Below are 54,447 nucleotides of genomic sequence, written 5' to 3'. Positions count from 1 at the left end.
GTACCTTGGCTGGTGGACCAACTTCGTCGGCGGCAACGCCACCGACTTCAACCAGACGCTCCACATGTGGAACGTGCTGATCACCGCCCACGGCCTGATCATGGTGTTCTTCATGGTCATGCCCGCGATCATCGGTGGCTTCGGCAACTGGTTCGTCCCGATCATGATCGGCGCGCCGGACATGGCGTTCCCGCGCATGAACAACGTGTCGTTCTGGCTGACCTTCGTCGGTTTCTGCTCGCTGATGATGTCGGCGTTCATGCCGGGCGGCACGGGTATCGGCGCCGGCACGGGCTGGACGGTCTACGCACCGCTCTCCACCTCGGGCTCGGTCGGACCTGCTGTCGACTTCGCGATCTTCTCGCTTCACCTTTCGGGCGCTGGCTCGATCCTGGGCGCGATCAACTTCATCACCACCATCTTCAACATGCGCGCGCCGGGCATGACCCTGCACAAGATGCCGCTGTTCGTGTGGTCGGTGCTGGTTACCGCGTTCCTGCTGCTGCTGGCGCTGCCGGTCCTGGCCGCTGCCATCACCATGCTGCTGACCGACCGCAACTTCGGCACGACCTTCTTCGATCCTGCCGGCGGTGGGGACCCGGTTCTCTACCAGCACCTGTTCTGGTTCTTCGGTCACCCCGAAGTGTACATCATGATCCTGCCGGGCTTCGGCATCATCAGCCAGATCATCTCAACCTTCTCGAAGAAGCCGGTGTTCGGCTACCTCGGCATGGCCTACGCCATGGTCGCAATCGGCGTCGTCGGCTTCATCGTGTGGGCACACCACATGTACACCACCGGCCTCGACGTGAACACGAAGATGTACTTCACCGCCGCAACCATGGTCATCGCGGTGCCGACCGGCATCAAGATCTTCTCGTGGATCGCGACGATGTGGGGCGGTTCGATCGAGTTCAAGTCGCCGATGGTCTGGGCGATCGGCTTCATCTTCCTGTTCACCGTGGGCGGCGTCACCGGCGTCGTGCTGGCGAACGGCGGCGTGGACGACAACCTGCACGACACCTACTACGTGGTCGCGCACTTCCACTACGTGCTGTCGCTGGGTGCGGTGACCTCGCTCTTCGCCGGGTTCTACTACTGGTTCCCGAAGATGAGCGGCCGGATGCACTCCGAGTTCCTGAGCCACCTGCAGTTCTGGATCTTCTTCGTCGGCGTGAACCTGATTTTCTTCCCGATGCACTTCCTCGGGGTCCAGGGCATGCCGCGCCGTTATCCGGACTACGCCATGGCGTACTCGTACTGGAACAAGATCGCCTCGATCGGCTACGTCATCATGGCCGTCTCGATCGTGATCTTCTTCATCAACATCCTCTACGCATTCCTTGCCGGCAAGAAGGCTGAAGCCAACTACTGGGGCGAAGGTGCGACGACGCTGGAGTGGACCCTGTCCTCGCCCCCGCCGTTCCACCAGTTCGAAACCCTGCCGGTGATCGACGACGCTGCTCACGCACACTGAGCCGCCAGTCGGCCCAAGGGCTGAAATCGAAAGGGCCTCCGGGGAAACCCGGGGGCCTTTTTCGTTGCGCCGCCTGCCGCATGGCCTGCCCGAACGGCTCATCCCCTTTCGCTTTCCTTTAACGTAAGCGCCGCGTATAGGCGCGCCCAACCATGGATTCTGCAAAGCCCCTCGGATCGACTGTCGCCCTGCCGGCGGAGTGGCGCGATTTCTTCGCGCTGACCAAGCCTCGCGTGATGACGCTGGTCATCTTCAGCGGCCTGTGCGGCCTGCTTGCAGCGCCCGGCGCATTGCATCCCGTGCTCGCCTTCACCGCGATCCTGTGCATCGCAGTCGGTGCTGGCGGCGCAGCAGCCTTGAACATGTGGTGGGAAGCCGATCTCGATGCCGGCATGAAGCGGACATCGAAGCGCCCTCTGCCGTCCGGCAAGATGGACCCGACTTCGGCGCGCGATTTCGGTTTTGCGCTGTCCGGCGCGTCGGTCGTGGTCATGGGGCTCGGGGTAAACTGGCTTGCCGCCGGCATCCTGGCCTTCTCGATCTTCTACTATGCGTGGATCTACACTGTCTGGCTCAAGCCGCGCACGCCCCAGAACATCGTGATCGGTGGCGGAGCAGGGGCCTTTCCGCCGCTGATCGGGTGGGTTGCCGTCACTGGCGACATCACCCTGATGCCGATCCTGCTGTTCCTGATCATCTTCATGTGGACCCCGCCGCACTTCTGGGCACTCGCCCTCTTCGTCCAAACGGACTACGCCAAGGTCGGTATCCCGATGATGCCGGTCGTGGCGGGTGAAAAGTCGACGCGGCGCCAGATCCTGATCTATGCCATCCTCTTGCTGCCGGTTACCCTGGCGCCTTGGTGGATCGGCGGAACAGGATGGGTCTATGGCGTTTCGGCGCTGGTGCTTGGCCTGATCTTTGTGGCCCTGTCCATCAAGGTCGGCCTGCGTGAGACCGGACCCGATGACACCATGAAGCCCGAGAAGCGCCTGTTCGGCTATTCCGTGCTCTATCTCTTCGTGCTTTTCGGCATGCTGGCGGGGGACCGGCTTGCCACAGGTCAAGGTTGGCAATGATGAACGATCCCCAAAACAACGTGCACCTCAGCAAGGACGAGACAGCCCTTTACCGCGCGCGCCAGCGCAGCCGGAACAAGGTTCTGGGCATTGTCCTGGGATCGCTGGCGGTCCTGTTCTTTGCGATCTCGATCGTGAAGATCGCCGCCCAGGTCACCGGTAGCCACTGACATGGCGACGCAGGTCGTTCCCGATCCGCGGCGCAATCGCCGGGTCGGCTTGTACGCTGCTGCCGGCGCGCTCACCATGCTGGGCCTCGGCTATGCCTCGGTCCCGCTCTACCGTCTGTTCTGCCAGGTGACCGGCTACGGCGGCACGACCCAGCGCGCTGACGCAACGGCAGCTGCCGGAGTCAAGGTTGCGGGCAAGATGATCCGCGTCCGCTTCGATGCCAATGTCGCTCCGGGCCTGCCATGGGCGTTCAAGCCGCAGCAGGTCAGCCAGGACCTGCGCATTGGCGAGCGCAAGATCGCGACGTTCGAAGCGCGCAACAATTCCGATCATCCGATCACCGGCTCTGCGATCTTCAATGTCTCGCCAGAGCAGGCTGGCAAGTACTTCAACAAGATCCAGTGCTTCTGCTTCACCGAGCAGAAGCTCATGCCCGGCCAGGACGTGCGCATGCCGGTGATCTATTACGTGGATCCGGCGATTCTCGACGATCCCGGCGCGAACAACATTGAAGAGATAACCTTGAGCTACACCTTCAACGAAACCCCTGAAAGCGTGGCTTCACGCCAGCGCGGCGGGCGTTGAGGCCGGAATTGCCCAAGGTGGAAAAGCCTCTGGACCGCGCGCAAGCACGGCGATAAAGGCCCAAGTGAACTGCGCCCGGAGCGTGCTGCTGCGGGCTAGCCATTACGACCAGACTGACTGGGGGAATTGAGGCGATCATGGCCGGCGCAAAGAACCACGATTATCATATCCTTCCGCCCGACGTGTGGCCCTTCGTCGGCGCCGTCTCGGCCCTGACCATGACCAGCGGCGGCGTGCTCTACATGCACAAGATGGCCGGTGGCCATGCCGTGTTCTTCGCAGGCCTGCTGGGCGTGATCGTCACGTTCTTCTCGTGGTTCGGCAAGATCATCAAGGAAGCCCACGCCGGCGATCACACGCCTGTCGTGCAGCTCCACCAGCGCTATGGCATGATCCTGTTCATCGCTTCGGAAGTGATGTTCTTCGTCGGCTGGTTCTGGGCCTTCTTCGACTTCTCGCTGTTCCCCTCGACGCTTGCCGAAGTGGTCGGTGGCCAGTGGCCGCCAAAGGCGATCGAAGCGGTCATGGACCCGTTCGACCTGCCGCTGCTCAACACGCTGATCCTGCTTTGCTCGGGCACCACGCTGACCTGGGCGCACCACGCCCTGATCCACGGTGACCGCGAAGGCCTGAAGAAGGGCCTGTGGGCAACGATCATTCTCGGCGCCGTGTTCTCGATGATCCAGGCTTACGAGTACGCTCACGCTCCGTTCGCCTTCGGCACCAACACCTATGGCTCGGCGTTCTACATGGCGACCGGCTTCCACGGCTTCCACGTGATCGTCGGCACCGTGTTCCTCGTCGTCTGCCTGATCCGCGCCTACAAGGGCCACTTCACCCCGCGCCAGCACTTCGGCTTCGAAGCGGCCGCATGGTACTGGCACTTCGTCGACGTGGTGTGGCTGTTCCTGTTCGTCGCCATCTATGTGTGGGGCGGCTGGGGCTACAAGATCCACTGATGCCGTCTGGCGACAGCCAGAATACGAAGGGGCAGCCGGGGATTACCCAGGCTGCCCTTTTCGGTTTGTGCCCGCGCTGTGGCGCCAAGGGGCTGTGGGCGGGGCTCGCCGCGCTCGCTGACCGCTGCCCTGCATGCGGGCTGGAATTCGAACGCTACGAGCCGCGCGGGCGGGGCATGTATCTCGTGGTCCTGCCGGTCACGATCCTGCTGGTTCTCGCTGCGCTGAAGCTGGATGACCTCGTGCAGTTGCCGGTCTGGGCGCTGATCGGCCTGTGGGGAGCGCTGGTGCCCACTGTCGTTACCGTGGCCCTGCGCTACGCCAAGGCAACCGTGCTGATGGCGCGACTCGAAAAGGAAGGTCTTCTGTGATGCGGCGCGTGCCGATCGTTTCCACCGTGATCGTGATCGCCGCCGTGCTGACCATGATCGGCCTCGGCGTCTGGCAGCTTGAGCGGCTGCAGTGGAAGCAGAACCTGCTGGCGCACTATGCGGCGGCGATCCGGGACCCGGCGGAAGTGCCGTTCCCCGCAGCAAAGCAGGCTGCCGTCGAGGCCGTCTTGTTTCGCCGCGCGTCGCTCGATTGCCAGTCGATCAGTGGTCAATGGAACTCGATCTCGGGCCGTAATGACAAGGGCGAGGCGGGCTACGTCCATCTCGCGAATTGCGCGCTGCCCGGCGGAGGCAACGCCTGGGTGCAGGCGGGGTGGACACAAGGTCCGCAGCACCCAGACTGGGCCGGAGGCAAGGTCAGCGGACTGATCGCACCCTATATCGATGGAACTGCGCGCCTCATCGCCAGTCCGCCGGCACCCGGCTTCGCGGCGAGTTCGCGCCCCGATCCCAACGACATCCCCAACAACCACCTCGCCTATGCCGTGCAGTGGTTCTTCTTCGCTGGTGTCGCGCTGGTGATCTATGGCCTTGCCCTGCGCAAGCGCTGGCGCGAACGCGGCTGACGCCAGAATCCTTGCCCTTTGCGGTCATGGCCGCTAACCGGCCAGACCCATGAAGTACGTCAGCACCCGGGGGCAGGCACCCTCGCTCGATTTCCAGGGCGTCACGCTCGCAGGCCTCGCTTCGGACGGGGGCCTCTACGTGCCCGAAACCTGGCCGCAGTTCAGTGCGGACGAGATCGCAGCGATGGCCGGGCTCCCTTACGCCAAGCTCGCGCAGACCATCATGCAGCCGTTCGTCGGCGATTGCCTCAGCCCCGAGCGCCTGCTGGAACTGTGCGAGCAGGCCTATGGCCGCTTCGCCCATGCCGCCGTCGTTCCGCTCAAGCAGCTCGACGAGACGCAGTGGGTGCTCGAACTGTTCCACGGCCCCACGCTTGCGTTCAAGGACGTGGCGCTGCAGTTGCTCGGCCTGCTGTTCGAGGAATTCCTTGCGCGCGGCGACGACCACATCACCATCGTTGGCGCCACCTCGGGCGACACCGGCTCTGCCGCCATCGACGCGGTTGCCGGTCGCGCCAAGGTGGATATCTTCATGCTCCACCCGCACGGCCGCGTGTCGGACGTGCAGCGCCGCCAGATGACCACGGTCATCGCGCCCAACGTGCATAACATTGCCATCGACGGCAGCTTCGATGATGCCCAGGCGATGGTGAAGCGCATGTTCAACGATGCCGCGATGACCAGCCGCTTCGGCATCGCTGCAGTGAACTCGATCAACTGGGCGCGTCTGATGGCGCAGGTGGTCTACTACTTCTACGCCGCGCTCCAACTCGGCGCGCCGCAACGCAAGGTCGCTTTCTCGGTGCCGACCGGCAACTTCGGCGATGTCTTCGCCGGATACGTCGCAGCCCAAATGGGCCTGCCGATCGAGCGGCTGATCGTCGCCACCAACGTCAACGACATCCTGCACCGCGCGCTGTCGAGCGGCGATTATTCCGCCAGCACCGTCACGCCGACTGCCGCCCCGTCGATGGACATCCAGGTATCCTCGAACTTCGAGCGTCTGCTGTTCGATGGCTGTGGCCGCGATGGCGCCGCGCTCGCCGGGCAGATGAAGCACTTCGAAGCCACGAAGGCGATGCGGCTGACCAACGCGCAGCGCAAATCGGCAGCCGAGCTGTTCACGTCCGAAAGCGCAGATGCCGGGCAGATGGCCAATGCCATGCGCTGGGCCTACGAGGCCTGTGGCGAAGTGCTGGACCCGCACACTGCGATCGGCCTCCATGCCGCTCGGGTCGCTCAGGGTATCCCTGCCGGCATCCCCATCGTCACGCTGGCCACCGCGCATCCGGCAAAGTTCGTCGACGCGGTAGAGCGCGCCACCGGCGTCCGCCCCGGCCTGCCTTCGCGCGTGGGTGACCTGTTTGAGCGCGAGGAGCGCTATGACCGCCTCGCCGGCGAATACGATGCTGTCGCCGCCTACGTGGCCGAGCGCGCGACGCCGAAGCATGGCTGATCTCGATCTCCAGCCCAAGTTGATCGTGGGAGAGGGCTGGGCAGACTTTGCCCTGCTCGATTCCGGCCACGGACGGAAGCTGGAGCAATATGGCCCGCACCGCTTCGTCCGCCCTGAACCGCAGGCGATGTGGACGCCGCGTAACTCCGACTGGCGCGCCGACGCCGAGTTCGTCCCCGGCTCCGACGAGGACGGCGGCGGGCGCTGGCAGTTCGACCGTCCGCTCCCGCGCGAAGGCTGGGAGCTTGGCTGGAACGATGTCCGCTTCACCGCTTCGTGCACGCCCTTCCGCCATCTCGGGTTCTTCCCGGACATGGCTCCGGTGTGGGACTGGATGGGTGAGCGGCTTGCCGGCAAGCCCGATGCGCAAACGCTGAACCTGTTCGGCTACACCGGGGTCGGCACGCTGGCGCTGTCGGAATACGGCCCGGTAACCCATGTCGACGCCTCGAAGAAATCGGTTGCCCAGGCCCGCGCAAACGCACAACTTTCGGGCATGACGGACCGTCCGGTGCGCTGGATCGTCGACGACGCCGCAAAGTTCACCGCCCGCGAAGTCCGCCGTGGCCGTCGCTACGATGGCATCATCCTCGATCCGCCCAAGTTCGGCCGCGGTCCCGATGGGGAAGTCTGGCGGCTAGAGGAAAGCCTGCCCGGCCTCATCAACGACTGCGCGCAACTGCTTGATGCAGACAGCCGCTTCCTCTTCCTCACCGTTTATGCCGTGCGCATGTCCTCGCTCGCAATTGCCGGACTTCTGGCAGAGGCGCTGAAGGATCTGCCCGGCACGATCGAGCACGGCGACCTGTGCATTCGCGAACAGGGCGAGGGCGGACGCCACCTGCCCACCGCCATCTTCGCCCGCTGGAAAAGCTGAATCCCACCCGGCGCAATGGACTTGGGTCCGCGCCGGTGCCAAAGAGCCCATCCCATGTCAGACAGCCTGATCCTCGAAGTCGCCAATCTCGAAACCGATGTCCTCACCGGGATCTATTCGGAGGAGACCGGCCGCCCGCAGCCGCTGCGCATCACCATGCGGGTCGGTCTCAAGCATCAGGATCGCTACACCGCCGATTGCCCGCTTGCCGCCAGCAAGAATTACATGGACCTCAAGTTCGCAGCCACCGAAGGCCTGCCCGAGGGGGTGCATTTCAAGCTGATCGAAGCCGTGGCAGACCACATCATCGAAACGCTGATGTTGCAGGATGATCGGATTCAGTGGGTGGAAGTGAAGATCGTGAAGCTGGCGATCAGCGAGAACGGCGAGGAAATCGGGATCACGCTGAAGCGCGAGCGCAAGGCTTGAGCCAGCGCCCCCTCGCGCTCGTCACCGGCGGTTGGCGCCGGATCGGCGGCGCGATTGCCCGCAAGCTCGCGGGCGAGGGCTGGGACTTGGCCTTGCACGCGCACCGCGCCTCCACTTTCGATGCCGAATTCAAGGCGCAGCTCGAATGGCTCGGTGCTGCGATCCATCCGGTATCGGGCGATCTTGAGGATCCTGCCTACCCGCCGAGCCTGCTTTCCGAGGTAACCGCGCTGGCCGGCCGCTCGCCCGACCTGCTGGTCAACTGCGCCTCGCTGTTCCACGATGATCGCGCCGAGACGATCACGTCTGAAGCGCTCGAGCAGCATTTCCGCGTGAACCTCTTCGCGCCGCTGCTGCTCACCCGCGCCTTTGCCGAGGCCCTGGGTGACCGTGGCGGCTCCGTCGTCAACATTCTTGACCAGCGCGTGATCAATCCCGTGCCGGACCAGATCAGCTACACGCTTTCGAAGCAGGCGCTCCACGCCTCAGTCCGCACCATGGCCCGCGCCATGGCACCCCGGGTGCGCGTCAATGGCGTGGCCCCGGGCCTGATCCTCCCCACTGCCGATTACGATGCGGAACAATGGCGGCGGCTTGAAGACATCATGCCGTTGAAGCGCCTGCCAGGCGCCGACGAGATTGCCGACGCCGTGCATTATCTTGCCACCGCAAAGTCGGTCACCGGACAGACTTTGTTTGTCGATGCGGGCGCGGCCCTTGAATCTTACGCGCGCGACTTCGTATATCTCGAGAAGTGACAGCGCCCGCGCCTTTGATCGACAGATTCGCCCGGCGGATCACCTACCTGCGCTTGTCGGTGACCGATCGCTGCGACCTGCGCTGCGCATACTGCATGCCCGAACGCATGGAGTTCCTGCCCAAGGCCGAAGTCCTCAGCCTCGAGGAACTGCACCGTCTCTCGCTCCACTTCATCGCCCGCGGCGTGCGCAAGATCCGCCTGACAGGGGGTGAACCGCTGGTCCGGCGTGACATGATGGAACTTGTCCGCGCGCTGGGCCGCAAGCTCGGTGACGGGCTCGATGAGCTGACGCTGACGACGAATGGCACGCGGCTGACAGAGTTCGCCGATGACCTTGCCGCCGCCGGCGTCAAGCGCATCAACGTCTCGCTCGATACGCTCGATCGTGAGGCCTTTGCCAAGCTCTCCCGCCGCGACATGCTGCCACAAGTGCTCGAAGGCATTGCTGCTGCAAAGGTCGCCGGTCTGAAGGTAAAGATCAACGCCGTCGCGCTCAAGGACCTCAACGAGGCGGAAATCCCCTCGCTGATCGAATGGGCGCATTGCGCAGGGCACGACATGACGCTGATCGAGGTCATGCCATTGGGCGAGATCGAGGGCGATCGCTTCGACCACTACCTGCCGCTCGACGCCGTTCGCCGCAATCTCGAACAGCGCTGGACACTGACCGACAGCGATGCGCGTTCCGGCGGTCCCGCCCGCTATGTCGATATCGCCGAAACCGGCGGTCGCCTCGGCTTCATCACCCCGCTCACCGGCAATTTCTGCGCCGGTTGCAACCGCGTCCGCGTCACCGCTACCGGCCAGCTCTACATGTGCCTTGGCGGTGAAGGACGGGTGGACCTGCGTGCCGCGCTTCGCTCCGAAGATCCCGATGGCGCCCTGTCCGAATGCTTCGCCCGCGCCATGGGCGAGAAGCAGGAGCGCCATTCCTTCGTGATCGACAAGCCCGGCAGCGCGCCCGCCGTGTCGCGCCACATGTCGACGACCGGCGGCTGAGTCATGGCAAGGCTGGTATTCATGGGCAGGCTCGAAGACGCCGCCGGTGCGGCGGAACTGCCGGTTGAGCCGGGGCCTGTCGAACAGGTCCTTGCCAGACTTGATCCGGCACTTGCCGTGCAGTTGCTGGGCGAAAAGGTGCGCATGGCGCTTAACGGCCGCCTGCTTACCGATGTCGGCGGCATCGTGCTGGCCCAGGGCGACGAACTGGCCTTCCTTCCCCCGGTGAGCGGTGGCTGACGTCCGTCTTTCGCTCGATGCGTTTGACCCGGCTGCCGAGATCGCCGCGTTCAACGCGCGCCAGCAATACGCCGGAGGGATCGTCACCTTCCTCGGGCAGGTTCGCGACTCGGGCGGCGTCGAGGCGCTGGAGCTTCAGCACTACGAACCGATGACGCTTCCCGGCATGCAAGAGCTCGCCCGCGTCACCGAAAAGCGCTGGCCGCTGGAGGGGCTGCTGATCGTCCATCGCAGCGGCGTGATGATGCCCGGCGATGCCATCGTGCTTGTTGCCGCAGCGGCACGGCATCGCCGCGATGCTTTCGCTGCTGCCGATTTCGCGATGGACCACCTCAAGAGCGAATCGTGGTTCTGGAAGCGCGAGAAGACGGCTTCGGGCTGGCGCTGGATCGAGCCCCGCCCGGAGGATCACGAGGACATTTCCCGCTGGCGCGCCTGATCGGCAACAATTGATTCGCGTCAAGGAATGGCGTCCGCGACAGGCGCAAGAAGGCTCCAGCAAAAGGAGCCCAGTCCATGAGCATGCACATCGCCGCCGACCATATCGAGCATGTCGCCGATATCGTTGAGCAACCACACCATACCGTCGTCGATCGCAACTTCGGCCTGCCGGGCGGGCTCTACGCCGTATCGGCCGGCGGCTATCTCGCCTTCATCGCCATGATGGCCTCGATCTTCGGCAACAGTGAACTGGCCATTCCGATGGTCATCTTCGTGATGTTCATCGCCTGCGCCTTCGGCATCCCCGCTGTCTGGACCCGGCTCGGCGCCGATCGCCACCCCGATGCTCTCGGCTGGTACGACTTTCGCAGGAGGGGCATCCAGACCCTGTCGGGCAAGCTCGATGCCGGCTCGGCCATGGCGCAGGTGCTGATCCTGCCCGTACTGATTGCCGTGTGGGGCCTAGCCATCGCGATCATCGTCGCGACGGTTCGCTAGGTCTGGCTTAAGGCTTCGCGATGTTCTGCAAGGGCGCGGCGCTCGGGCGCTGCGCCCTTTGCCTTACCTGCCAAGCTGGGACAGCAGCGAATCGATGACCTCGGTCTCGCCCGCGGCGATTGCCTCGACTTGCTGGCGCGTTGCCATCACCGCCTTGAAATCCGCGTCCGACCCATCGACCGCGCGGTTGCTTGCTTCTGCTTCCATGCGGTCGAGTTCGGCCAGGGGCAGGCCCACGCGCGATCGGGCCGCTTCAAGCTTGGCAATGGCCACCGAAGCGACCGACCAGTTCTCGGTGCCCTTGGCAGCGCCGCGGGCGGCAGCGGCGGCGCGGCTTGCTGTAGGGCGCGCAGCCTCGAAAGCCCGGTGTGCCTCGCGCGCATCGCCCAGCAGCCCGGCGAGCTTTGCCTCGATTCCCCGGGTAAGCACGGCCGGCGGTGGTGGGGCAGGGGGCGTCGTGCGCGCGGCGCGATAGACGTCTTCGGCAGGCCTGCGGGCGAGCGACGGAAACTTGTCGCGGTCGGCGCAGCCGCCCAGCAGGGTTGCAGCGCCAAGCGCGGTAAGGAAGGCGATCGAAGTCTTGTGGTGGGCCATGATGGTCGCCATAGCATGGACGCGCGCGCTCGCCAGCCTTGGTTGGAGGCGCTGCGCCAAGTGGCCGGATTTTGGGCGCGAAGCTGCCCATCTACGTTGAATGCGGGCATTGACAGAGGCCCCGGGTTTGACTATCCGCGCCCTTCTTTCCGGTGCCCTGCATCCAGCGGGGTAACGGTATGTTGCCCTCAGTCAGCGATTCGCAGGCGTTGGGCGCCTCATTTGGAATCGCCCAGGGCAACCGGGCTTTTGGAACGGATACACAGAACGATGTTCGCAATCGTGCGCACGGGCGGCAAGCAGTATCGGGTCGCCGCCGGAGACAAGATCGCGGTCGAGAAGCTGGCAGGCGAAGCCGGCGACAAGATCACGCTGGGTGAAGTGCTTCTCGCCGGTGAAGGCGATTCGCTGGCTGACGCCGCGAAGATCACTGTTTCGGCAGAGATCATCGCCCAGGCGAAGTCGGAAAAGGTGATCGTGTTCAAGAAGCGCCGTCGCCACAACTATCGTCGCCGCAACGGTCACCGCCAGCAGATGACCCTGCTGCGCATCGTCTCGGTCGCCTGAGCGCAAACGGAATTCGGAGTAATCTGAGATGGCACACAAGAAAGCAGGCGGCTCTTCGCGCAACGGTCGCGACTCAGCCGGTCGTCGCCTCGGCGTGAAGAAGTTCGGCGGCCAGGAAGTGGTCGGCGGCAACATCATCATCCGCCAGCGCGGTACCCGCGTGTACCCGGGCGCCAACGTCGGCATGGGCAAGGATCACACCCTGTTCGCGCTCGGCGAAGGTCGCGTACGCTTCCACGCCGGCAAGCTTGGTCGCAAGTACGTGTCGGTCGACATTATGGCCGAAGCGGCTGAATAACCGGATGGTCATTCAAAGGGCCATCCCGATGGGGTGGCCCCGCCAGCACTTAGGAGCTGGCCGATAGAGGGAGAGGGCCCCGCCCATCTCCCTCTTTTCATGTCTCCCTCGGACGCAAACCCGTTCCTTCGCTATCGGACGCAATGGCTGTCCGTTCTGGCGCGGGGCGCAATACCTCTGTCACGTCAGCGCACTAGCTGCGCGTCGGCAGAGGGGCCGATGAAGGAGAGACAAGATGTTCATTCGCAGCGAACGGCTGTTCCTGCGGCCTGCCTGGCCGGAGGACTGGGCCGAACTCCATGCCCTGATCGACGACGAGGCCGTCGTGCGCCATCTTGCGCGCGCACCGTGGCCCTATGGCCCGGACGATGCCAAGGCGTTCGTCGCCGCACCGCAGGGCGGCAAGCACCCGCACTTCTTCGTCACGCTCCCCGGCGGCCATGGCTCCCGGCTGATCGGCAGTGTCGGCCTGATCGAGGATTCCGGAGAGACCGAACTTGGCTACTGGATCGCGCAGGGCCACTGGGGCAGGGGATATGCCACCGAAGCTGTGCGCAGCGTGCTGTCGCTTGGCCGTACGCTGGGCCATCGCCGCGTCAATGCCCGCCATTTCGCCGATAACCCGGCGTCGGCAAGAGTGCTCGAGAAGGCCGGCTTTCGCCCCACCGGCGAGATCCGCCTGGGCCACAGCGCGGCGCGGACCCAGCCTGCGCCAACGGTTCACCACGTGATCGATCTGGTCGCCCCGGTCGATTGTGACGGCCCGGAGGACGGCGGCTTCGAGCCGATGCGACGCGCCGCCTGACCCGCAACGAAAAAGGGCTCCCCGCGGGGAGCCCTTCGATCTTCAGCGCGGCATCACCGCATCCGGAAACTCGCTGTCCGCCTTGCCGATCAGCGCGCGATCATCGTGCTGCCACGGGTGGAAGCCCGGCAGGAAGTAGCTGAGCCAGTCCGGGAAGATGCGGCGGATCACGCCCGGCTTCCACAGGAGGTAAGCCGCCAGCTTCCACTTCCACTTCGCGCCGGTCAGTCCGTCCTGCGCCAGCAGGTCCAGCGTGTCCTCGACGCGGTGGGTGATGAAGTTCTTGGTCACCACCACCATCATCAGGCTCTTGACCTTCCAGCGCTTCCACCGGCTCCAATTGCGCGTGGCGTGCGCCCAAGTGTCATAGGCGACGCCCTTGTGCTCGATCTCCTCGATCGCGTGCCAGCGCCACATGTCGGCCGCTTCCTGCTCGGCGCCGGCGAAGTGCGCCGGGTTCGCCAGAAACTCATGCGCCATCATCGCGGTATAATGTTCCAGCGCCATCGTCGCCGCGAGGTTGAGGATGACCGGACGATCCTTTGTCAGCGCCAGCAATTCCTCCACGCGCTTGTCGATCCGCGCCATGTCGTAACCGGCGTTCTCGGCCTGACGGTTAAAGGCGAGATGCTCGCGCGTGTGGTTGATTTCCTGTTTCACGAAGGCCCGGATCTCGGCCTCGAGCTTGGGCGGCACGCCCTCGCGGTGGGCCTTCACCGCCTCGATGAAGAACGCCTCGCCCCGCGGGAAGGTGCCCGACAGCGCGTTGTGCCACGCCGTCGCCACCGGATCGCCGTTCAGCCACCAGCGGCCAGCCGGCTCGTTGCGGCCAAAGCGACGGTCGCGTATCGTGATCGTCAGGTCCGAAGGGGTGGGCGCAGCCTTGCCGTTCGCGGTATCGCGCTCTAGGGCGATCGTGGGGGTCATGGCAGTCATGAGCCGTAATCTAGGCGTGCTTACACCGATGTCAATAAGGAAGCGTCTTCCGCCCGAGGAAAGCCGCATGGCCGCGCTGGAAGCCGCGCGTGCGCTGCTTGTGGAAGCGGGGCCCCAAGCCGTCACGCTCAAGGCCGTCGCGGGGCGAATCGGCCGCACGCACGCCAACCTGCTGCATCATTTCGGCTCGGCCTCCGGCCTCCAGAAGGCACTGGCCAAACACCTTGCCGAAACGATTTGCGCCACGATTCGCGAAGCCGTGATCGCCAGCCGCTCCGGCATCGGCAAACCGCGTGATGTAGTGGACCTCACCTTCGATGCCTTCGACCGCGAAGGCGCAGGGGCCCTTGCCTCCTGGATGCTGCTTTCCGGCAACGAGGACGCGCTCGATCCGATCGTCGAGACCATTCACGATCTGGTCGTCGATCTTGAGGAATACAGCTCTGACGCGCAGCGCAGCACAACTCTGGCGCTTACGCTCATGGCCTTGGGCGATGCGCTGATGGGCGGGCCGCTGGCGAAGGGACTGGAATTGCCGCGTACCGCAGCGCGCGACCGCGCCGAACAGATGCTGATCGAAGGCATTGCCGCGCAGCAGGCTACTCAGGCACAGTAAGCTCCATCCACTGGGGGGCAAGGCCAGGCGCAATGTCCTCGACCCGGCGATGGTCCACGGCAAGGCCCAGCTCCGGATAGGCCGTGCGTTGTCGCGCCGGATCGGACTGCTCGAGCGGAACCACGACGAGCCGGCGGTTCACCTTCTGCCGCCAGTTCATCCGAGCGGTGTTTTCCTGGCCGACATAGCAGCCCTTGGTAAAACTCACGCCGTTGAGGTCAACCGCGTTGCATTCGAGCCAGAGCACCTCGCCGTTGCCGAGTTCGGCCAGCCCCTCTGCGACGCCCAGCTTGAGCCGGTGAGCGCGCCATGCGTCATCTCCCGCTTCGTCCGCGTCAGTGACGGGCGCAATCCAGCGCTGGCCCAGCGCGCGCAGGCGGGGATCGCTTGCCCCGCCGTCACCCGGATGATCTTCCCAGAACACGCCCAGTGATTCGACTCGGCTGATGCCGATCTTGCGCCGCAGGCGGTAAAGCGTCAGCCGCTTGGCCAGGGCATCGGCACTGGCTGCCTCGCAATCGATCAGCAGGCTGTCAGCTCCGTCCGGCCAGACGAGAAAGTCGAACAGCACCTTGCCTTGCGGACTGAGCAGCGCGGTCCACACCGGCAACGCGCCTTTCACATCGTTGGTGACAAGCCCTTGCAGAAAGCCGGCAACATCCTCGCCGGGGTCGAGCGGAGAAAGGCGGATCAGGGCGCGCTCATACAGTCGGGTCATGACTGGAAGATAGGCACCGTCGCCGCTAAGGGGAACCCCATGGCTACGACAACACCGACGACTCTGACGATCCGCCGCCCCGATGACTGGCACACCCACCTGCGCGATCGCGACGTACTCGTCGGCGTAGCGCCCTATACGGCGCGCCAGTTCGCCCGCGCCATCGTCATGCCGAACCTGTCGCCGCCGATGACCGACGTTGCGGGTGTCGCCGCCTACCGCGAACGGATCCTTTCCGCGCTCCCGGCAGGCAGCGATTTCACCCCGTTGATGACGCTCTACCTTACCGATTCGACCGACACTGCCGAAGTCGAACGTGGCTTTGCCGAAGGCGTCTTCGTCGCGGCCAAGCTCTATCCCGCGCATGCCACCACCGGCTCGGCCCACGGCGTCACCGACATCCGCAATATCTATCCCGTGCTCGAAGTCATGCAGCGCATCGGCATGCCGCTGCTGATCCACGGCGAAGTCACCGACAGCCACGTAGACATCTTCGACCGCGAAGCCGTCTTCATCGAACGCACGCTGACGCGCCTTGTGGCAGACATGCCCGGACTGCGGATCGTCTTCGAACACATCACCACCGAGGAAGCGGCCCAGTTCGTCGAAGGAGCAGGGCCGAACGTCGCCGCAACGATCACGCCGCAGCACCTCCACATCAATCGGAACGCCATGCTCGTCGGCGGCATCCGCCCACACGCCTTCTGCCTGCCGGTTGCCAAGCGCGAGAAGCACCGGCTCGCCTTGCGCAAGCTCGCCACGTCCAATTGTGATCGCGTGTTCCTCGGCACCGACACCGCGCCGCATGCCAGGCACCTCAAGGAAACCGCCTGCGGTTGCGCCGGCATCTTCAACGCGCCTTACGCGCTTGAAAGCTACGTCACGGTGTTCGACGAGGAGGGCGCACTTGATCGCTTCGAGGCGTTCGCCTCGCTCAACGGCCCCAAGTTCTATCGCATGCCGGTCAACGAAGGCACGATCACGCTCGAAAAGGCGCCCGTCGCCGTACCCGAAGTGATCGACTGCAACGGCACCCAGATCGTGCCATTCCACGCCGGAGAAACGCTGGGCTGGCGCCTCGCCTAGGGCTGGCGCGCCCGCTTCAGCATGTCCCAACTGTATAGCGCGATCGCCGACCAGATCAGCGCGAAGCAGGCAAGCCGCGTGGCATCGAGCGATTCGCCGAACACCGTCAGCCCGAGGATGAAGCTCAGCGTAGGTGACAGAAACTGGACGAAGCCCAGCGTGGAAAGCGGCATGCTTCTGGCCGCCACGGCGAAGAGCAGCAGCGGAATTGCCGTCGCCACGCCCGAGGCAACGAGCAGCGGCGTCTCCTGCCCGCCCATGAGCAGAGCTGAACCGGCGGGCGAGATTGCCCCCAGCCACACGATGACTACCGCCGGCAGCACCAGCAGCAACGTCTCGATCGTCAATCCCGGCACGGCGCCGACCGGCGCCTTCTTCCGCACGAAGCCGTAGAATGCAAATGAGAATGCCAGCGATAGCGCGACCGCCAGCGTGTCCAGCGCGCCGCCGAGCAGCAGCGCGATGCCAGCGCCGGCAAGCCCGACTGCCAGCCACTGAACCCGCGTCAGCCGCTCGCCAAGGAAGACAGTGCCAAGCACGACGTTTATCAGCGGATTGATGTAGTAACCAAGGCTCGTGGCCAGCACGTGGCCGTTGTTGATGGCAATCACGAAGATCAGCCAGTTCGATCCGATCAGCGCTGCGCTCAAAACCAGCAGGCCCAGCACAGGGAGGCTCGCCAGCGCCGCCCGCACCTCGGGCCATTGCTTGCGGAAGCCGATGATCACGATGCACACCGGCACGGTGAAGAGCACGCGCCAGCCCACCAGCTCCAGCGGGGGCACCGCGTGGAGCGCGCGGAAATAGAGCGGGAGCAGGCCCCACATCACATAAGCGGCCAGCGCGGCTGTGAGTCCCCGGCGCAAGGTGCTGGATTCGTTCATGCAGCGTCCCTGCCAGCAATGGTCGGCCGGGCCAACCCCGCCAAAGGCGTCGTTTCATCGGCAACCGCAATCGCTTCACCGCAAAGTTCAAATCTGACGCTGCGGTTGCGTTCCGTTCAGGTTGGCAGTCGTAAACATGAACCAACGAAACAACAGGACCAGACTCCAAACGGTGCGGGTCCTCTCCAAGTGAGGAGCAATTCGATGTTCAGTCTCAAGAAGTCCGCACTGGCCCTTGTCGCCGCCTCGACCGTCGCAAATGCCGTTCCGGCTACCGCCGCCGTCCTGCCGCAGGCCCAGGCCAGCACCGCCATCGCCACGCAGTGGAACGAAGGCTGGGATGGCGAGCGCTGGGAGCATGGCCGCGACCGTCGCGACTGGCGCGGTTATGACCGGGGTGATCGCTACTACGGCCGTGGTGACCGCAACTACTATCGCGGCAACGATCGTGGCTACTACGGCGATCCGGTCTATCGCAACACCCGCGTCTGGCGCGGCAACGACGGCCGCTACTACTGCCGTCGCTCCAACGGCACGACCGGTCTGCTGATCGGTGGTGCAGCCGGTGCCCTGCTTGGCCGCGAAGTCGCCGGCAATTACGGTGACCGCACGCTGGGTGCGATCCTTGGTGCCGCCGGTGGCGCACTGCTCGGCCGCGAAGTTGACCGTGGCGGTTCGCGCTGCCGCTAAGCCGGAAATGACCAGTTACTGACCGTCCTTCGGGTCGCGCTGAAAGGTCGGCAGGGGAGCGCTCCGCAAGATGCGGGGCGCTCCCTTTTTATTAACCACGCGCGCGATATGGACCGGCAATGTCCTTGTTTCGCCACATGATTTGCGGGCTGAGCCTCGCGCTGGCGGCCTGCGGTTCGCCGCAGGTCGAACAGGATGGCGAACCGCTCGACCCGCTCATGGCCGAGGCGCTGCAAGGCCAGCTGATGGTCGATCCCGACCTCAGCCAGCAGAACCTCAAGAATCTGGCCATCGATCCGGGCGGCCCGCGTGATCCGGCGCTGCCGTTGCCTGATCCCGCACCTCCGGGTGGTGCTACTCGCTCCTGAGACCCACGCCGATGCTGGCGCGCGGCTGGTCCATCTCGGTCGATGCGACCGGGTAGGCGCAATAATCGGCGGCGTAATAGGCGCTCGGTCGATGATTGCCCGAAAGCCCGATGCCGCCGAACGGCGCTGCAGACGATGCGCCGTTGGTCGGGCGGTTCCAGTTGACCACGCCCGCCCGGATGTTTGCCCAGAAGCGGTTGTAGTCCGCCGGTGCGCCGCCCAGCAGCGAAGCCGAAAGCCCGAAGCGGGTGTTGTTGGCTTCGGCGATGGCTTCGTCGAAATCGTCTACCTTGACCACCTGCAGCAGCGGGCCGAACAGTTCGACGTCGGGCCGCTCGGCCACGCCGGTCACGTCGATGATCGCCGGGGACAGGAACGGCAGGCCTTCCTGCAGGCGAACCATGTGCTTGATCGGTCGTCCACCTGAAGACAGGAGGTAGACGAAGCTTTCGGTCAGGCCATCGGCGGTGCGATTGTCGATCACCGGCCCCATGAATGGCGCTGGCTCGTCGAACGGAGCGCCGACGATGATGCGGTCTGCCAGATGCTTCACCTGGCTCATCACCGCGTCGTACATCGATGCCTTGATGATCAGGCGGCGTCCGGCCGTGCAACGCTGGCCAGCGCTGGTAAAGGCGGACTGGACGATGATCGTCGCGGTATCCTCGATCTTGGGCGTGTCCCACACAACGATCGGGTTGTTGCCGCCCATCTCGAGCGCGACCATCTTGCCGGGGTTCGAAGCCAGCTTGCGGTTGATCGCGATGCCGGCATGGGCCGATCCGGTGAACAGCACCCCGTCGATGCCATCATGCGCCACCAGCGCCTGGCCCTCGGCCGGGCCGCCGACCAGAACCTGCACCACGGCAGCGGAAATGCCCGCGCGATGGAAGCACTGCGCCAGCATCTCGCCGGTTGCCGGTGTCTTTTCCGATGGCTTGAACACCACAGCGTTGCCCGCGATCAGCGCCGGCACGATGTGGCCATTGGGCAAATGCGCAGGGAAATTGTAGGGGCCCAGAACGGCCATCACGCCATGCGGCTTGTGGCGCAGCGCCGCCGTGCCCTGCATCGCCGAGTCGAGCTTGCGCTGCGAAGTGCGGTCGGCATAGGCGCGGACCGAAATCTCCACCTTGTTGATGACACTCTCGACCTCGGTGCGGGCTTCCCACATCGGCTTGCCGGTCTCGCGCGCGATCATCGTCGCCAGCTTGTCGGCGTCCTTGCGCACCTCGTTGGCAAAGCGGCGAACCAGTTCGATACGCGTTGCAAGAGGCTGCGCTGCCCAGGCCGGCCAGGCGCGGCGGGCGCGGGCGACCACCTCGTCGACATCGCCGACAGGAGCGCGCCACACTTCCGCGCCGGTTGCGGGTTCATACGATACGATTTCGGCAGTTGCCACGGATTTGCCTGCTTCTCATTCAAGTTCGGCGCGGGCCCGGTGAACCGGTTTGTGCGCACAACGTAACGCGATAGTCGTTACCGATTAAACAATATTCACAGGCGCCACCACCCCTGCTGATGCAATTCAGCCCCGAGTGTGGCCCATCGGTTCGGGCCGGGGGCCCAACGCCTCGCCCATGCGCCGCACAGCCGCGACCTTGCCAGCGAGCGCGCTCCACTCGTCGCGCTCGGCAATGGGCTGCCATATCGCCTCGACTTCGTCGATGAGCATGGACTGTGGCGCAGCATCGGACCAGTAGGGATGGCTACTGTCCGTCGCCGCATAAGGAGCCAGCGCCGCCTGCAGCGCCTGCTCGGCGGCGTCGGTTCCAGCGCCGCCCCGACCGCCACGGTGCGCAAGGAAGAACGCATCCGGTCCACTGCCTTGCGCCACCATTACCTGCTCGCAGGCGCCGATCAGAGCGGTATCTTCCTCAAGCCCGCGCGGCACTACGCCCAGCCGCCAGCACCAGCGCCGGGTCATGGCCTGCTGGTACAGTTCGGGATAGCGGTTCAGCGCCTCGATCAGGGGCGGCGCGTCCACCAGCGTGCGTAGGGCCACGGCCAGTTGCCCGCAATTCCAGTGGATCGTTTCTGGCTGGCGACCATAGGCATAAAGCCCGGAATGGTCGAAATAGGCCGCGGTAAAGCCCGGCTCCCACTTCGGTAGCCAGCGCCACGGGCCATAGTCGAAGCTTTCCCCGGTCACGTTCATGTTGTCGGTATTGAGCACGCCATGGACGAATCCCGCCACCATGTAGCTTGCCGCCATGTCGGCCATGCGCTCCACCACCTGGTTGAAGAAGCGCACAGCCGGATGTGCCGCGTCCTCATGCCCGCCCGGAAGATTCGCGAGGCAATAGGCGACAAGCTGCGCCATCTCGTCTTCGAGTTCCAGCGCTGCCAGCCGCTGGAACGTGCCTATGCGGATGTGCCCATGGCTAAGCCGGACCATCACCGCCGAGCGCGTCGGCGAAGGCTCGTCGCCACGATACAGGGCCTCCCCGGTCTCGATCACCGAGAGCGTGCGGCTGGTATTCACTCCCAGCGCCTCGAGCATTTCGGTGGCCAGGATCTCGCGCGCGGCACCTTTCAGCGTCAGGCGTCCGTCCCCGGCACGGCTCCACGGCGTCTGCCCCGAACCCTTGGTGCCAAGGTCCATCAGCCTGCCGTCTCGGTCGAGCATCTGCGCGAAGGTGAACCCGCGCCCGTCGCCCAGGTCAGGGTTGTAAACGCGGAACTGGTGCCCGTGATAGCGCAACGCCAGCGGCCCCGGCATGTTGCCCTCGAGCGGAACGAACCGTCCGAAATGACGCACCCATTCCGCGTCCGACAGGCCTGCCAGCCCGACATCGCCTGCAGCGCGGTCGTTTCGCCAGCGCAGGGTCGCTTCGGGAAAGTCTGCAGCGCTGACCGGATCGCCGATCCAGTCGGCCAGCGCCATGAGCCGGGGGGAAGGTCGATATATCGCGTCTTGCGGGAGCGCCTGCATCCGGCAATAGTGGGCACGAGCAAGCCTGCCCGCAAGCAGGCTCCCCGGATTTCACGCGGAATACCAGACGAAATGGCCGAATACGAAGATCGCTACTGGACCAGCAGCGACGGATTGCGCCTGCATTTCCGATATTTTGATGGCGATTCCGCCAAGCCCCCGGTGATCTGCCTGCCAGGGCTCACCCGCAATGCCCGCGATTTCGAGGACCTGGCCGAGCGGCTGGCCGGAACTTGGTGCGTGCTGTGCCCGGAGATGCGCGGCCGCGGTGACAGCGACTACGCCAAGGATCCGATGACCTACACCCCCATGCACTATCTGCAGGATGTGGAGGCGTTGCTGGCCCAGGAAGGGATCGAACGCTTCGTCTCGATCGGCACTTCGCTCGGTGGTCTGCTGAACATGCTGCTCGCCGCCAGCAATCCGCAACGCATCGCTGCAGCAGTCCTGAACGATGTCGGTCCCGAGGTGTCCGAAGCCGGCCTCGAACGCATTCGCGGCTATGTCGGGCAGGGGCGCAACTTCGAAACATGGATGCACGCGGCCCGCGCGCTTCAGGAAAGCAGCGGCGATGTCTATCCCGATTGGGACATCACGCAGTGGCTGCGCTATGCCAAGCGCATAATGGCCCTAGGCACCGGCGGTCGTATCGCCTTCGATTACGACATGAAGATCGCCGAACCGTTCGAGGCTCCGGCAGGCGCTACCCCGCAGGTGGACATGTGGCCGCTCTTCGATGCCCTGGCCTCCCGTCCGCTGCTGATCCTGCGCGGAGAAACGTCCGACATCCTCACGGCGGAAACCGCAACGAAGATGGCCTCGCGCCCCGGCGTCGAACTCGTCACCCTGCCGCGGATCGGCCACGCCCCCACGCTGGACGAGCCGGAAAGCGTGGCCGCGATCGGCCGTCTTCTCGCCCGGGCATGACCGCCGCCCGGCCTGTGAAGATCCTGCACCTGCATTCGACCTTCGATGCCGGCGGCAAGGAGCGACGTGCCGTTGCCCTGATGAATCGCTGGGCCAGGGGCCGGAACGGCAAGGCGCTCGAACATCACATCGTCTCGGCGCTGCCTTCGGCGATGGGCGCAAGGGCGCTGATCGACAAGGGCGTTGCCGCCTTCTTCCCGTTCGGCTTCCCCCCGCTTGCCGGAAAGCTGCGCATCGGCCGTCTGCAGCGTCTCGCCCGGGCCATGCAGGGCTTCGACCTGATCCTTACCTACAACTGGGGAGCGATGGACGCGGTGATGGCCCATGCCGTGTTCGCGCCGTCGCTCGGCCTTGCGCCGCTGGTTCACCACGAGGATGGCTTCAACGCCGATGAAGCGGGTGGCCTGAAGCGCAGCCGAAACTGGTTCCGCCGCGTCGCGCTGGCCCGCGCCAGCGCGCTGGTCGTGCCCTCGCGCCAGCTTGAGGACATTGCGCTCGGTGCATGGCACCAGCCGCGCGGCAGGGTCCAGCGCATCCCCAACGGCATCGATACGGCTCTCTATGCCCGCAAGCCGCGGGCCGATGTGCTGCCCCGCGTGGTCAAGCGGCCCGGCGAAAAGTGGCTCGGCACGCTGGCTGGCCTGCGCGCGGTCAAGAACCTGCCGCGGCTGGTCCGCGCCATGAAGGATCTGCCGCCTGAATGGCACCTCGTGATCCTTGGCGAGGGGCCGGAGCGAGAGGCGATCGTGGCCGAGGCAATTCGGCTTGAGGTCGGCCACCGCGTCCATTTGCCCGGCCACGTTGCCGATCCGTCGCTCGCTGTCGGCCTGTTCGATCTTTTCGCGCTCTCGTCCGACAGTGAACAGGCGCCGCTGTCCGTGATTGAAGCGATGGCTGCGGGCCTCGCCGTTGCCAGCCCTGCAGTAGGCGATGTCGCCGACATGGTCGCGCCTGAAAATCGCATTTTCGTGACGCCCGAGGGCGACGACAATGCGCTGGCAGCTGCCGTGGCGGCGCTTGCGGCAGACCCGGCCTTGCGCAAGCAGCTGGGCAACGTCAACCGCGCCCGTGCCGTCGCGGAATTCGATGAGGCGGTCATGGCGGATCGCTATGCGCGCATCTATGGTGCAGCGCTTGGCCGGGCAACGCTTGTCTGAACTTGCTTCAGCCGCCGTTCACGCTGGTGGCGTCAGGAATCAATTCCGTTGAAAAGGCGGTTCCATCCGCTAAACACCGCGCCAGACACACGCTAGCAACCGTCAACCAATTCCCGAAAGCGCTGCCTTGGCTCTCCGTCCCGATCGTCCGCAAACTCGTTCCACGCAACTCGCCGATCGTGCCGCCGCGCAAGGCGATGGCTTCCTGCGCGAGGTTGACGATGCCCTGCGCGAGGATCAGGTCTTCACCGCCCTGCAGAAGTACGGCAAGCCCGTCGGCGCGGCCATCGTTGCCGGGCTGCTCGGCCTCGCCGGCTGGCTGTGGTATGACAACCACAAGGCCAGCACCTCCGGCGAACAGGGCGAAGTGCTGACCAAGGCGCTCGACAATATCGAAGCCCGCAACCTCAAGGCAGCGACCGACGAAGTCGCCCCGCTCGCCAAGGATGGCACCGATGGCTATCGCGCCGCCGCGCGCATGCTCAGCGCAGGCGTGCTCGTCGAACAGGGCAAGACCGCCGAAGCGGCCAAGGCCTTTGCCGCCATTGCGGCCGATGGCGATGCGCCGCAGGCCTACCGCGATCTGGCAACCATTCGCGAAGTGTCGCTGACCTTCGACCAGATCGGACCCGACAAGGTCGTCGAACGCATCAAGCCGCTCGCCATTCCCGGCAACCCCTGGTTCGGCAGCGCCGGCGAGCTCGTCGCCATGGCCTACGTGAAGCAGGGCAAGAACGAACTGGCGGGCGCGCTCTTTGCGCAGATCGCCAAGGACAAGACCGTGCCGGACTCGCTGCGCCGCCGCACTCGCCAGATGGCGGGACTGCTGGGCGTCGACGCAGTCGAGGAACCCGGTGCCGCAACGCTGGTTTCGCCGGCGCAATGATCTCGAGGAATCCTGAAATGAAGGCCAAGACCAGCCTCCGCCGCGCCGCGCTCTCCAGCGCGCTGATCCTGTCGCTGGGCCTTGGTGGCTGCGGCGTTTTCGGCGGCAAGGACAAGGCCAAGACCACGCCCACCGTTGGCCAGCGCCAGCCGATCCTCTCGAAGATCGAAGCCGGCACCAAGGTCGATGATTCGATCGCGCTGATGTCGGTCGTGCTGCCTGCGCCGGAAGTAAACACCGAATTTGCGCAGGGCGGTGGCAACGCCGCCAAGTCCTATGGCCACGTTGCCATCAGTGATGCCCCGCAGCGCGCCTTCACTGTCAGCATTCGTGGTTCCTCGGCCAAGCAGCGCCTGGCTGCCTCGCCGGTCGTCGGTGGCGGCAAGCTCTTCGCGATGGACACCGATGGCCTGGTGCACGCCTGGGATGCTGCATCCGGTGCCCGCGCCTGGGAAACCTCGATCCGCGCCGACAAGCAGAACGCCGGTTCTACCTTCGGCGGCGGCGCCTCGTTCGATGAAGGCGTGGTCTATGTCACCAATGGCGTGGGCGAAGTTGCCGCGCTCGATGCGGCCAGTGGCAACGTCAAGTGGCGGGTAAAGCCTGCCGGCCCGCTGCGCGGATCGCCCACGGTCGCCTTCGGGCAGGTCATGGTGATGACGCAGGACAACCAGATCCTCACGCTCAATGCCGATGACGGCGCGGTGCTGTGGAACGCCAATGCCTCGGTCGGCCAGACCAACGTCTTCGGTGTCGCCTCGCCCGCCGCGGGCCAGGGCACCATCGTCGCCGGCTATTCCTCGGGCGAACTTGTCGCCTACCGCTACGAGAACGGCCGCGAACTGTGGGCCGATGCCCTTGCGCGCACCAGCATCGCCACCTCGGTGTCGACCCTGACCGACATCGACGCCGACCCGATCATCGAGCGCGGTCGCGTCTATGCACTGGGGCAGGGCGGGCGCATGGCTGCCTATGAACTCGTTACCGGCCAACGCATCTGGGAACTCAACCTCGCCGGCATTTCCACCCCGGCCATCGCGGGCGACTGGATCTTCACGCTCACCGACGAGGCCAAGCTGCTCTGCATCGCCAAGTCCAACGGCAAGGTCCGCTGGATGACGCAGTTGCAGCGCTACAAGAACGAGAAGAAGAAGAAGGACCAGATCCTCTGGACCGGCCCCGTGCTCGCCGGAAACCGCCTGTGGATCGCCAACTCGCGCGGCGAGATGATGACCGCATCGGTCACCGACGGCACTGTCAGCAACTTCACCAAGCTCGGCTCGGGCGTCAGCCTCGCCCCGATCGTCGCCAACCAGACGCTCTACGTGCTGGATGACAGCGGCAAGATCACCGCGTTTCGCTGATCAAAACCAAATCCTAACCCATTGATGCGAAGGACGGTGGCATGACCGCCCGTCCTTCGCTTCCTCCCTCGGACGTCTCTTCCGGCGTCGGCGTTGCCGGCCTTGCAGGGCTGTTCCTGTGGGTCATGGTCTGTCGCTTCTGGCCCCAGATCGTCGACACCTTCGGTCTTGCTTCCCCGCGCGAGGTGATGGACGGCCCTGCTGCGGCCATGGCGGCCCTGCTGTTCTCGGGCGCTGGAATGATCGGCTGGTCCCTGCTGGTCGACAAGGTTCACCGCCGCCCGTCCACCGGGATCGACTGGTCCGCCCCGCGTCCCTTGCGTGACGTGATCGACATCTCGATCACCAAGATCGCCGGTCTCTGGGCAACATGGGCCGTCATCGGCTTCGCCTACTGCCTCGGCCGCTGGTACTGGCGCGGGCAGTATGTCTTTGCGATGGAAGTGCTTGAAACTGCAGCGCCGCTGCTGTTCCTCGGCGCCATCCCTTACGTCATCTGGCTCGACCGCGTACTCGTGAATCCGCGCGACGCCACGTGGCACTTCGGCGCCATGCTGATCGGCCGCGAACCTTGGGACCCTGCCGAGGTTCGGCGCCATGCGCTGTCGTGGCTGGTGAAGGGCTTCTTCTGCGCCTTCATGATCTCGATCGTTCCGGGCGGCTTTGGCGCGGTCGTCCGCTTCGACTGGAGCCACGCCTTCCACGATCCGGTCGAGTTCGCGTCCCTGCTGATCGAGACGATGTTCATGATCGACGTGCAGATCGCCATGGTCGGCTATCTCGTCACCATGAAGCCGCTGGATGCGCAGATCCGCACTGCCAATCCCCACCTTGCCGCCTGGGTCGCCGCGCTGATCTGCTACCCCCCGTTCATCCTGATGGGCGAGGGCGGGGTGCTGGACTATCATCACAACGGCGCGGAATGGCCGCACTGGCTGGCCGGACAGACTGCGCTGATGTGGGTATGGGCGGCCGCACTGGTGATCCTCACCGCGATCTACGCCTGGGCCACCGTGGCCTTCGGCCTGCGCTTTTCCAACCTGACCTATCGCGGCGTGCTCACCAACGGACCCTATCGCTTCACGCGCCATCCGGCCTACCTGTCGAAGAACGCCTACTGGTGGCTTGCCACCCTGCCGTTCCTCACCACCAGTGGCTCGATGGTCGACGCGATCCGCAACACCGTGATCCTCGCCCTCGTCAGCGCGGTCTATTACTGGCGGGCCCGCACCGAGGAAAAGCACCTGCTTGCCGAAGACGCCAAGTACCGCGAATACCATGCGTGGATGGCGCAACACGGGCCGATCACCTCTGTGCTGCGCAAGCTTACACGCCGCCTCACGCCCAGGCCGATTGCCCAGCCGGCGGAATAGTCGTCAGAGCTCGGTGCCCTCGTCGGCCTCGAACATGCTGATCTTGCGCTCGAACAGGCCCAGTTCCGCCCGCTCCTGCGCCCAGATTTTCATGTGCTCGGTCTGGAAATGGGCCTGCAGCGCTGCCTTGTCGCGCCACTTTTCGGCGATGTGGATCAGCTCGGGGTCGAGAAGGTCCTGCGAATAGGCGTATGCCATGCAGCCATCCTCGGCCAGTGTCGCGGCGATGACCTTGGCCATCATCGGCCTGATCGCGGCGATGTTCTCGACCGGAACGCGAACGGTGCCCATCACGATGATCATCAGAAGCTCTTCTCGCCATAGATGCGCGAAAGGTCGCCGCCCCATTCGCCATGGTACAGGTCAAGCAGGCGCTCGGCCGGGGTCTTGCCCGAGGAAACGATCTCGTCGAGCGGATGGAGATAGCCGGTCTCGTTGTCGCCGGCTTCGTTGAGCTGCGCCCGCGCGGCAAGCCCGGAGCGCGAGATCGCCAGCACTTCGGCGGCGACGTCGCGCAGCTTGCCCCCGCCGGGCAGCGTCGCGTCCAGTCCCAGCCTTGGCACTTCGGCCCGCAGCCGCTCGCGTCCGTCCATGTCCCAGCCCTTGACCAGGTCCCATGCTGCATCGAGCGCGCCCTGATCGTAAAGCAGGCCCACCCACAGCGCTGGCAGCGCGCAGATGCGGTTCCACGGGCCGCCATCGGCCCCCCGCATCTCGAGGAAGGACTTCAGGCGCACTTCGGGGAAGGCGGTCGAAAGATGGTCGTTCCAGTCTGACAGCGTCGGCTTCTCGCCCGGCAGCACCGAAAGCTTGCCGTCGAGGAAATCGCGGAACGAAAGGCCTGCCGCATCGATGTACTTGCCGTCGCGGAACACGAAGTACATCGGCACGTCGAGCATGTAGTCGACATAGCGTTCGTAGCCGAAGCCTTCATCGAACACGAACGAGAGCATGCCCGTGCGCGCCGGATCGGTATCGGTCCAGATATGGCTGCGGTATGAAAGGAAGCCGTTGGGCTTGCCTTCAAGGAACGGCGAATTGGCGAACAGCGCGGTCGCCAGCGGCTGCAATGCAAGACTGACGCGAAACTTCTGCACCATGTCCGCTTCGCTCGAATAATCGAGGTTGGTCTGGATGGTGCAGGTGCGCAGCATCATGTCGAGGCCCATCGTGCCAACGCGCGGCATGTGCCGCAGCATGATCTCGTAGCGGCCCTTGGGCATGATCGGCAGTTCTTCGCGGGTCTTGTCGGGCCACAGCCCCATGCCAAGATAGGCCAGGCCCAGCTTGTCGCCGATGGTCTTGACCTGGGCCAGGTGGCGCCCGGTCTCGGCACAGGTCTGGTGCAGGTTGACCAGCGGCGCGCCCGAAAGTTCGAGCTGCCCGGCCGGTTCGAGGCTCACCGCGCCATCGGGGCCGGACATGGCGATGACGTTCCCGCCCTCGACGATGGGCTCCCAGCCGTATTCGGTCAGAGCGCCCAGCAGGTCGCGGATGCCGCCCTGCTTGGCATAGGACGGCGCGGCGCGGTCGCTGGTGCGATAGACGAACTTCTCGTGCTCCGTCCCGATCCGCCAGTTTTCCTTGGGCTTTTCGCCCTTCTGCATCGGGCGCACGAGCATGTCGCGGCTCTCGATTACGGGATCGTTGCTATTTGAAACTTGCCGCGTGCTCATGCCCGCATCCGTTAATGACCGGGACAGGTTTTAGCCAGCCAAATTGTTGCCCGTCACCTGCAAGGCAATGTTGCTGTCAGCGCGTGAATGGCCTTGGCCGATCCAGTCGCCGCGCATCCCCATCCACAGCGCCGTCCCGGCAATGGCTGCCGTCTCGCCGCGCAGGACGCGCGGTCCCAGCGAAAGCGCGACCGCAGCCGGGTGCGCGCGCACCAGCGCCCGCTCGGTCTCGTCAAAACCGCCTTCAGGGCCGATAAGCAGGGCAGCCGGGCCTTCGTGGATCGCAAAGGCGACCGCTGCCGGCATCCCGCCGTTCTCGTCGGCGAAGAACAGCTTGCGCTCCTTCGGCCAGTCACGCAGCAGATGATCGAGCTTGGCGGTCTCGCCCAGCTCTGGCAGCGCCGTGCGCGCGCACTGTTCGGCCGCTTCGGTCATAATGGTCGATGCCCGCTCGGGGTTGAGCTTGTCGGCTACGCAGCGCCGCGTCACCACGGGCACAACGCGCGCCACACCCAGTTCGGTCGCCTTCTCCAGCACCAGATCGAAGTTCGGTTTCTTGAGCAAGGCTGCACACAGCCAGAAGTCGGGCACCGCTTCGCGCTCGCGCAGGCAGCGCTCAACCTCGACGACGACGGCGCGCTTGCCCGCCTCGACCACCCGCGCGACCCATTCGCCGGTGAGGTTGTCGCAGACGATCACCGCGTCCCCCGGCGCAACGCGCATGACCTTGGCCAGATAATGCGCCTGCTGCCCCTCGATGGGCAAATGCAGCCCGGCTTCCAGCCCCGTCTCGACAAACAGGCGCGGCGCGGATTTCGGGGGCCAGGCAGGAGTTGCAGTCATGCATTCCGCCTAGCGGTTTCCGGCCCTTGCGTTAAGTGTCCGCAGGATGACTCCGACCGTTTCTGACACGATAGTCCCCGACAGCGAGCACAAGGGCCTTGTCGCGCGTCTGCCGCAGCCTTGGCGCAACCTTGCTCTGATTGCCCGGTTCGACCGGCCGATCGGCTGGTGGCTGCTGTTCTGGCCCTGTGCCTGGGGCCTGTTCCTCGGCGGCGGCACATCGCGGTGGGGCATTCTGGCCTGGATGCTTCTGGGTGCCATTGCCATGCGCGGGGCAGGGTGCGTCTATAACGATATCGTCGATGCGGATCTCGATGCTCGCGTTGCCCGCACGGCGCTGCGCCCGATTGCCAGCGGCGCCACGACGAAGCGCGCAGCGTGGCTCTGGCTGCTCACGCTCTGCGCGGTCGGCCTCGTCGTGCTGCTGCAACTGCGCTGGGAAGCGCAGATCGTTGCGCTCGGCAGCCTTTCCCTCGTCGCCGCCTATCCGTTCATGAAGCGCATCACCGGTTGGCCGCAGGCTTGGCTCGGCCTGGTATTCACCTGGGGCGCGCCGGTCGGCTGGGTCGAGGCCAATGGCTTTGATCGCATGGCGCCGCTTGGCGCGCTTTACGCCGGCTGCTGGGCGTGGTGCATGGCCTATGACACGATCTACGCGCTGCAGGACCGCGAGGACGATGCCATGGTCGGTATCGGCTCGTCGGCCCTGTCGTTTGGCCGTCATGTCCGCGCTGGCGTTGGCGGCCTCTATGCGATGGCACTGCTGTGCTGGGGCGGCGCGGTCTGGCTGACGCGGGCCGATCCGCTGGCGCTGCTTGCGCTCATGCCTGTTGCTGGCCATCTCGCGTGGCAAGTCGTCACGCTTCGGGAAGACGGTGTCGATCCGCTGGTCAAGTTCCGCTCCAACCGCTTCGCCGGACTGCTGATGGCAGCGGCGGCCTATGTCGTCGGGGCGGCCTGATCGCCGAACAGGGCTGCGTGCCTTGCCGTGATCGCCGGCCACAGGTCGGCGGCGTCCGGCACGTCGAGCAGGAACTCGTCGCGCAAGCATTCGACCAGCGCGCGCGCAGACCCGATTTCGCGCTGCTCCTCTCCGCTGGCGGAAACGATCGTCAGTACCTTGCCGCGAAGCATGAAATAGCTCTCGCCCGAGCGTCGCTGTGCCGAAAGGTTCTGGACGAAGACCGACGCCGGATCGCTCGCCTGCCATTTGCACATCGTCGCAAGACGGCCCTCGTCTGCCTGCTCGGCCAGAAAGTCATAGGACATCGCCCTGTCCCCAAGGGCCACCTGCAGACGCCACATCCCGTCCGCCGTTCGGCCAAGTGAAACTGGCAGCGGGGCCTGGTGCCACGATCCTTCCTGCAGCGGCACGGGTGCCGCAAGATGGCTGCCAAAGCCCGCATCGACCAGCCAGTGCCGGCCTTCGCATGGTACCAGCAGGCACAAGTGCGAACCCATGGCCTGATCGCTCCGCACTTCGCGCATCACGCCAGCGCTCATCCGCATCACATCGAAGCCGATGGCAGCCAACGCTGCGCCCAGCAGCCCGTTGTGTTCGTAGCACCAGCCCCCGCGCTTGTTTTCGACCAGCTTGGCGAAGGCGGCCCCAAGGTCCGTCGTCATTGCACGGCCAAGTTGCACGTCGATGTTCTCGAATGCGATGCGCTCCACATGCGCGCGCACGATGGCCTGAAGCGTGACCAGATCACACGCCGGTCTGTCGGCAAAACCGATCCGGTCCAGGTATGCTGCCAGGTGTGCAGATGACAGTGCGCTGGAACCTGTGCCGGATGGGGGCGGACTGCAATCGATGCTTGTCAATTCTCAACCTCAAGCTAGCTTGATCGCGCCGGACAAAATCTTGCCGGTAGCGAAAAATGCACGGGGGTCGCATGAATCGCAATGACATCATACCAATAGGCGTGCTCGCCCAGCGTACCGGGCTCGCCGTCTCGGCGATTCGCTATTACGAGGATCGCGGACTGATCGCCTCGGTGCGCACGGGCGGCAACCAGCGTCGCTTCCTGCGCTCCGATATCCGGCGCCTCGGCTTTGTCCAGATCGCGCAGAAACTTGGTCTCGGCCTTGCCGAAATCGAACGCGAACTTGCCGCCCTGCCCAATGGGCGCACACCCAACGTGCTCGATTGGCAGCGCATCAGCCGCTCGCTTCGCAAGGAGATCGATGCCCGCATCCAGTTGCTCACCCGCACCCGCAACAAGCTCGATGAATGTATCGGCTGCGGCTGCCTCAGCCTTGACCGCTGCGCGCTCTACAACAAGGAGGACCGCGCCGGTGCCGCCGGGCCTGGGCCACGTTACGTGCTGGACTAACCGGCGCCTTCCAGCAGTTCCACTGCTCCGCCAAGATCCACGCTGACCAGCCGCGAAATCCCGCGCTCGACCATGGTCACCCCGAACAGGCGGTGCATCCGGCTCATCGTCACCGCATTGTGCGTGACAATGAGATAGCGCGTCCTCGTCTCGCCCACCATGGCGTCGAGAAGGTCGCAGAATCGCTCGATATTCGCATCATCCAGCGGCGCGTCGACCTCGTCGAGCACGCAGATCGGGGCGGGGTTAGTGAGGAACAGCGCGAAGATCAGCGCAACAGCGGTCAGCGCCTGTTCGCCACCGGACAGAAGAGTCAACGATTGCAACCGCTTGCCGGGCGGCTGGGCGAAGATCTCCAGCCCAGCCTCGAGCGGATCGTCACTGTCGACCAGCGCTAGATGCGCCTCGCCGCCGCCGAACAAACGGCTGAAAAGGCGGCGGAAATGTCCGTCGACCGCTTCGAACGCCGCCCGCAAACGTTCGCGCCCCTCGCGGTTGAGATTGCCGATGGATCCTCTAAGTCTATGAACAGCCTCGGTTAATTCGGCCTGCTCGGCCACCGAGGTGCCAAGCCGTTCCTCGGCATCCTTCAATTCGTCGACAGCGACAAGGTTAACTGGACCGATTCGCTCCCGCTCTGCCACCAACTTGTCCATCGCGGCAGATTCTTCAGTGGCGGCAAGGACTTGCGCGGATTCAAAGGCGAAGCGCTCGGGCAGGAGCGGTGGCGGGCACTGAAAGCGCTCGCCCGAAATCGCCGCCATTTCCTGACGGCGTGCATCCTCGTTCTCCGCGCGGGCAGCCGCGCCGGCGCGGGTCTCGCGGGCTGTCGCGAGCGTCTCGCTGGCGGCCGCAAGGTGCGCATCGGCCTGCGCAACCTCCCGCTCACCTGTGGCCAACCTGCCTTCGACTTCCGCCAACTCGCGCGCCAATCGCACGCGGATGCCTTCGCCCTGCTCGATCTCGGCGATCAACCCGGCGGGCTTGGCGGCAGAGATCGCCCGCTCGGTCTCAAGCTCCTCGCGCCGCCCCGTCATTTCGGCAAGCCGCTTGGCGACGTCGCCTGCGCGCGCGGTCCAGGCACGGATATCGCCCTTCAGGCCTGCCAGCCGCTCCTTGCCCGCCGCAATCTGCTGCTCGAGCGCGGCAGATGCAGCGCTGGCAGCTTGCAGCGCTGAGCGTGCCGCATCGTTGCGGGCGCGCGCGGCCTCGAGCGCGGCGCGGCCGGCAGCGGGATCGGGCAGAGCACCGCGCTTGTCCTCGGCGGCGGCAACTTCGGCCTGCGCGGCGGTGCGCTGTTCGCCAAGATCGGCCTGTGCGCGCGCCAGTTCAGCCTTGCGCTGCTCGAGCCGGGCGCGGGCGGCCTCGGCGGCATCGAGCGCGCGCAGCGCCGTGCGCTCGGCATCGGCGGCCGCAGACAGTGTGCGTTCGACTTGCGACAGTTCCGCCTGCACTTGTGCAAGGCTTGCGCGGACCTCTTCCTGCACCGCCTCGGCGCTGGCCACGGCTGAGCGGCGATCGGGCAGGAGCGCCTGCAGATCGGCAAGGCGGTTCTCCGCCTCGAGCGCAGCGGCTTCGGCAGCGCCTTCGCCGCGGGCGATGAAGCCGTCCCAGCGCCGCAAGTGGCCGGCTCGCGTTACCAGCCATTCGCCGGGCGCAAGCGGCTGGCCATCGTCGCTTTCGACAATGCGCACCAGCGCCAGACGCGCAGCCAGTTCAGGCGGGCATTGGGGAACATGGTGGGCAAGCGAATCCGCAACAGGGGCGGGGACTTGCGCGCCAGTCCAGAAACGACCGTCAGCTCCTGCAGGTGCCGCGCCAACCGGGGCCGAGGCATCACGCCCCAGCACGGCGGCAAGCGCGCGTTCGTAGCTCGGTGCAGCGCGCGTTCCGGCAATGGCCGATTGGCCCAGCCCCTTGGCGGCGCGGGCCTTTTCACGCGCGGCCTTGTCGCGCGCCAGGGCATCGGCTTCGCGCTCGATCCCGGCAAGATCGGCGCGCGCCTGGGCAAGCGTAGTGCTGGCGGCATCGCGCTGGCTGGAAAGATCCTCGCGCCTTGTGCCAAGCGTTGTGCGGGCTGCCTCCGCACCGGCGATCTCATTCGCCGCCTGTGCCCGCCTGGCCTCGGCCTCGGCGATCTGCGCGGCGGGATCGGCCTTGCGCATTAGGGCTTCTGCCTGCTGGGCGAGCCGCGCAGCGTCGCCATCAAGCCGGGCAAGGCGTTGGCGCGCGGCGGCGACGGCAGCCTCGGCCACCCGCCATTCGGCATCGATCCCGGCCTGCTCCGCGACACGCTGCGCCAGCGCAACTTCTGCCCCGCGCGCGGCCCGATCGGCATCGTCGACCGCGGCAAGAAGCGTCGGTCGCCGCTCGCTGTCGGCGGCAAGCGCGGTCTCGGCCAGCGCGAGGTCCTGTTCCAGCCGCCCCATCGCTGCCGCGGCGTCTTCGGTCAGGCGGTCTGCGCTGGCACGGTCCTGTTCGATGCGGGCAAGCTGGCGGTCAATGTCGGCCACGCGCTGTTCGGCGGCTTCGAGTTGCGCGGTCAGCGCTGCCATGCGCTGACCATGGGCCGATGCATCCTGCCGCCGGTCGAACAGTTCCTCGCGTGCTGCGGCCAAGGCGGCAGCGGCCTTATGCTGCGCTTTCTGTGCCTGCTGGGCAAGGTCGGTGGCCGCTTTTACCGCATCTTCGGCAGCGACGGCCTGCTTGCGCGCAGCATCGGCGGCTGCGGCGGCGTCGCGCCAGCGCGCGAAGACCAGCCGCGCTTCGGCCAGCCGGATCTTCTCGCTCACCGCCTTGTAGCGCTCTGCCGCGCGCGCCTGCCGGCGCAGCGTGGCGATGTGGCTTTCGAGGCCGGCGAGCATGTCTTCGAGCCGTTCGAGATTGGCCTCGGTCGCGCGCAGCTTCTGTTCGGCATCGCGCCGGCGGACGTGGAGCCCGGCGATGCCCGCTGCCTCTTCCAGCATCATGCGCCGTTCGGCGGGCTTTGCGGCGATGACCGCGGCGATGCGCCCCTGGCTGACAAGGGCCGGGCTGTGCGCGCCGGTGGCGGCATCGGCAAAGACGAGGGCGACGTCCTTGGCGCGCACGTCCTTGCCGTTGACGCGGTATGCGCTGCCTGCGCCGCGCTCTATGCGGCGGATGACTTCGAGTTCGGGGCCGAACGGACCGTCAGGATCAGTCTCGGCGGTGAGCATGACCTCGGCAAAGGCGCGTGCCGGGCGCGTGGCGGTGCCGGCGAAGATTACGTCTTCCATGCCCCCGCCGCGCATGGACTTGGGGCTGCTTTCGCCCATGACCCAGCGAATGGCTTCGAGCAGGTTTGACTTGCCGCAGCCGTTGGGGCCGACAACGCCGGTGAGGCCGGGTTCGATGCGCAATTCGGCAGGTTCGACGAAGCTCTTGAAACCCGACAGTTTCAAGCGCTTGAATTGCACCGATCAGGCCCCCCGACCCGTCCTTGCCCCCGACGGCCTTAGCGCGCGCCGGCCTTCTGCAGCATCGGTTCGAGCTCCTGCCAGCTGGCAACGCCGGTCTTGCTGCCATTCAGGAAGAACGTCGGCGTGCCGGTGATGTCGAATTCCTTGCTCCACTGCTCGTTCGTGGCGGCAAGCTTGGTGGCCTTGGCGCTATCGGCCAGGCACGATTGGCCCTGGGCCGCGGCAATCCCGCGCGAGGCGAAGAATTCGCTCATCCTGCCCTGCTGGGCGATGGCGGCAAAGCGCTTGTCCACCGGCAGGTTCTGGATCTGCTGGAAGGCGGCTTCATCCTTCTGCAGGTTGGTGAACATGTTGGGCTGCCAGGCCCAGAACTGCTCGGACAGCGGGATCACCGCTTCGGGTGCGCCGCAAGTGGCAAGCAGCACGGCGGGCATGTCGAGCGCATTCAGAAGGAACAGGCGCAGTTCGTAGGAAACGCGGCCCGACGCGATGTAATCGTCGCGCAGCTTGGGGAAGCCCTTTTCCGAGAACTCGGCGCAGTGCGAGCACGACAGTGCGCCGAATTCGATCAGCTTGATCGGCGCATTGGGATTGCCCATCAGGTAGCCGCCTTCGGGCGTGACCGAGAAGGTTTCGGTCCACGACTGACCGGCCGGGGCCGGCACCTTGGCAACGGGTTCGCTGCTGGCGATCTCGCCACCGGCGGCGGCGTCCTTCTTGCCGCAAGCCGAAAGGCCAAGGGCGAGCGGAAGCGAGGCAAGGAGTAGGGCGCGGGCGAATTTCATCGGATCAGGGTTCCCGTTTCTGGCGGTTTGGCCGGACGCTAGCCGATTGTTGCAGGGGTTTGAAGGGGAAGCCGCCGGCAAGCCACCGGCGGCTGTGGATCGTTCAGTCGAGACGGGCCATGATCTGCGGGCGCAGCGAAGCCCAGTCGTACGTGCCGGCCAGCAGGATGCCATCGATCATGAAGCTTGGCGTGCCGGTGACACCCAGCTTGTCCACGGCATAGTCGGTCTGCTGCGCCAGCTTGTTCGCCAGCGCCTCGTTGGCAAGGCAGCGATCGAGCGTCTGCCGGTCCATCCCGCGCGCGGCCATGAATTCATAGAACTTGAAGTCGCTGGCGATGGCGCGGGTGCGGGTGGTGAAGGCTCCGGTCATCCAGCGCTGGCGCTGCGCCTCGGTCGACGTGGCGAGCGGGCCGATCCATTGCGGCTGCAGGCGCATGAACGCGGTGTGCAACTGGAAGAACTTGCTGGGCGCCACGCAGTTGGTGATCAGCGCCACGGTCATGTCCACCGGATCGCGCACGAAGTTGCGCACTTCGACCGCGCCCTTGCCCGGCGCGATCATGCCGATCTTGAGCTGCCCTTCGGATTCGGTCTCGAAGTGCGAGCAGTGTGGGCAGGTGTAGCTCACGAACTCGATCACGCGCAGCTTGGCGGCGGGATTGCCAAGCACGTGGTTTCCTTCGGGCGTGGCAGCCGATGTCACCGCCCAGTTCAGGCTGCCGGACGGCCTTGCAGCCGGCTTGGGCGCGACCTTCCTGGCGGGCTGTCCCGAAGCGCCGAACGCGATCAGGGCGCTGGCGGCAATGACGGTGGCGGTTATCTTGCGGATCATCCGATTTTCTTCCCCCCGGATACGGAATCGAGACTGCGGGCCAATGATTCGAGCACGGTGCGCAGTTCCGGATCGCCGATATCGCGCAAGGAATCCCCGAGTTCCATCGGGATCGGCTTGAGCGATGGCGGCGCGGCGCGCGATGTTTCCCTGGGCTTGGGTGCCTGAACCGCACCTTGCCGGATCTTGACCCTGGCCACGGCGCGATAGCCGAAAAAGCGGTTTACCCGGTCCATGATCTCGGGCGTGACATGCTGGATCAGCGGGGCGTGGGCGGGGCTGACGACAAGCTGGAGAATGCCCTCAGACTTTTCACCTGGGGGGAAGCGGATGGATTCGGGCGCGCAATGGCGGGCGTGCCGCTCGCCCACGATCTCGGGCCAGCGCGTCACCACGCTCGATTGCACGAAGCCGAAGCGGCGGAAAGCGGTGCGGCCGATGGCGGGCATGAGATCGGCGATCTGGCGCGCCTCGCCGCCGCGCGGGCGCTCGTAAGGCTTCGGAGCCTGCGCCGGCTTGCGAGGCTTGGTCTTGCGCGCGTCCGAAGGGGTGCTTTCCATATCGCTTCGCGCCATGCCATAGGTGCGCGATGGAAACTAGGGTGGATCAGGCCAGAGCGGATCGGGGTGCGGGTTTCGATCCGGAGGCAATCGCCCCGCTGTTGCTGCAATGGTACGATGCCCATGCACGGCGCCTGCCGTGGCGCAAGCTGCCGGACGAGGGAATGCAGGACCCATATCGCGTCTGGCTTTCCGAAGTGATGCTGCAGCAGACCACGGTCGCGGCGGTCGGCCCCTATTTCGAACGGTTCACCCAGCGCTGGCCGACGGTCGATGATCTTGCCGCGGCTGACGATGCCGATGTGATGGCGGCATGGGCGGGGCTGGGCTACTATGCCCGTGCGCGCAATCTGCTCGCCTGCGCGCGGGCGGTTGCCGGCAGGGGCGGCGTCTTTCCCGATAGCGAGGAAGGACTGCGCCAGTTGCCAGGCCTTGGAGAATACACGGCCGCAGCGGTGGCGGCGATTGCCTTCGGGCGGCGTGCGGTGGTGGTCGATGCCAACGTCGAGCGTGTGGTGGCGCGGCTCTTTGCGATCGACGAGCCGCTTCCTGCCGGCAAGGCCGCTATCCGCTTTTCTGCGGGCCAGGTGACGCCCGAGGCGCGCGCAGGCGATTTTGCCCAGGCGATGATGGATCTGGGCGCGACGATCTGCACGGCGCGTTCGCCGCGGTGCGTGCTGTGCCCGCTGCGTACGCATTGCCGCGGTCTGGTCGAAGGCTCGCCCGAGCGGTTGCCGATCAAGGCGGCAAAGAAGGCCAAGCCCGTGCGCGCCGGCCGCGCCTACTGGATCGAGCGCGAGGGCCGGGTACTGCTGGTGCGCCGGCCGGGGCGGGGCATGCTTGGCGGAATGCGCGCGCTGCCCGACGATGGCTGGTCGGCCAAGGGCGATGGCGTCCACGCGCTGGCAGGCGAATGGCGCGAAGGCGGCATGGTGCGGCACGGCTTCACGCATTTCGATCTCGAATTGCAATTGATGCTTTGCCTGCCGTCACAAGCGGTTAATCTGCCGGAGGGAGAGTGGTGGCCGGTCGAGGAGATCGAGGCTGCCGGATTGCCGACCGTGTTCGCCAAGGCGGCGCGGCTGGCAATCGCTGAAAGGACAGATTGAGCATGCACGATATCGCGCTCTCGCGGCGGAACTTCATCGGATCGCTGGGCGCGATGGCGGGTGCTGCCGCCTTGCCGCGCATGGCCTGGGCAAGCGCGGCAGCCGAGGCGCGCTTCCCGCACGTGACGGCGATGCTCGATGGCTATGTCGCCTCGGGCAAGCTGCCTGGCATGGTCTCCGCGCTTGGCTGGGGTGCCTCCGAAGCGCCGCTCGACATCGCCCGCGGCACGCTAGCCAAGGGCATGGCCGCGCCGGTCGGCATGGACAGCCTGTTTCGCATCTATTCGATGACCAAGCCGATCACCGGCATGGCCGCGATGATGCTGGTCGATGAAGGCAAGCTGCGGCTCGACCAGCCGATCGCCGATCTCCTGCCCGCCTACGGCAAGATGATGGTGCAGACGACACCCGATGGCTCGATCACCGACCTGCGCCCGGCAAAGACGCAGATCACCGTGCGCCACCTGCTGACCCACACGGCAGGACTTGGCTATTCGATCATCCAGAAGGGGCCGATCAAGGACGCCTATATCGCCGCCGGGCTGGTGCCGGGGCAGGCCAGCCGGATGCCGCTGCCGGGCATGGACGCGCCCAGGCCACTGAAGAGCCTGGCCGAATTTGCCGATGTGCTGGCAACCATGCCGCTGGTCTATGAGCCGGGCACGACATGGAGCTATTCGGTCGCGCTCGACCTCATGGGCCGGGTGATCGAGGTCGCCTCGGGCAAGGCGTTCGACGCTTTCCTGGCAGAGCGCGTGTTCGAACCATGCGGCATGACTTCCACCGGCTTTCGCGTCGCTGCCGCCGACGTCGACCGGCTGACGACCAACTATGCGGCCGTGGGCGGGATGCTGCTGCCGATCGATCCGGCCAGGGCTTCGATCTACCTCGACGCGCCGCCCTATCCGTTCGGCGGAGCAGGGCTGGTGTCTTCGCCGCGCGATTACGACCGCTTCCTGCGGATGCTGCTGGGCTTCGGCCGGATCGATGGCAGGCAGGTGATGAGCGAGGCGGCGGTGCGGCAGGGCACCAGCAACCTGTTGCCTGCCGGAACCGATCTCTCGCGCTCTTTCATCAAGGGCAACGGCTTCGGCGCAGGCGGGTCGGTAGGGCTGGGGGCGGATGCGGGGACCTATGGCTGGGCGGGGGCAGCCGGCACGGTCGGCTTCGTCAACTATACCGTCGGCCTTCGCGCCGGGGTTTACACCCAGTACATGCCGTCGGAAACCTATCCGGTGCACCGTGAGTTCGCACAGGCCGTTCTGGCCGATGTGACAGGGAAGAAGGCCGCAGCCTGATGGACACGACTATTGCTTTTGCTGGCGGCGGTCTCGACCGGGCCGACCATATCCGCGCCGACGCGGACAAGCTGGGCGCGCTGTTGAACTGGCGCGCTCGGCTGCTGCGGCTTGACGGGATCGACCCGGTCATCGCGCCCGATGGCGGGCTGGACTGGGGCACGCTGGCCGACGCCGATGCGCAGGCCGAACTGGTATTCCTGGGTCTGAGCGAGGATGGACGCGGCTGTTTTGCGCAAGTGACGCCGGCGATCGTGGGCAGCGTCGCTCCGGCCAATCCCCGGTTGTGGGCAGCGATGGGGGCGCTTTCGCCGGCCGACCTTTCGATCTACGGCGGCGCGCGCAGCCTGGTCGACTGGCATGCACGCCATTGCTTCTGCGCGCGCTGCGGGTCCGCCACCGAACTGCGCAAGGGCGGCTGGCAGCGATCCTGCACCAACCCTGCCTGCAAAGCTGAACACTTCCCGCGCGTCGATCCTGTCACCATCATGACGGTGGAGTGCGAGGGCGATCTCCTGCTCGGCCGCCAGCCCCGTTTCCCCGCAAGGCGCTATTCGGCGCTGGCCGGATTCGTCGAACCGGGCGAGGGGCTTGAGGATGCCGTGCGCCGCGAAGTGCTGGAGGAAGCAAGCGTGAAGGTGGGCGAAGTGCGCTATGTCGCCAGCCAGCCCTGGCCGTTCCCCTCCTCGCTGATGATTGCCTGCCATGCCTTCACGAAGCAGCGCGAGATCACCATCGACGCGACAGAACTCGACGACGCCCGCTGGTTCACTCGCGAGGAGGTGGCCTACGCCATGACCGGCGCCGAAGACGGCGCCTTCATCGCCCCGCCGCCCTTCGCAGTAGCGCATCACCTGCTGAAATGGTGGCTGGCACAATGAGCGAGCCAGCCAAGGTCACGCTCGACATCTGGTCGGATGTCATGTGCCCGTGGTGCGTGATCGGGCTGGGGCAGCTCGACAAGGCGCTTGCCGGGATGTCAGGCGAGGTGGATGCCACGATCCGCTTCCACCCGTTCGAACTCAATCCCGACATGGCCGACGAGGGCGAGGAGCAGGCGGCGCACATCCAGCGCAAGTATGGCCGCACCCCGGAACAATCGGCAGGCGTGCGCGACACACTGAAGTCTGCGGCCGAGCGCGCGGGCTATTCCTTCGACTACACAGGCAAGGGCGAGCCGCCGCCGGCCATGATGTGGAACACGCGCCTTGCACACCGTGTGCTGACCTGGGCCCTGCGCGATTTCGGACCCGATCGGCAGATGCAGTTGAAGCGCGCCCTGTTCGACGCGCACTTCCGCGAACGCCGCAACATGGGCGATCCTGAAGTTCTGGCCGACGTTGCCGAAGGCGCGGGCCTGCCGCGCATCGGGGCGCTCGAGGCTATGATTGACCCGGCGATTGACGCGATGGTTACCGCCGGCGAACGCCAGGCGTGGGACATGAACGTCAGCGGCGTGCCTGCCGTCGTCATCAATGGAAAGCTGCTCGTACCCGGCGCGCAGGAGCCGGAGGTCTACGCCAGCCTGATCCGCAAGGTGCTGTCCCGCGAGGCCGAAGGAAAGGCCTGACTGCTGTCAGCGCTCAAGCCGGGCGAGACCGCGCCGGTTCCGCCATCGCGTGCTTGGGAGCGTCGGGGGTGAGCGCCTTGACCGCCAGTTGCCATGCCGAAAGGGCCAGAACCACGGCGAGCAACGGTTGCAGGATCCTGTCCGGGGCCCGCGTCGAAAGCAGGCTGCCGATGATCACGCCGGGTATCGACCCGATCAGCAGGTTGACCAGCAGGACCGAATCCACGCCGCCGATCAGCCAGTGACCGGTCCCCGCAATCAGCGCCAGCGGCACTGCATGGGCAATGTCCGAACCGACAATGCGGGCGACCGACAGTCGCGGATAGAGGATCAGCAGAACGGTCATGCCGATCGCGCCAGCCCCGACTGACGAGATCGTGACCGCCACCCCGATTACGGCGCCCAGCAGCGTCGTGCTCAGTTCGACCTGACGCGGCGGCGCCTGCGGGTCCAGCCCATGGGCAAAGCGGATCAAGCGGTCTCGAAACAGTACCGCCAGCGAGGTTATGCCCAGCAGGACGGACAGAGACAGCAGGATCACGTTTTCCGACGACTTGCCGACCTTGCCGACGTAGGACAGTGTGACAAGCGTGAGCAGCGCGGCCGGGATCGATCCCAGCGCGAGGCGCCGTACGATCTTCCAGTCGACGGTATCGCGCCAGCCGTGCACGGCCGAACCGGTGATCTTGGTCATGGCGGCATAGAGCAGGTCGGTGCCCACGGCGGTATGCGGGCTCACGCCGAACATCAGCACGAGCAGCGGGGTCATCAGGGAGCCGCCGCCCACGCCGGTCAGCCCGACCAGCATGCCCACCAGCATGCCCGCAGCAGCGTGCAGAAAGTCCATATCGCCGAGCGCCTGCATCGTTGCCCCCAAGTAGCCGACAGCTTGGCCGATCCTTGCCACGCCGGCAATCTCTATGGATGGCATAGAGATACTGTCCACATCTATTCGCAAAAGGCGCGAGAAGAAAAACTTGCGGGCTGCGCGGTGGTGTTTATGCGCCCGAAAAAGGTTGTTGCAACTGCAGCAACAGGTTTCGGCGCGGTGTGACCGCCGTCCGGTACTGAGGGTTTGGTCGTAGCGGTCTTGGGTCGTTCTACGTATTCACGACTGTTGCCAAGCGCAGTCAGACGTGATTCGAATCGGACACAAGCGTTAACATTTTTGCGCCTGATGCTGGCTGTGCAGGTGCCAGCCTTGCGCGTGATCGCGCAGAGCGCAACGATTAGTCTTCGATGATCTTGCTGGTCCCGGTGTCTTTCATGCGCACATAGAAGATCAGCGAGATCGCGATCATGACTGTCACGTACCAGTAGAAGCCTCGCTCCCATCCGGCATCCTTGAAGCTGAGTGCGACATACTCTGCCGTGCCGCCAAAGATCGTGTTGGCAAGAGCGTAGGGCAGGGCAACGCCAAGCGCACGGATGTGAGCGGGAAACATCTCGGCTTTCACCACCGCATTGATCGAGGTGTACCCCGTCACGATCGTCAGGGCGCCGAGGACTAGGAGAAACGCGCTAAGCGGATCGCGCGTCGTCTCGAGCGTTGCAAAGAGCGGGTAGGTGCCCAGTACGCCGAGCACGCCGAAACCGATCAGCAAGGGCTTGCGCCCGATGCGATCGCTGAGCGCGCCTGCCACGGGCTGGAAGATCATGAACAGGAAGAGCGTCGCGCCATTGATCCGCGATGCGGTTTCGCGGTCGAAGCCGCTGGTATTCACCAGGAACTTCTGCATGTAGATCGAGAAGGCATAGAATGCGAGCGTGCCGCCGGCGGTCATCATCATCACCGCAAATGCCTCGCGCGGGTGCTGGCGGAAGAGCGTGAGCATGCCCGATTGCGGCGCGCCGCTATCCTTTGCTTTGGTGAAGCTCTCGGTCTCGGCAAGGCCGCGCCTTATCCAGAACACCACGATGGCAAGCGCCGCCCCGATCGCGAAGGGAATGCGCCAGCCCCAGGCATCGAGCGCAGCCTCGCTCAGCGCCGATTGCAGGACAAGCAGCACGCCGATTGCCAGAAGCTGCCCACCAATCAGCGTGACGTACTGGAACGACGAGAAAAAGCCGCGCCGCCTCTTGCCGGCCATTTCACTGAGGTAGGTTGCGCTGGCGCCGTATTCCCCGCCAACCGAAAGCCCCTGCATCAGCCGCGCCAGCACGAGCAGGGCCGGCGCGATCAGCCCGGCGCTTTCGTACGTCGGTGCGACCGCGATCAGCAGCGATCCTGCGCACATGAGCGAGACCGACAAGGCAAGGCCGCTCTTGCGGCCCTTGCGGTCGGCATAGATGCCCATGATCCACGCACCGACCGGCCGCATGAAGAAACCTACCGCAAAGACCGCCGCTGCCCCCAGCAGCTCTGCCGTCTTGTCATCCGAGGGGAAGAAATGCGGTGCGAATTACAGCGTGAACGCTGCATAGGCATACCAGTCGTACCATTCGACGAGATTGCCGGTCGAACCACCGATAATTGCCCTTGCGCGCTCTCGGTTGCTGGGGGCTCCGGTTGCAGGCGCGGTGGTGGTCATGGAAGAAATTGCCGATCCAGCAAAGGGGTTGTGCCGGGAGAAAGCGAGGTCGCGTTCACTTCTCTTTCTTCAGCTTCGAAAGGTCGATGCCCAGCTTCTTGACGCGATAGTAGAACGTCTTGCGCGGCACCGCCACCACGGCGATGGCCTGTCCGATCTCGCCGTTGGCTTCGCGGACGGCCTTAACGATGGCCTCGCGCTCGAAGGCATCCATGCGCTCGGGCAACGATTTGCCCGGATCGGTCCCGGAGCCTGCCGCCGTCGTGGCAGCAGGGCCGGTCTGATCCACGAGGCCAAGCACGAAACGCTCGGCATAGTAGGCCAGTTCGCGCACGTTACCGGGCCAGGCGTGGGTTGCCAGATGGTCGCTCACTGCCGGCGTCATGTCGGGGATCGGCCTGCGCAAGCGTGCGCTGACCTGGCCTACGTGATGCGCAAAAAGTTTGGCGATGTCGTCGCGCCGGTCGCGCAAGGGGGGCATCTGCAGCCTGACTGCAGCGACGCGGTAGAACAGCGCCGGCGCGATTGCATCTTCGGCGCGTGCCGGGGTCGTGCCGGCCGTGGCGATGATGCGAATGTCGAGCGGCAGCGGTTCGCGGCTGCCGGGCGAGCGCAGCACCCGCTCCTCGGCAAGCTGGATCAGGCGCGCCTGGAGCGGGGCAGGGGCAAGGTCGAGGTCATCCAGAACCAGCGTGCCGCGATTTGCCGATGCCAGGCTCGCCGCTCCGGCCGGGGCAAAGGTTTCCTCTTCAAGTTGCGGGGGCAGGCTCGCGCAGTTGATGATCAGCAGGCGGTGGCGCGACCTTCTGCCGGCGCGATGCAGGAGCCGCGCGAACAGCTCCTTGCCCGTGCCCGTCTCGCCTTCGATCAGGATGTCGAGGTTGGTGTCCGCAAGCGCCGGAATCATGGCGCGAAGCCTGGTGATCGCGGGAGAATCGCCGACCAGCAACGAGGAGTACTCCATCACGGCCTCGGCCTTGAGGCGGCGGTTCTCGAGCGCCAGTTCGCGCGCTTTCAGGGCCCGATCGACCGCGGCCAGCAGCGCGTCGGGCGAGAAGGGTTTGCTGAGGAAATCCCATGCGCCGGCCTTCATCGTTTCAACCGCCAGGCCGATATCGCCATGGCCGGTGACCAGGATGACCGGCAGTTCGGGGTCACGCTGGTGCATGGTGCGGAAAAGTTCGACGCCCGACATTCCCGGCATGCGGATATCGGTAACGATTACGCCGTCCCAGGCCTCGTCGATCGCAGCAAGCGCCGGTTCGGCCCTGTCGAACACGGTGACCTCGTAGTCGGTCAGCGAGAGCATCTGCGCTGTTGCGCGCCGCAGGTCGTCGTCGTCCTCGACCAGCGCCACCTTGCCGCGAATGCCGGTCCCGTTCATCGCACACGCACCAGGCATACTTCGAAGCACGCTCCTTCATCGCCTTGCACAAGCGACAGCGTGCCGCCGAATTCCTCGACGATGTCCTTGGCGATGACGAGACCAAGCCCGAGCCCGGTCGCCCTGCTCGTTGTGAAAGGCGTGAACAGCGAGGCCGCGACATTGCTGTCGATACCCGGCCCGTTGTCGCTCACGCGAAGGCGGACAGCTTCTTCGTCCACCGCGATCTCCAGCACGATGCGCGCGGCGGGCTTGTCCGCCAGCGCTTCGGCCGCATTCTGCAGCAGGTTGACGACGACCTGTTCGAGACGGACTCTTTCACCCCTGACGCGCACCTTGCGGCGGCGGCCGCGAAGCTGGACATCGATTGACGGCAGTTGTTCCTTCAGGATCAGGCGGGCGCCATCGATTACGTCTTCGAGCGGTAATTCGCCGACCGAGCCGCCTGCCTTGCGCGCAAACCCGCGCAAGTGTGCGGTGACCGCGCCAATGCGCTCAGCCAGACGGCTTATGCTGGCCAGGTTTTCCCGCACGCCGTCGCTGTCTCCGCGATCGAGCATGATCGTGCTGTTGGCCGCGTAATTGCGGATTGCCGCCACGGGCTGGGCCGTCTCGTGCGCGACGCTGGCGGTGATCTGCCCGAGCGTGGCCAGGCGGTTGGCCTGCCGCAAGCCTTCGCGCAACTGCGCCGCGCGCTGCTCGGCAGCAGACCGCTCGGCCATTTCGTCGCGTAGCGCGGCAGTGCGTTCGCCCACGGCGGCTTCCAGATGCTGTGTGCGCACGCGCCGCTGCCGGTTGCGTTCGGCCAGCAGGGCAAGAATGCCGAACACCACGAGCGCCGCCAGCCCGGATATGAACTGGGCACTGCGCACGGCAGTATCCACGGTCGGCTTGAGCGGAAGGGCAAGGTTAACCCGCCAACCGCTCGAATCCGCCGATGTCGTGGACAGCAGATAGCCGCGCCCTTCGTCCATCGTGATGCGGTTGGGGCCGGCAAACTTGAACGGCGGCCCGCCGATCGCGCTGACCCCGCTCGTCTGCTGTTCGGCGATGCGCACCGCGCCGGTCAGTCTGCGCGTCGCCGAAAACCGCCACTGTGGCCGGCTGGAAACCAGGATCACGCCGTTCCGGTCGGTCACGAACGTCACGCCTTCGGCCCGCGACCATTGCGCCTCGATCGTCTCGAATTCGAGCTTGACGACGACCACCCCGTTGTTTGCCGAGCGGTTGGCAAGGTACAGGCCGGGCTTGCGGCTGGTATTGCCAAGCGCAAACTGTTCGCCGGTTCCGGTGGAGAAGGCATCGCGGAAATAGGGGCGGAATCGATAGGAATTGCCCACGAAGTTCTCGGGGCTGCGCCAGTTGCTCGCGCTCAGCGTCGTGCCATCGGGGCCGATGACGTAGATCACCGGCGCCCCGATCTCGTGCGAAAGCTGCTCGAGCTTGAGGTTCAGCGCCTGTCTTGCCGCCGGCGTTGGATCATCGATTGCCGCGACCACGCCACGGTCGTCGGACATGAAGCGGGGCAGCAGGCGAAACCTCGCAATCTCGCTCGACAGCAGGGCCTGTCGCAGGCTTGTATCGGACATCGCGCGCTGCTCGAACCGGGCAAGCGCTACGCGCTGGCTTATCGCACCTCCCAGCAGGCCAGTGCCAAGCGCGCCTGCGGCCACCAGAACAAGACTGATCTTGCCCGAATGCCTGCCCACGAATCAGCGCCGATCTTTGTGCCGAAAATTGCACGAGCAAGGCTACATTGTGTCAAAATCGGCACAAAAATTTTTGCAGCTATTTTGTAAGCATCTGAAAAACAACGTCAAATATCGAAGGCATTAGTGTTTGGAGCGCGCCATGAAACTGACGAGCATACGCAAACGAAGAAAGGGGCCGCACGCGGATGCGGGTCCGACGAGAGGAAAGTCCGGCTCAGCCATGCAGTCTGCAAGCGCCACGTTCCAAGACCCGGCCCGTCCCAGGCGGTGGTATGCGAGTCTTTACGTGCAGGTGCTGCTGGCCATCGCTGCGGGCATCACCGTCGGTCTGGTCTGGCCCGAAACGGGCAGCGCGTTGCAGCCGCTGGGTGACGGTTTTATCAAGCTGGTCAAGATGATCATCGCACCGGTGATCTTCCTGACCATCATTACCGGCATCGGCGGCATGCGCCATGCGGAAGACATCGGCCGCGTGGCTGGGAAGGCCTTTGGCTACTTCCTTGCAGTGTCCACGCTCGCGCTGGTTGTCGGCCTGATCATCGCCAACGTCGTGCAGCCGGGGGCGGGCATGAACATCGATGTGGCAACACTCGATGCCGGAGCCGTCCACGGTTATGCCGACAAGGCCCATGAGGCCACGATCCCCGGGTTCCTGCTGTCGATCATTCCCACCACCTTCCTGTCGGCATTGACGGACGGGTCGATCCTTCAGGTGCTTCTGGTTGCGATCCTATTTGGCATCGCGCTCAGCCTCAGCGGCGAGGCCGGCGTTGCGATCCATCGTCTCGCCGAGCAGCTTGGCGAGGTGGTCTTCCGGCTGGTTGCCATCCTCATGCGCGCCGCGCCGATCGGGGCTTTCGGGGCGATGGCCTTCACCGTGGGCAAGTACGGGCTCGGCGCCCTGCTCGGCCTCGGCAAGCTGGTCGCGACCTTCTACCTGACCTCGGCGCTGTTCGTGGTGATCGTGCTTGGCCTGATCGCGCGCGTCACCGGCTTCTCGATCTTCCGCCTGCTGCGGTACCTGCGCGACGAACTGCTGCTCGTCCTTGGCACATCCTCGTCCGAGGCTGCGCTGCCGGCGCTGATGCAGAAGCTCGAGCAGGCGGGTTGCGCCAAGTCGGTGGTCGGCATCGTCGTGCCCACCGGCTATTCGTTCAATCTCGACGGGACCAACATCTACATGACGCTGGCCGCGCTGTTCATTGCGCAGGCTACTGGCGTGGATCTCTCGCTCGGCGATCAGATCGCGCTGTTGCTGGTAGCGATGATCAGCTCGAAGGGCGCCGCTGGCGTTACTGGTGCGGGGTTCATCACCCTTGCGGCAACCCTGTCGATCACGCCTGCGGTGCCAGTGGCCGGCATGGCTCTAATCCTGGGCGTCGACCGCTTTATGAGCGAATGCCGCGCGCTGACCAACTGCATCGGCAATGCCGTCGCCGCGATCGTCGTGGCGCGATGGGAAGGCGCGCTCGATCGCGAACAGCTTCGCGCAGCGCTCGCCGGCAAGAGCGCGCAAGGCGCACAGACCTTCACAGCGAGCGGGGCACCCGCCGACTGAAGACTTCGCATGATCTGAAAAAAAACGGGAGGGTTTGACATGGCAAGCAGAACAAAGTTCGCACCATCACTTATCGGGGTCTCGCTTCTGGCGCTGCTGGTTCCGGCAACGGTCCACGCGCAGGACACGGCATCCGCGTCGCAACAGGCCGAAGATGCCTCGGCCACGTCGGGCGAAGCCGCCGCGATCACCGTGATCGGCTCGCGTGGCAAGGCCCGGACCGACGTCGAACGGCCGGTCGCGGTCGATGTCGTCTCCGGCTCTGAACTGCGTGCCACCGGCCAGGTCGATCTTGGCCAGCAGGTGCAATTCACTTCGCCCTCGTTCAACTCGACCAAGTTCGGCGTCAACGGCGCGACCAACTTTGCCGATCCCGCTTCGCTGCGCGGCATGTCGCCCGATCAGGTGCTCCTGTTGGTCAATGGCAAGCGCCGCCACCAGTTCTCCGCGCTGAACCTAAACGTCTCGCCCGGCCTCGGCACAGTAGTGTCCGATCTCAATTCGATCCCGAGCGGCGCGATCCAGCGGATCGAGGTGCTGCGCGACGGTGCCGCCGCCCAGTACGGGTCCGACGCGATTGCCGGCGTGATCAACCTTACGCTCAACAATGCCAGCGAGGGCGGCAACGCCAACATCACCAGCGGCCTCAACAAGGAGGGCGATGGCTTCACCATCCGCACCATGCTCAACCAGGGGCTGAAGCTGGGCGGAGACGGCGGCTTCATCAACTACACGCTGGAATATTTCAGCACCGAGGGCACCAACCGGTCTGACCCTTATGACGGCGTGCTCTATCCCGCGACGCCTGCCAACTACACCGGCCCCACGGCGAACTTTCCTTACACCACGGCCAATCCGCGCGCAGATCGGGGCGTCTATCCGCAAGGCCCCTTCGTCGTCGGCAACTACGGCGCCAACCATAACAAGACCTACCAGGCCTTCGTGAATTCCGAACTGCCGCTGTCGGACAACGTCACCGGCTATCTCTTCGGCGGCTATTCGCGCAAGGACATCCGCGCCTTCGGCTTCTTCCGCGCCCCTGCCACCTTCGCCAACTCCAACCTCACGATCTATCCCGATGGCTACGTGCCGATCCTGCCCGGTCGTTCGATCGACTGATCGGTAAACGGCGGCGTCAAGGGTGAGCTCGGCGGCTGGGATCTCGATCTCAGCTATGGCATCGGCCACAACCATCTTGATCAGTGGGCGCGCGATACCGTCAATGCCTCGCTCGGATCTGCTAGCCCGATCAGCTTCTACATCGGTCGCTCCGAATTCAACCAGCAGGTCGTCGAGTTCACCGGCTCGAAGGACTTGGGCGCAGTGATGGGCATGAATTCGCTCAACGTTGCGATGGGCGTGCAATGGCGGCGTGACAACTTCAAGGTCAAGCGCGGCGACCCTGCGTCCTATGTCGTCGGCCCGCTGGCGGTTTCGGGCAAGACGCCGGGCACGAACGGCCGCCCCGGTTATGCCTCGCAGGACGAGAACGACCTCAGCCGCCGCAACATCGGCGCCTTTGTCGATGTCGAGGCGGACATCACCTCGCGCCTGCTCATCGCGGCGGCGCTGCGCTACGAAGACTACAGCGATTTCGGCGGCAACCTGTCGGGCAAGTTCGCCGGCCGCTTCAAGATCAGCGACAATCTCGGCATTCGCGGCTCCTACAACCGCGGGTTCCGTGCGCCTTCGCTCGCGCAGATCGGCAACCGCGTAAACACCTCGACCGTGCAAAACGGCCTGATCCTGCAGACCCAGCAGATCTCGAGCGACAATCCCCGCCTTGCGCAATTGGGCATCGCCGATCCCAAGGCCGAGATTTCCGACAGCTTTGCCGCCGGCATCACCGGCGATTTCGCGCGCCTGACCGTGACTGTCGATGCCTTCCAGATCAACATCAAGGATCGCATTGCCATCACCGATGGCATCCTCACCGCCAACTATCCTGCCGTCGCCCGGCTCTTCCCCGGCGTGCGCGAAATCCGCTTCTTCACCAACCAGATCGATACGCGCACGCGCGGCATCGACGTGGTCGCGACATATCGCATCCCGCTGGCCGGCAGCAACAAGCTGAGCGTGACGATTGCCGGCACCCACGCCACGACCATGGTGCTGCGCCAGCGCGAAACGCCGGCAGCGCTCATCGCGGGCGCTTCGGCTGCCAACCAGGCCGCGCCGCTCATCGGCCTTACCGCCATCGAACTGATCGAGGTGGCCTGCCGCGGACCAAGGTCCTGTTCTCGTCCAATCTCGACGTCGGCAATTTCACGCTCGGCGCCCGCGCCAGCTATTTCGGCTCGGTCAAGGCGTTCAGCACCGGCTTGAACAAGGCGGACTCGAACGTGTCTTGCGATGCCAACAACCGCTGCGTCCAGACCTTCGGCGGCAAGACCCTCGTCGATCTCAACCTGACCTACCGCTTCTCCGAAAGCTTCTCGCTGACCGCCGGTGGCAACAATATCTTCGACACCTATCCCGACAAGTGGAACGCCAAGCGCGATGGCTTTACCGGCGAGGCGGCCTCCTACTCCAACGGGCAGACCCCATACACCCGCAACGCCGGACAATTCGGCTTCAACGGGGCCTACTACTACCTCTCTGCAAATCTGAACTTCTGATCCACCCTGACTGGGCCGGCAGCCGATCACGAAAGGTTGCCGGCCTTTTTTCAGGCTGGTGATGTCTGCAGGGAAGGATGGCACCTTGTCTGTACCGTGCCCTCGGGTCGCATCCGATAGGGAGACGCTTGCTTGGAAACCGCCGGTGACCTGATCATGCTGGCATTGGCCGGAGCCGTTGCCGGCGCGGTGAATGCCATCGCCGGCGGCGGCCGGATCCTGACCCTTGCCGGGATGATGGCTCTGGGCATCGACCCCAGGATCGCCAATCTCACCTCGACCGTCGCGCTGAGCCCCGGCCAAATCGTGGCGGGTGCCATGGCCTGGAAGGGTGTGCGCCACAGACCAAGGCTTGCCGCGCATCTCGGCGGCAGTGTCGCGCTGGCAATCGCTGTCGCAACGATCGCGGGTGCCTGCGGCGCGCTGCTCCTGCTGGCGACCGATAGCGCCGGCTTTCGCGGCATCGTGGTCTGGCTCGTGCTGGCCGCAACTACGATCTACGCTTGGGCGGGCCGGTCAACCCAGAGCATCCGAGGCAGCAAGCCGCTTGCACGCCGGCTGTTCTGGCCGGTCATCACGATTCTTGGCATTTACGGGGGCTATTTCGGAGGCGGGAACAGCTTTCTGGTCCTGGCCCTGCTCGCCGCGTCAGGATTGGCGGGGGCCGAGGGGGGAGCGGTCAAGAACATCGTCGTGGCCGCCGTAAATGCCGGCGCGGTCGTGGTGTTCGTCGGTTCGGGGAGCACGCAATGGCATCTGGCGATACCGCTGGCCGTTGGTGGCGTTCTTGGCAGCATGGCCGGGGCACGACTGTTCGGCCGTTTGCGGGCCAGCCAGATCCGCCCGATAGTCATTGCCAGCGGCCTGTTCCTCGCCGGCTGGCTCGCCTTCAGATAGTGCCGCAACCATCTCTTGGCAGCGTGCATGTATCGAGACGGGCAATCTTGGGAAGAAGGTGGTCGGGGAGATAGGATTCGAACCTACGACCCTCTGGTCCCAAACCAGATGCGCTACCAGGCTGCGCTACTCCCCGACACGTCGTGGCCCCTAGTTTCTCCCCGCCTTGCGCGCAAGCGGAAACGTCCGAAGGCGGAAAATCGGCTGCAGGCGGTTGCCCTGGCGTCCGCATGGCGGCAAGACTCCGGGTCATGAGCAAGCGCAAGCGCCGGTATCTCACTGCGACGATGCCCGATGGCTACGTCAAGACCATCGGGCCGACTGCGGACAGCTTCACCCACTACTGGCGCATCGTGGCCGAACTCGAGAACGGCAAGACCGAAGTGTTCTGGGGCCATGCCCGCTCTCTTGCCGAAGCCCGCAAGAAAAAGGCCCCGGCGGCCGAAGCTGCACGCATGCGCGGCTGGAAGAGCTTCGCGTTCGAGATCGCGGAACTGGTCGAGACGCCAGCGCCTGGCAACGAGGCCTAGCCGGACAGCGACGGCAGGCTCCGCGCCAGCATGTACAGCGCCACGATCACGATAAGCCCGGCAAACAGGGCATTCAGCATCCCTTTGCTCGCTGCCAGCCGTGCCGATGCCTTGGTGCCCAGCACCGTGCCGATCACGCCGCCTGCGACGAAGGCGATCGCAATCGGCCAGTCGAGCATGCCTGAGGCTGCGTAATTCAGTGATGTGGCAAGGCCGAATGCGCTCACCGCCACCAGCGAGGTGCCGATGGCACGGCCGATGGGCATTGCCGTGCTGGCGATCAGCGCGGGCACGATCAGGAACCCGCCGCCGATGCCGAAGAACCCGGAAAGCAGCCCCGTTCCGGCGCCGAAGGTCAGGACGCGCGGCAGGTTGTCGCGGTTGCAGACCACCCCTTCGATGCCCTCTGCCGCGCGGCCTCGCCACATGAGGAAGGCGACAACGAGCATCAGCAGCGCAAACAGCGCAAGCAGGCTCTGTCCGTCCACCGCCTTGCCGATGGTCGAACCGCCCAGCGCGCCGAGCACGCCCGCGCCCGCGAAAATGCCGCCGCAGCGCCAGTTGACGTTACGCGCGCGGGCATGGTTCGCAAGACCCGCCAGCGCGTTTGCCGCCACCGCCAGCGCGCTCGTGCCAATCGCAAGGTGAGGGCTCGCCACACCGACGACATAGACCATCAGCGGCACGGCAAGGATCGATCCGCCCCCGCCCACCAACCCGAGGACGAACCCGACAACAATGCCCGACAGGCTCGCCAGCTGATGTTGCAGATCCCAGATCACAGGAGATTCACCGGCAGGCGCAGGTAACGCACGCCATTGCTGTCCGGTTCGGGCAGGTGCCCTGCGCGCATGTTCACCTGGATCGAGGGCAGGATCAGCCTGGGCATGCCGAGCGTCGCGTCGCGCGCCTCGCGCATTGCGACAAATTCGTCCTCGCCAATGCCTTCGTGGACGTGGACATTGGCCGTGCGTTCGGCGCCGATGGTCGTTTCCCAGACGAACTGGTCTCGCCCGGTGGCCTTGTAGTCATGGCACAGGAACACGCGCGTCTCGTCCGGCAAAGCCATCAGCCGGCGGATCGAGCGGTACAAGGTCCGAGCATCGCCTCCGGGAAAATCGGCGCGCGCCGTGCCATAGTCGGGCATGAACAGCGTATCGCCGACGAACACTGCATCGCCGATCACGAAGGCGAGGCACGCCGGCGTATGGCCGGGCACGTGCAGGGCGATGGCCTCGATCTCGCCAAGCTTGAAGGCGTGGCCGTCTTCCATCAGCAGATCGAACTGGCTGCCGTCGCGGGCAAAGGCCAAGCCTTCGTTGAACACCGTGCCGAACACGCTCTGCACGGTGCGAATTTCCGCGCCGATGACGATCTGCCCGCCGAGCCTTTCCTTGAGATAAGGGGCGGCAGACAGATGGTCGGCATGGGCGTGGGTTTCGAGCAGCCAGTCGACCGTGAGGCCGTGGGCTTCCACATGGGCAATGACCTGGTCCGCCGAGGCATGACTGGTCCGGCCCGAGGGCTGGTCGAAGTCCAGGACCGGGTCGATGATCGCGGCACGCAAGGTGCGGGGATCATGGACGACATGGGTGGCAGTGAAGGTCGCCTCATCGAAGTACGTCGCGACGA

The 54,447-nt window shown here is 65.3% G+C and carries 57 protein-coding genes, 1 tRNA gene and 2 pseudogenes (2 of these 60 running past the window's edge); 39 read left to right on the top strand and 21 right to left on the bottom strand.

Translation table 11 applies throughout. The annotated features are described in order from the left end of the window. From ctaD to B9A23_RS11530, 15 genes are all read left to right on the top strand, one after another. Positions 1-1,477, top strand: partial view of a cytochrome c oxidase subunit I gene (gene ctaD / locus B9A23_RS11595; protein WP_084279170.1) — the 3' portion only. The gene continues 215 nt to the left of window position 1, outside the view; the window shows 1,477 of its 1,692 coding nt (coding positions 216-1,692); its start codon lies beyond the left edge, outside the window; it ends in the stop codon at positions 1,475-1,477. 152 nt (positions 1,478-1,629) lie between these two features. Then, positions 1,630-2,556 (top strand): heme o synthase, encoded by a 927-nt coding sequence (locus B9A23_RS11590; protein WP_084279168.1) that lies wholly within the window; start codon positions 1,630-1,632, stop codon positions 2,554-2,556. Further along, complete coding sequence (locus B9A23_RS22790) at positions 2,556-2,726, top strand: hypothetical protein (RefSeq protein ID WP_176217967.1); 171 nt, start codon at positions 2,556-2,558, stop codon at positions 2,724-2,726. The genes B9A23_RS11590 and B9A23_RS22790 overlap by 1 nt, the downstream gene beginning before the upstream one ends. A gap of 1 nt (position 2,727) precedes the next feature. Further along, positions 2,728-3,312 carry a cytochrome c oxidase assembly protein gene (locus B9A23_RS11585; protein ID WP_084279163.1) on the top strand — a complete coding sequence of 195 codons (585 nt, stop codon included), beginning with the start codon at positions 2,728-2,730 and terminating at the stop codon, positions 3,310-3,312. A 137-nt stretch (positions 3,313-3,449) separates the two neighbouring features. Beyond that, positions 3,450-4,271 (top strand): cytochrome c oxidase subunit 3, encoded by an 822-nt coding sequence (locus B9A23_RS11580; protein ID WP_084279160.1) that lies wholly within the window; start codon positions 3,450-3,452, stop codon positions 4,269-4,271. Beyond that, positions 4,271-4,642: a DUF983 domain-containing protein gene (locus tag B9A23_RS11575; protein WP_139797433.1), complete on the top strand. Its 372-nt coding sequence runs from the start codon at positions 4,271-4,273 to the stop codon at positions 4,640-4,642. The genes B9A23_RS11580 and B9A23_RS11575 overlap by 1 nt, the downstream gene beginning before the upstream one ends. Then, complete coding sequence (locus tag B9A23_RS11570; protein WP_084279158.1) at positions 4,642-5,229, top strand: SURF1 family protein; 588 nt, start codon at positions 4,642-4,644, stop codon at positions 5,227-5,229. Before B9A23_RS11575 ends, B9A23_RS11570 begins: the two co-directional genes overlap by 1 nt. Before the next feature lie 49 nt (positions 5,230-5,278). Further along, positions 5,279-6,685, top strand: coding sequence for a threonine synthase (thrC, locus tag B9A23_RS11565; RefSeq protein WP_084279155.1), 1,407 nt, complete (start codon positions 5,279-5,281; stop codon positions 6,683-6,685). Then, positions 6,678-7,562: a class I SAM-dependent methyltransferase gene (locus tag B9A23_RS11560; RefSeq protein WP_084279154.1), complete on the top strand. Its 885-nt coding sequence runs from the start codon at positions 6,678-6,680 to the stop codon at positions 7,560-7,562. Before thrC ends, B9A23_RS11560 begins: the two co-directional genes overlap by 8 nt. A gap of 54 nt (positions 7,563-7,616) precedes the next feature. Further along, a complete protein-coding gene (locus B9A23_RS11555) occupies positions 7,617-7,991 on the top strand; it encodes a dihydroneopterin aldolase (RefSeq protein WP_084279153.1) in 375 nt (124 codons plus the stop codon). Beyond that, positions 7,988-8,749, top strand: coding sequence for an SDR family oxidoreductase (locus B9A23_RS11550; protein WP_084279150.1), 762 nt, complete (start codon positions 7,988-7,990; stop codon positions 8,747-8,749). Before B9A23_RS11555 ends, B9A23_RS11550 begins: the two co-directional genes overlap by 4 nt. Continuing rightward, positions 8,746-9,750: a GTP 3',8-cyclase MoaA gene (gene moaA / locus B9A23_RS11545; RefSeq protein ID WP_084279146.1), complete on the top strand. Its 1,005-nt coding sequence runs from the start codon at positions 8,746-8,748 to the stop codon at positions 9,748-9,750. Before B9A23_RS11550 ends, moaA begins: the two co-directional genes overlap by 4 nt. A gap of 3 nt (positions 9,751-9,753) precedes the next feature. After that, a complete protein-coding gene (locus B9A23_RS11540) occupies positions 9,754-9,990 on the top strand; it encodes a MoaD/ThiS family protein (protein ID WP_084279143.1) in 237 nt (78 codons plus the stop codon). Then, entirely contained in the window at positions 9,983-10,429 is a 447-nt protein-coding gene (locus B9A23_RS11535; protein WP_084279141.1) for a molybdenum cofactor biosynthesis protein MoaE, read from the top strand. Before B9A23_RS11540 ends, B9A23_RS11535 begins: the two co-directional genes overlap by 8 nt. Positions 10,430-10,506: 77 nt before the next feature. Further along, positions 10,507-10,929, top strand: coding sequence for a hypothetical protein (locus B9A23_RS11530; RefSeq protein ID WP_084279139.1), 423 nt, complete (start codon positions 10,507-10,509; stop codon positions 10,927-10,929). 63 nt (positions 10,930-10,992) lie between these two features. Here the strand turns inward: B9A23_RS11530 and B9A23_RS11525 are convergent, their stop codons facing one another. Next, complete coding sequence (locus tag B9A23_RS11525) at positions 10,993-11,523, bottom strand: hypothetical protein (protein WP_139797432.1); 531 nt, start codon at positions 11,521-11,523, stop codon at positions 10,993-10,995. A gap of 270 nt (positions 11,524-11,793) precedes the next feature. Between B9A23_RS11525 and rplU the strand changes: the two genes are divergently transcribed. From rplU to B9A23_RS11510, 3 genes are all read left to right on the top strand, one after another. After that, positions 11,794-12,090: a 50S ribosomal protein L21 gene (gene rplU, locus B9A23_RS11520; protein ID WP_084279133.1), complete on the top strand. Its 297-nt coding sequence runs from the start codon at positions 11,794-11,796 to the stop codon at positions 12,088-12,090. Between the two features lie 28 nt (positions 12,091-12,118). Then, on the top strand, positions 12,119-12,388 hold the full coding sequence (rpmA, locus tag B9A23_RS11515; RefSeq protein WP_084279130.1) for a 50S ribosomal protein L27: 270 nt from the start codon (positions 12,119-12,121) through the stop codon (positions 12,386-12,388). A 235-nt stretch (positions 12,389-12,623) separates the two neighbouring features. After that, entirely contained in the window at positions 12,624-13,193 is a 570-nt protein-coding gene (locus B9A23_RS11510; protein ID WP_084279128.1) for a GNAT family N-acetyltransferase, read from the top strand. 42 nt (positions 13,194-13,235) lie between these two features. Here B9A23_RS11510 and B9A23_RS11505 read toward each other — a convergent pair whose 3' ends face one another. Further along, positions 13,236-14,120 carry a metal-dependent hydrolase gene (locus tag B9A23_RS11505; protein ID WP_084279245.1) on the bottom strand — a complete coding sequence of 295 codons (885 nt, stop codon included), beginning with the start codon at positions 14,118-14,120 and terminating at the stop codon, positions 13,236-13,238. A 37-nt stretch (positions 14,121-14,157) separates the two neighbouring features. Here B9A23_RS11505 and B9A23_RS11500 point away from each other — a divergent pair, with 37 nt between their 5' ends. Beyond that, positions 14,158-14,745, top strand: a complete 588-nt coding sequence (locus B9A23_RS11500; RefSeq protein WP_084279127.1) for a TetR/AcrR family transcriptional regulator — start codon at positions 14,158-14,160, stop codon at positions 14,743-14,745. Here the strand turns inward: B9A23_RS11500 and B9A23_RS11495 are convergent. Continuing rightward, a complete protein-coding gene (locus B9A23_RS11495; RefSeq protein ID WP_084279124.1) occupies positions 14,729-15,463 on the bottom strand; it encodes a CAF17-like 4Fe-4S cluster assembly/insertion protein YgfZ in 735 nt (244 codons plus the stop codon). The two genes, B9A23_RS11500 and B9A23_RS11495, sit on opposite strands and share 17 nt — an antisense overlap. Before the next feature lie 39 nt (positions 15,464-15,502). On the opposite strand from B9A23_RS11495, the gene pyrC reads away from it, so the two are divergent. Continuing rightward, complete coding sequence (gene pyrC, locus B9A23_RS11490; protein WP_084279122.1) at positions 15,503-16,549, top strand: dihydroorotase; 1,047 nt, start codon at positions 15,503-15,505, stop codon at positions 16,547-16,549. Here the strand turns inward: pyrC and rarD are convergent. Next, positions 16,546-17,433 (bottom strand): EamA family transporter RarD, encoded by an 888-nt coding sequence (rarD, locus tag B9A23_RS11485; RefSeq protein ID WP_084279121.1) that lies wholly within the window; start codon positions 17,431-17,433, stop codon positions 16,546-16,548. The two genes, pyrC and rarD, sit on opposite strands and share 4 nt — an antisense overlap. A 204-nt stretch (positions 17,434-17,637) precedes the next feature. On the opposite strand from rarD, the gene B9A23_RS11480 reads away from it, so the two are divergent. Together B9A23_RS11480 and B9A23_RS11475 are read left to right on the top strand one after the other, a co-directional pair. Further along, the gene (locus B9A23_RS11480; protein ID WP_084279119.1) at positions 17,638-18,123 is read left to right on the top strand and encodes a glycine zipper 2TM domain-containing protein; all 486 of its coding nucleotides are present in this window, start codon (positions 17,638-17,640) and stop codon (positions 18,121-18,123) included. Between the two features lie 119 nt (positions 18,124-18,242). Then, positions 18,243-18,491 (top strand): hypothetical protein, encoded by a 249-nt coding sequence (locus tag B9A23_RS11475; RefSeq protein WP_139797431.1) that lies wholly within the window; start codon positions 18,243-18,245, stop codon positions 18,489-18,491. Here B9A23_RS11475 and astD read toward each other — a convergent pair. Beyond that, positions 18,478-19,893: a succinylglutamate-semialdehyde dehydrogenase gene (gene astD, locus B9A23_RS11470; protein ID WP_084279114.1), complete on the bottom strand. Its 1,416-nt coding sequence runs from the start codon at positions 19,891-19,893 to the stop codon at positions 18,478-18,480. The genes B9A23_RS11475 and astD overlap by 14 nt on opposite strands. A gap of 126 nt (positions 19,894-20,019) precedes the next feature. Next, entirely contained in the window at positions 20,020-21,426 is a 1,407-nt protein-coding gene (locus B9A23_RS11465) for a protein adenylyltransferase SelO family protein (protein WP_084279112.1), read from the bottom strand. A 72-nt stretch (positions 21,427-21,498) separates the two neighbouring features. Here B9A23_RS11465 and B9A23_RS11460 point away from each other — a divergent pair, with 72 nt between their 5' ends. From B9A23_RS11460 to B9A23_RS11440, 5 genes are all read left to right on the top strand, one after another. Next, positions 21,499-22,353, top strand: coding sequence for an alpha/beta fold hydrolase (locus B9A23_RS11460; protein ID WP_084279110.1), 855 nt, complete (start codon positions 21,499-21,501; stop codon positions 22,351-22,353). Continuing rightward, positions 22,350-23,510, top strand: a complete 1,161-nt coding sequence (locus tag B9A23_RS11455) for a glycosyltransferase family 4 protein (RefSeq protein ID WP_084279109.1) — start codon at positions 22,350-22,352, stop codon at positions 23,508-23,510. The genes B9A23_RS11460 and B9A23_RS11455 overlap by 4 nt, the downstream gene beginning before the upstream one ends. Positions 23,511-23,637: 127 nt before the next feature. Continuing rightward, positions 23,638-24,396, top strand: a complete 759-nt coding sequence (locus B9A23_RS11450; RefSeq protein WP_084279106.1) for a tetratricopeptide repeat protein — start codon at positions 23,638-23,640, stop codon at positions 24,394-24,396. Between the two features lie 17 nt (positions 24,397-24,413). Beyond that, positions 24,414-25,760 (top strand): outer membrane protein assembly factor BamB family protein, encoded by a 1,347-nt coding sequence (locus B9A23_RS11445; RefSeq protein ID WP_084279105.1) that lies wholly within the window; start codon positions 24,414-24,416, stop codon positions 25,758-25,760. Positions 25,761-25,801: 41 nt separating this feature from the next. Beyond that, positions 25,802-27,133, top strand: coding sequence for a methyltransferase family protein (locus tag B9A23_RS11440; RefSeq protein WP_084279103.1), 1,332 nt, complete (start codon positions 25,802-25,804; stop codon positions 27,131-27,133). Between the two features lie 3 nt (positions 27,134-27,136). Here the strand turns inward: B9A23_RS11440 and B9A23_RS11435 are convergent, their stop codons facing one another. From B9A23_RS11435 to B9A23_RS11425, 3 genes are read right to left on the bottom strand one after another with little or no spacing between them, the layout of a single operon-like run. After that, positions 27,137-27,436, bottom strand: a complete 300-nt coding sequence (locus tag B9A23_RS11435) for a putative quinol monooxygenase (RefSeq protein WP_084279101.1) — start codon at positions 27,434-27,436, stop codon at positions 27,137-27,139. After that, positions 27,436-28,809, bottom strand: a complete 1,374-nt coding sequence (locus B9A23_RS11430; protein WP_084279098.1) for a glutamate--cysteine ligase — start codon at positions 28,807-28,809, stop codon at positions 27,436-27,438. Before B9A23_RS11430 ends, B9A23_RS11435 begins: the two co-directional genes overlap by 1 nt. A 30-nt stretch (positions 28,810-28,839) precedes the next feature. Next, complete coding sequence (locus tag B9A23_RS11425; protein ID WP_084279096.1) at positions 28,840-29,652, bottom strand: 16S rRNA (uracil(1498)-N(3))-methyltransferase; 813 nt, start codon at positions 29,650-29,652, stop codon at positions 28,840-28,842. 46 nt (positions 29,653-29,698) lie between these two features. Between B9A23_RS11425 and B9A23_RS11420 the strand changes: the two genes are divergently transcribed. Continuing rightward, entirely contained in the window at positions 29,699-30,613 is a 915-nt protein-coding gene (locus B9A23_RS11420) for a 4-hydroxybenzoate octaprenyltransferase (protein ID WP_084279093.1), read from the top strand. Here B9A23_RS11420 and B9A23_RS11415 read toward each other — a convergent pair. Further along, the gene (locus tag B9A23_RS11415) at positions 30,592-31,476 is read right to left on the bottom strand and encodes an arylamine N-acetyltransferase family protein (RefSeq protein WP_084279091.1); all 885 of its coding nucleotides are present in this window, start codon (positions 31,474-31,476) and stop codon (positions 30,592-30,594) included. The genes B9A23_RS11420 and B9A23_RS11415 overlap by 22 nt on opposite strands. A gap of 71 nt (positions 31,477-31,547) precedes the next feature. Here B9A23_RS11415 and soxR point away from each other — a divergent pair, with 71 nt between their 5' ends. Next, positions 31,548-31,988: a redox-sensitive transcriptional activator SoxR gene (soxR, locus tag B9A23_RS11410; protein ID WP_084279089.1), complete on the top strand. Its 441-nt coding sequence runs from the start codon at positions 31,548-31,550 to the stop codon at positions 31,986-31,988. On the opposite strand, the gene smc is transcribed toward soxR, so the two are convergent. The 4 genes from smc to B9A23_RS11390 form a co-directional block, all read right to left on the bottom strand. Then, positions 31,985-35,425, bottom strand: coding sequence for a chromosome segregation protein SMC (smc, locus tag B9A23_RS11405; RefSeq protein ID WP_084279087.1), 3,441 nt, complete (start codon positions 35,423-35,425; stop codon positions 31,985-31,987). The genes soxR and smc overlap by 4 nt on opposite strands. A 38-nt stretch (positions 35,426-35,463) precedes the next feature. After that, positions 35,464-36,213, bottom strand: coding sequence for a thioredoxin domain-containing protein (locus B9A23_RS11400; RefSeq protein WP_084279085.1), 750 nt, complete (start codon positions 36,211-36,213; stop codon positions 35,464-35,466). A gap of 103 nt (positions 36,214-36,316) precedes the next feature. Next, complete coding sequence (locus B9A23_RS11395; protein WP_084279082.1) at positions 36,317-37,048, bottom strand: DsbA family protein; 732 nt, start codon at positions 37,046-37,048, stop codon at positions 36,317-36,319. Beyond that, positions 37,045-37,608, bottom strand: coding sequence for a DUF721 domain-containing protein (locus tag B9A23_RS11390; protein WP_084279080.1), 564 nt, complete (start codon positions 37,606-37,608; stop codon positions 37,045-37,047). The genes B9A23_RS11395 and B9A23_RS11390 overlap by 4 nt, the downstream gene beginning before the upstream one ends. Positions 37,609-37,637: 29 nt before the next feature. Here B9A23_RS11390 and B9A23_RS11385 point away from each other — a divergent pair, with 29 nt between their 5' ends. Genes B9A23_RS11385 through B9A23_RS11370 form a run of 4 tightly spaced genes read left to right on the top strand, consistent with a single transcriptional unit; the run spans position 37,638 to position 41,585 of the window. Further along, positions 37,638-38,717: an A/G-specific adenine glycosylase gene (locus B9A23_RS11385; RefSeq protein ID WP_084279077.1), complete on the top strand. Its 1,080-nt coding sequence runs from the start codon at positions 37,638-37,640 to the stop codon at positions 38,715-38,717. Between the two features lie 2 nt (positions 38,718-38,719). Beyond that, positions 38,720-40,015 carry a serine hydrolase domain-containing protein gene (locus B9A23_RS11380; RefSeq protein ID WP_084279074.1) on the top strand — a complete coding sequence of 432 codons (1,296 nt, stop codon included), beginning with the start codon at positions 38,720-38,722 and terminating at the stop codon, positions 40,013-40,015. After that, positions 40,015-40,896, top strand: a complete 882-nt coding sequence (gene nudC, locus B9A23_RS11375) for an NAD(+) diphosphatase (protein ID WP_176217965.1) — start codon at positions 40,015-40,017, stop codon at positions 40,894-40,896. The genes B9A23_RS11380 and nudC overlap by 1 nt, the downstream gene beginning before the upstream one ends. Continuing rightward, positions 40,893-41,585 (top strand): DsbA family oxidoreductase, encoded by a 693-nt coding sequence (locus B9A23_RS11370; RefSeq protein WP_084279069.1) that lies wholly within the window; start codon positions 40,893-40,895, stop codon positions 41,583-41,585. Before nudC ends, B9A23_RS11370 begins: the two co-directional genes overlap by 4 nt. Positions 41,586-41,598: 13 nt before the next feature. Here B9A23_RS11370 and B9A23_RS11365 read toward each other — a convergent pair whose 3' ends face one another. From B9A23_RS11365 to B9A23_RS11350, 4 genes and pseudogenes are all read right to left on the bottom strand, one after another. Beyond that, a complete protein-coding gene (locus B9A23_RS11365) occupies positions 41,599-42,432 on the bottom strand; it encodes a sulfite exporter TauE/SafE family protein (protein WP_139797438.1) in 834 nt (277 codons plus the stop codon). Between the two features lie 382 nt (positions 42,433-42,814). Beyond that, positions 42,815-44,116, bottom strand: a pseudogene (locus B9A23_RS11360) (MFS transporter). A gap of 55 nt (positions 44,117-44,171) precedes the next feature. Further along, positions 44,172-45,518, bottom strand: a complete 1,347-nt coding sequence (locus tag B9A23_RS11355) for a sigma-54-dependent transcriptional regulator (protein ID WP_254895080.1) — start codon at positions 45,516-45,518, stop codon at positions 44,172-44,174. Next, positions 45,497-47,209: a sensor histidine kinase gene (locus B9A23_RS11350; protein WP_084279064.1), complete on the bottom strand. Its 1,713-nt coding sequence runs from the start codon at positions 47,207-47,209 to the stop codon at positions 45,497-45,499. The genes B9A23_RS11355 and B9A23_RS11350 overlap by 22 nt, the downstream gene beginning before the upstream one ends. Before the next feature lie 223 nt (positions 47,210-47,432). Here B9A23_RS11350 and B9A23_RS11345 point away from each other — a divergent pair, with 223 nt between their 5' ends. The 5 genes and pseudogenes from B9A23_RS11345 to B9A23_RS11325 all read left to right on the top strand — a co-directional run bounded on the left by B9A23_RS11345 (position 47,433) and on the right by B9A23_RS11325 (position 52,285). Continuing rightward, entirely contained in the window at positions 47,433-48,770 is a 1,338-nt protein-coding gene (locus B9A23_RS11345) for a dicarboxylate/amino acid:cation symporter (RefSeq protein ID WP_084279063.1), read from the top strand. Positions 48,771-48,809: 39 nt separating this feature from the next. Next, positions 48,810-49,889, top strand: a complete 1,080-nt coding sequence (locus B9A23_RS11340; protein ID WP_084279061.1) for a TonB-dependent receptor plug domain-containing protein — start codon at positions 48,810-48,812, stop codon at positions 49,887-49,889. 45 nt (positions 49,890-49,934) lie between these two features. Then, positions 49,935-51,095: pseudogene (locus tag B9A23_RS11335) on the top strand (TonB-dependent receptor plug domain-containing protein); the annotation flags it as partial. Continuing rightward, positions 51,092-51,388, top strand: coding sequence for a TonB-dependent receptor (locus B9A23_RS11330; protein WP_084279056.1), 297 nt, complete (start codon positions 51,092-51,094; stop codon positions 51,386-51,388). The pseudogene B9A23_RS11335 and the gene B9A23_RS11330, both read left to right, overlap by 4 nt. A gap of 132 nt (positions 51,389-51,520) precedes the next feature. Next, on the top strand, positions 51,521-52,285 hold the full coding sequence (locus B9A23_RS11325) for a TSUP family transporter (RefSeq protein ID WP_084279054.1): 765 nt from the start codon (positions 51,521-51,523) through the stop codon (positions 52,283-52,285). Positions 52,286-52,344: 59 nt separating this feature from the next. Here the strand turns inward: B9A23_RS11325 and B9A23_RS11320 are convergent. Continuing rightward, a tRNA-Pro gene (locus B9A23_RS11320) sits at positions 52,345-52,421 on the bottom strand. 115 nt (positions 52,422-52,536) lie between these two features. On the opposite strand from B9A23_RS11320, the gene B9A23_RS11315 reads away from it, so the two are divergent. Then, a complete protein-coding gene (locus tag B9A23_RS11315) occupies positions 52,537-52,815 on the top strand; it encodes a hypothetical protein (RefSeq protein WP_084279053.1) in 279 nt (92 codons plus the stop codon). Here B9A23_RS11315 and B9A23_RS11310 read toward each other — a convergent pair. Beyond that, the gene (locus B9A23_RS11310; protein WP_084279052.1) at positions 52,812-53,597 is read right to left on the bottom strand and encodes a sulfite exporter TauE/SafE family protein; all 786 of its coding nucleotides are present in this window, start codon (positions 53,595-53,597) and stop codon (positions 52,812-52,814) included. The genes B9A23_RS11315 and B9A23_RS11310 overlap by 4 nt on opposite strands. Beyond that, positions 53,594-54,447: the 3' portion of an MBL fold metallo-hydrolase gene (locus B9A23_RS11305; protein ID WP_084279049.1), read on the bottom strand. 70 nt of this gene lie beyond the right edge of the window; the window shows 854 of its 924 coding nt (coding positions 71-924); its start codon lies beyond the right edge, outside the window; its stop codon occupies positions 53,594-53,596. The genes B9A23_RS11310 and B9A23_RS11305 overlap by 4 nt, the downstream gene beginning before the upstream one ends.

It is taken from the genome of Novosphingobium sp. B1 (assembly GCF_900176395.1).
Taxonomy (GTDB): domain Bacteria; phylum Pseudomonadota; class Alphaproteobacteria; order Sphingomonadales; family Sphingomonadaceae; genus Novosphingobium.
This window is presented reverse-complemented; position numbering and strand designations above follow the sequence as displayed.

What these genes read in the sequence shown, in the direction of transcription:
- B9A23_RS11590 (WP_084279168.1), top strand. Translation starts at nt 1,630, where the DNA reads ATGGATTCTGCAAAGCCCCTCGGATCGACTGTCGCCCTGCCGGCGGAG.
- B9A23_RS22790 (WP_176217967.1), top strand. Translation starts at nt 2,556, where the DNA reads ATGAACGATCCCCAAAACAACGTGCACCTCAGCAAGGACGAGACAGCC.
- B9A23_RS11585 (WP_084279163.1), top strand. Translation starts at nt 2,728, where the DNA reads ATGGCGACGCAGGTCGTTCCCGATCCGCGGCGCAATCGCCGGGTCGGC.
- B9A23_RS11580 (WP_084279160.1), top strand. Translation starts at nt 3,450, where the DNA reads ATGGCCGGCGCAAAGAACCACGATTATCATATCCTTCCGCCCGACGTG.
- B9A23_RS11575 (WP_139797433.1), top strand. Translation starts at nt 4,271, where the DNA reads ATGCCGTCTGGCGACAGCCAGAATACGAAGGGGCAGCCGGGGATTACC.
- B9A23_RS11570 (WP_084279158.1), top strand. Translation starts at nt 4,642, where the DNA reads ATGCGGCGCGTGCCGATCGTTTCCACCGTGATCGTGATCGCCGCCGTG.
- thrC (WP_084279155.1), top strand. Translation starts at nt 5,279, where the DNA reads ATGAAGTACGTCAGCACCCGGGGGCAGGCACCCTCGCTCGATTTCCAG.
- B9A23_RS11560 (WP_084279154.1), top strand. Translation starts at nt 6,678, where the DNA reads ATGGCTGATCTCGATCTCCAGCCCAAGTTGATCGTGGGAGAGGGCTGG.
- B9A23_RS11555 (WP_084279153.1), top strand. Translation starts at nt 7,617, where the DNA reads ATGTCAGACAGCCTGATCCTCGAAGTCGCCAATCTCGAAACCGATGTC.
- B9A23_RS11540 (WP_084279143.1), top strand. Translation starts at nt 9,754, where the DNA reads ATGGCAAGGCTGGTATTCATGGGCAGGCTCGAAGACGCCGCCGGTGCG.
- B9A23_RS11530 (WP_084279139.1), top strand. Translation starts at nt 10,507, where the DNA reads ATGAGCATGCACATCGCCGCCGACCATATCGAGCATGTCGCCGATATC.
- B9A23_RS11525 (WP_139797432.1), bottom strand. Translation starts at nt 11,523, where the DNA reads ATGGCCCACCACAAGACTTCGATCGCCTTCCTTACCGCGCTTGGCGCT.
- rplU (WP_084279133.1), top strand. Translation starts at nt 11,794, where the DNA reads ATGTTCGCAATCGTGCGCACGGGCGGCAAGCAGTATCGGGTCGCCGCC.
- rpmA (WP_084279130.1), top strand. Translation starts at nt 12,119, where the DNA reads ATGGCACACAAGAAAGCAGGCGGCTCTTCGCGCAACGGTCGCGACTCA.
- B9A23_RS11510 (WP_084279128.1), top strand. Translation starts at nt 12,624, where the DNA reads ATGTTCATTCGCAGCGAACGGCTGTTCCTGCGGCCTGCCTGGCCGGAG.
- B9A23_RS11505 (WP_084279245.1), bottom strand. Translation starts at nt 14,120, where the DNA reads ATGACCCCCACGATCGCCCTAGAGCGCGATACCGCGAACGGCAAGGCT.
- B9A23_RS11500 (WP_084279127.1), top strand. Translation starts at nt 14,158, where the DNA reads ATGTCAATAAGGAAGCGTCTTCCGCCCGAGGAAAGCCGCATGGCCGCG.
- B9A23_RS11495 (WP_084279124.1), bottom strand. Translation starts at nt 15,463, where the DNA reads ATGACCCGACTGTATGAGCGCGCCCTGATCCGCCTTTCTCCGCTCGAC.
- pyrC (WP_084279122.1), top strand. Translation starts at nt 15,503, where the DNA reads ATGGCTACGACAACACCGACGACTCTGACGATCCGCCGCCCCGATGAC.
- rarD (WP_084279121.1), bottom strand. Translation starts at nt 17,433, where the DNA reads ATGAACGAATCCAGCACCTTGCGCCGGGGACTCACAGCCGCGCTGGCC.
- B9A23_RS11480 (WP_084279119.1), top strand. Translation starts at nt 17,638, where the DNA reads ATGTTCAGTCTCAAGAAGTCCGCACTGGCCCTTGTCGCCGCCTCGACC.
- B9A23_RS11475 (WP_139797431.1), top strand. Translation starts at nt 18,243, where the DNA reads ATGTCCTTGTTTCGCCACATGATTTGCGGGCTGAGCCTCGCGCTGGCG.
- B9A23_RS11465 (WP_084279112.1), bottom strand. Translation starts at nt 21,426, where the DNA reads ATGCAGGCGCTCCCGCAAGACGCGATATATCGACCTTCCCCCCGGCTC.
- B9A23_RS11460 (WP_084279110.1), top strand. Translation starts at nt 21,499, where the DNA reads ATGGCCGAATACGAAGATCGCTACTGGACCAGCAGCGACGGATTGCGC.
- B9A23_RS11455 (WP_084279109.1), top strand. Translation starts at nt 22,350, where the DNA reads ATGACCGCCGCCCGGCCTGTGAAGATCCTGCACCTGCATTCGACCTTC.
- B9A23_RS11445 (WP_084279105.1), top strand. Translation starts at nt 24,414, where the DNA reads ATGAAGGCCAAGACCAGCCTCCGCCGCGCCGCGCTCTCCAGCGCGCTG.
- B9A23_RS11440 (WP_084279103.1), top strand. Translation starts at nt 25,802, where the DNA reads ATGACCGCCCGTCCTTCGCTTCCTCCCTCGGACGTCTCTTCCGGCGTC.
- B9A23_RS11435 (WP_084279101.1), bottom strand. Translation starts at nt 27,436, where the DNA reads ATGATCATCGTGATGGGCACCGTTCGCGTTCCGGTCGAGAACATCGCC.
- B9A23_RS11430 (WP_084279098.1), bottom strand. Translation starts at nt 28,809, where the DNA reads ATGAGCACGCGGCAAGTTTCAAATAGCAACGATCCCGTAATCGAGAGC.
- B9A23_RS11425 (WP_084279096.1), bottom strand. Translation starts at nt 29,652, where the DNA reads ATGACTGCAACTCCTGCCTGGCCCCCGAAATCCGCGCCGCGCCTGTTT.
- B9A23_RS11420 (WP_084279093.1), top strand. Translation starts at nt 29,699, where the DNA reads ATGACTCCGACCGTTTCTGACACGATAGTCCCCGACAGCGAGCACAAG.
- soxR (WP_084279089.1), top strand. Translation starts at nt 31,548, where the DNA reads ATGAATCGCAATGACATCATACCAATAGGCGTGCTCGCCCAGCGTACC.
- B9A23_RS11400 (WP_084279085.1), bottom strand. Translation starts at nt 36,213, where the DNA reads ATGAAATTCGCCCGCGCCCTACTCCTTGCCTCGCTTCCGCTCGCCCTT.
- B9A23_RS11395 (WP_084279082.1), bottom strand. Translation starts at nt 37,048, where the DNA reads ATGATCCGCAAGATAACCGCCACCGTCATTGCCGCCAGCGCCCTGATC.
- B9A23_RS11390 (WP_084279080.1), bottom strand. Translation starts at nt 37,608, where the DNA reads ATGGAAAGCACCCCTTCGGACGCGCGCAAGACCAAGCCTCGCAAGCCG.
- B9A23_RS11385 (WP_084279077.1), top strand. Translation starts at nt 37,638, where the DNA reads ATGGAAACTAGGGTGGATCAGGCCAGAGCGGATCGGGGTGCGGGTTTC.
- B9A23_RS11380 (WP_084279074.1), top strand. Translation starts at nt 38,720, where the DNA reads ATGCACGATATCGCGCTCTCGCGGCGGAACTTCATCGGATCGCTGGGC.
- nudC (WP_176217965.1), top strand. Translation starts at nt 40,015, where the DNA reads ATGGACACGACTATTGCTTTTGCTGGCGGCGGTCTCGACCGGGCCGAC.
- B9A23_RS11370 (WP_084279069.1), top strand. Translation starts at nt 40,893, where the DNA reads ATGAGCGAGCCAGCCAAGGTCACGCTCGACATCTGGTCGGATGTCATG.
- B9A23_RS11365 (WP_139797438.1), bottom strand. Translation starts at nt 42,432, where the DNA reads ATGGACTTTCTGCACGCTGCTGCGGGCATGCTGGTGGGCATGCTGGTC.
- B9A23_RS11355 (WP_254895080.1), bottom strand. Translation starts at nt 45,518, where the DNA reads ATGCCTGGTGCGTGTGCGATGAACGGGACCGGCATTCGCGGCAAGGTG.
- B9A23_RS11345 (WP_084279063.1), top strand. Translation starts at nt 47,433, where the DNA reads ATGCAGTCTGCAAGCGCCACGTTCCAAGACCCGGCCCGTCCCAGGCGG.
- B9A23_RS11340 (WP_084279061.1), top strand. Translation starts at nt 48,810, where the DNA reads ATGGCAAGCAGAACAAAGTTCGCACCATCACTTATCGGGGTCTCGCTT.
- B9A23_RS11315 (WP_084279053.1), top strand. Translation starts at nt 52,537, where the DNA reads ATGAGCAAGCGCAAGCGCCGGTATCTCACTGCGACGATGCCCGATGGC.